The sequence below is a fragment of the Thalassotalea nanhaiensis genome (genome assembly GCF_031583575.1).
Taxonomy (GTDB): Bacteria; Pseudomonadota; Gammaproteobacteria; order Enterobacterales; family Alteromonadaceae; genus Thalassotalea_A; species Thalassotalea_A nanhaiensis.
In genome coordinates, this window is the sequence record NZ_CP134146.1 from 1,614,801 (window position 1) to 1,672,471 (window position 57,671).

45 protein-coding genes and 1 tRNA gene (2 of these 46 cut by a window edge) are annotated in these 57,671 nt (G+C 38.6%); 36 read left to right on the plus strand and 10 right to left on the minus strand.

Annotated elements, in window-relative coordinates:
• The 3 genes from smc to RI845_RS07150 all read left to right on the plus strand — a co-directional run.
• Positions 1-2,858, plus strand: partial view of a chromosome segregation protein SMC gene (smc, locus tag RI845_RS07140; RefSeq protein ID WP_348389045.1) — the 3' portion only. 631 nt of this gene lie to the left of the window's left edge; 2,858 of the gene's 3,489 nt are visible here — the last part of the coding sequence; the start codon falls outside the window, past its left edge; it ends in the stop codon at positions 2,856-2,858.
• A 12-nt stretch (positions 2,859-2,870) separates the two neighbouring features.
• Entirely contained in the window at positions 2,871-4,031 is a 1,161-nt protein-coding gene (gene zipA / locus RI845_RS07145) for a cell division protein ZipA (protein WP_348389046.1), read from the plus strand.
• Positions 4,032-4,122: 91 nt separating this feature from the next.
• Positions 4,123-6,072: a helix-hairpin-helix domain-containing protein gene (locus RI845_RS07150; protein ID WP_348389047.1), complete on the plus strand. Its 1,950-nt coding sequence runs from the start codon at positions 4,123-4,125 to the stop codon at positions 6,070-6,072.
• A gap of 16 nt (positions 6,073-6,088) precedes the next feature.
• On the opposite strand, the gene RI845_RS07155 is transcribed toward RI845_RS07150, so the two are convergent.
• From RI845_RS07155 to RI845_RS07165, 3 genes are all read right to left on the minus strand, one after another.
• Positions 6,089-6,745: an NAD(P)H-binding protein gene (locus RI845_RS07155; RefSeq protein WP_348389048.1), complete on the minus strand. Its 657-nt coding sequence runs from the start codon at positions 6,743-6,745 to the stop codon at positions 6,089-6,091.
• A gap of 780 nt (positions 6,746-7,525) precedes the next feature.
• Positions 7,526-7,957 (minus strand): YeeE/YedE family protein, encoded by a 432-nt coding sequence (locus RI845_RS07160; protein WP_348389049.1) that lies wholly within the window; start codon positions 7,955-7,957, stop codon positions 7,526-7,528.
• Between the two features lie 2 nt (positions 7,958-7,959).
• On the minus strand, positions 7,960-8,382 hold the full coding sequence (locus RI845_RS07165) for a YeeE/YedE family protein (RefSeq protein WP_348389050.1): 423 nt from the start codon (positions 8,380-8,382) through the stop codon (positions 7,960-7,962).
• A gap of 70 nt (positions 8,383-8,452) precedes the next feature.
• Between RI845_RS07165 and RI845_RS07170 the strand changes: the two genes are divergently transcribed.
• Together RI845_RS07170 and RI845_RS07175 are read left to right on the plus strand one after the other, a co-directional pair.
• The gene (locus RI845_RS07170; RefSeq protein ID WP_348389051.1) at positions 8,453-9,343 is read left to right on the plus strand and encodes a LysR substrate-binding domain-containing protein; all 891 of its coding nucleotides are present in this window, start codon (positions 8,453-8,455) and stop codon (positions 9,341-9,343) included.
• A 133-nt stretch (positions 9,344-9,476) separates the two neighbouring features.
• Entirely contained in the window at positions 9,477-9,746 is a 270-nt protein-coding gene (locus RI845_RS07175) for a hypothetical protein (RefSeq protein ID WP_348389052.1), read from the plus strand.
• 22 nt (positions 9,747-9,768) lie between these two features.
• On the opposite strand, the gene RI845_RS07180 is transcribed toward RI845_RS07175, so the two are convergent.
• Complete coding sequence (locus RI845_RS07180) at positions 9,769-11,007, minus strand: retropepsin-like aspartic protease (RefSeq protein WP_348389053.1); 1,239 nt, start codon at positions 11,005-11,007, stop codon at positions 9,769-9,771.
• A 152-nt stretch (positions 11,008-11,159) separates the two neighbouring features.
• Between RI845_RS07180 and RI845_RS07185 the strand changes: the two genes are divergently transcribed.
• Both RI845_RS07185 and RI845_RS07190 read left to right on the plus strand, forming a co-directional pair.
• Positions 11,160-12,065, plus strand: coding sequence for an FAD:protein FMN transferase (locus tag RI845_RS07185; protein ID WP_348389054.1), 906 nt, complete (start codon positions 11,160-11,162; stop codon positions 12,063-12,065).
• Between the two features lie 202 nt (positions 12,066-12,267).
• A complete protein-coding gene (locus RI845_RS07190; protein ID WP_348389055.1) occupies positions 12,268-12,474 on the plus strand; it encodes a cold-shock protein in 207 nt (68 codons plus the stop codon).
• Positions 12,475-12,749: 275 nt separating this feature from the next.
• On the opposite strand, the gene RI845_RS07195 is transcribed toward RI845_RS07190, so the two are convergent.
• The gene (locus RI845_RS07195) at positions 12,750-14,636 is read right to left on the minus strand and encodes a DUF885 domain-containing protein (RefSeq protein ID WP_348389056.1); all 1,887 of its coding nucleotides are present in this window, start codon (positions 14,634-14,636) and stop codon (positions 12,750-12,752) included.
• A gap of 137 nt (positions 14,637-14,773) precedes the next feature.
• Between RI845_RS07195 and RI845_RS07200 the strand changes: the two genes are divergently transcribed.
• From RI845_RS07200 to RI845_RS07290, 19 genes are all read left to right on the plus strand, one after another.
• A complete protein-coding gene (locus RI845_RS07200) occupies positions 14,774-15,631 on the plus strand; it encodes a M48 family metallopeptidase (protein ID WP_348389057.1) in 858 nt (285 codons plus the stop codon).
• 119 nt (positions 15,632-15,750) lie between these two features.
• Positions 15,751-16,365 carry an FKBP-type peptidyl-prolyl cis-trans isomerase gene (locus RI845_RS07205; protein ID WP_348389058.1) on the plus strand — a complete coding sequence of 205 codons (615 nt, stop codon included), beginning with the start codon at positions 15,751-15,753 and terminating at the stop codon, positions 16,363-16,365.
• Between the two features lie 131 nt (positions 16,366-16,496).
• Positions 16,497-17,297, plus strand: coding sequence for a 4-hydroxy-tetrahydrodipicolinate reductase (gene dapB, locus RI845_RS07210; RefSeq protein WP_348389059.1), 801 nt, complete (start codon positions 16,497-16,499; stop codon positions 17,295-17,297).
• A gap of 227 nt (positions 17,298-17,524) precedes the next feature.
• A complete protein-coding gene (gene carA / locus RI845_RS07215) occupies positions 17,525-18,658 on the plus strand; it encodes a glutamine-hydrolyzing carbamoyl-phosphate synthase small subunit (protein ID WP_348389060.1) in 1,134 nt (377 codons plus the stop codon).
• A gap of 23 nt (positions 18,659-18,681) precedes the next feature.
• Complete coding sequence (gene carB / locus RI845_RS07220) at positions 18,682-21,900, plus strand: carbamoyl-phosphate synthase large subunit (RefSeq protein WP_348389061.1); 3,219 nt, start codon at positions 18,682-18,684, stop codon at positions 21,898-21,900.
• Positions 21,900-22,376 (plus strand): transcription elongation factor GreA, encoded by a 477-nt coding sequence (gene greA / locus RI845_RS07225; RefSeq protein WP_348389062.1) that lies wholly within the window; start codon positions 21,900-21,902, stop codon positions 22,374-22,376. The genes carB and greA overlap by 1 nt, the downstream gene beginning before the upstream one ends.
• A 459-nt stretch (positions 22,377-22,835) precedes the next feature.
• Positions 22,836-26,588: a S8 family serine peptidase gene (locus RI845_RS07230; protein ID WP_348389063.1), complete on the plus strand. Its 3,753-nt coding sequence runs from the start codon at positions 22,836-22,838 to the stop codon at positions 26,586-26,588.
• A gap of 52 nt (positions 26,589-26,640) precedes the next feature.
• Positions 26,641-30,759, plus strand: coding sequence for a S8 family serine peptidase (locus RI845_RS07235; RefSeq protein ID WP_348389064.1), 4,119 nt, complete (start codon positions 26,641-26,643; stop codon positions 30,757-30,759).
• Positions 30,760-31,054: 295 nt separating this feature from the next.
• Positions 31,055-31,843 carry a tetratricopeptide repeat protein gene (locus tag RI845_RS07240; protein ID WP_348389065.1) on the plus strand — a complete coding sequence of 263 codons (789 nt, stop codon included), beginning with the start codon at positions 31,055-31,057 and terminating at the stop codon, positions 31,841-31,843.
• 218 nt (positions 31,844-32,061) lie between these two features.
• Positions 32,062-32,334: a hypothetical protein gene (locus RI845_RS07245; protein ID WP_348389066.1), complete on the plus strand. Its 273-nt coding sequence runs from the start codon at positions 32,062-32,064 to the stop codon at positions 32,332-32,334.
• A gap of 113 nt (positions 32,335-32,447) precedes the next feature.
• Positions 32,448-32,798 carry a DUF6559 family protein gene (locus RI845_RS07250; protein ID WP_348389067.1) on the plus strand — a complete coding sequence of 117 codons (351 nt, stop codon included), beginning with the start codon at positions 32,448-32,450 and terminating at the stop codon, positions 32,796-32,798.
• 143 nt (positions 32,799-32,941) lie between these two features.
• Positions 32,942-33,370: a hypothetical protein gene (locus RI845_RS07255; RefSeq protein ID WP_348389068.1), complete on the plus strand. Its 429-nt coding sequence runs from the start codon at positions 32,942-32,944 to the stop codon at positions 33,368-33,370.
• A gap of 87 nt (positions 33,371-33,457) precedes the next feature.
• Positions 33,458-33,922 (plus strand): hypothetical protein, encoded by a 465-nt coding sequence (locus RI845_RS07260; protein WP_348389069.1) that lies wholly within the window; start codon positions 33,458-33,460, stop codon positions 33,920-33,922.
• A 131-nt stretch (positions 33,923-34,053) separates the two neighbouring features.
• Positions 34,054-34,386, plus strand: coding sequence for a TM2 domain-containing protein (locus tag RI845_RS07265; RefSeq protein WP_348389070.1), 333 nt, complete (start codon positions 34,054-34,056; stop codon positions 34,384-34,386).
• Between the two features lie 190 nt (positions 34,387-34,576).
• Positions 34,577-35,104: a hypothetical protein gene (locus tag RI845_RS07270; protein ID WP_348389071.1), complete on the plus strand. Its 528-nt coding sequence runs from the start codon at positions 34,577-34,579 to the stop codon at positions 35,102-35,104.
• Between the two features lies 1 nt (position 35,105).
• Positions 35,106-37,064 carry an alpha/beta hydrolase family protein gene (locus tag RI845_RS07275; RefSeq protein ID WP_348389072.1) on the plus strand — a complete coding sequence of 653 codons (1,959 nt, stop codon included), beginning with the start codon at positions 35,106-35,108 and terminating at the stop codon, positions 37,062-37,064.
• 187 nt (positions 37,065-37,251) lie between these two features.
• The gene (locus RI845_RS07280) at positions 37,252-38,139 is read left to right on the plus strand and encodes a DUF2167 domain-containing protein (protein ID WP_348389073.1); all 888 of its coding nucleotides are present in this window, start codon (positions 37,252-37,254) and stop codon (positions 38,137-38,139) included.
• A 73-nt stretch (positions 38,140-38,212) separates the two neighbouring features.
• A complete protein-coding gene (locus tag RI845_RS07285) occupies positions 38,213-38,503 on the plus strand; it encodes a hypothetical protein (protein WP_348389074.1) in 291 nt (96 codons plus the stop codon).
• Positions 38,504-38,794: 291 nt separating this feature from the next.
• The gene (locus tag RI845_RS07290) at positions 38,795-39,178 is read left to right on the plus strand and encodes an energy transducer TonB (RefSeq protein WP_348389075.1); all 384 of its coding nucleotides are present in this window, start codon (positions 38,795-38,797) and stop codon (positions 39,176-39,178) included.
• 173 nt (positions 39,179-39,351) lie between these two features.
• Here RI845_RS07290 and RI845_RS07295 read toward each other — a convergent pair whose 3' ends face one another.
• The gene (locus tag RI845_RS07295) at positions 39,352-44,568 is read right to left on the minus strand and encodes a S8 family serine peptidase (RefSeq protein ID WP_348389076.1); all 5,217 of its coding nucleotides are present in this window, start codon (positions 44,566-44,568) and stop codon (positions 39,352-39,354) included.
• A gap of 466 nt (positions 44,569-45,034) precedes the next feature.
• On the opposite strand from RI845_RS07295, the gene RI845_RS07300 reads away from it, so the two are divergent.
• On the plus strand, positions 45,035-47,113 hold the full coding sequence (locus RI845_RS07300) for a winged helix-turn-helix domain-containing protein (protein WP_348389077.1): 2,079 nt from the start codon (positions 45,035-45,037) through the stop codon (positions 47,111-47,113).
• Between the two features lie 95 nt (positions 47,114-47,208).
• Here the strand turns inward: RI845_RS07300 and yhbY are convergent, their stop codons facing one another.
• Complete coding sequence (gene yhbY, locus RI845_RS07305) at positions 47,209-47,505, minus strand: ribosome assembly RNA-binding protein YhbY (RefSeq protein ID WP_348389078.1); 297 nt, start codon at positions 47,503-47,505, stop codon at positions 47,209-47,211.
• A gap of 83 nt (positions 47,506-47,588) precedes the next feature.
• On the opposite strand from yhbY, the gene rlmE reads away from it, so the two are divergent.
• The 7 genes from rlmE to RI845_RS07340 all read left to right on the plus strand — a co-directional run bounded on the left by rlmE (position 47,589) and on the right by RI845_RS07340 (position 54,002).
• Positions 47,589-48,224, plus strand: coding sequence for a 23S rRNA (uridine(2552)-2'-O)-methyltransferase RlmE (rlmE, locus tag RI845_RS07310; RefSeq protein ID WP_348389079.1), 636 nt, complete (start codon positions 47,589-47,591; stop codon positions 48,222-48,224).
• Between the two features lie 82 nt (positions 48,225-48,306).
• Positions 48,307-50,220 carry an ATP-dependent zinc metalloprotease FtsH gene (gene ftsH / locus RI845_RS07315; RefSeq protein WP_348389080.1) on the plus strand — a complete coding sequence of 638 codons (1,914 nt, stop codon included), beginning with the start codon at positions 48,307-48,309 and terminating at the stop codon, positions 50,218-50,220.
• A 226-nt stretch (positions 50,221-50,446) separates the two neighbouring features.
• Complete coding sequence (folP, locus tag RI845_RS07320) at positions 50,447-51,298, plus strand: dihydropteroate synthase (RefSeq protein WP_348389081.1); 852 nt, start codon at positions 50,447-50,449, stop codon at positions 51,296-51,298.
• 32 nt (positions 51,299-51,330) lie between these two features.
• A complete protein-coding gene (glmM, locus tag RI845_RS07325; protein WP_348389082.1) occupies positions 51,331-52,674 on the plus strand; it encodes a phosphoglucosamine mutase in 1,344 nt (447 codons plus the stop codon).
• A gap of 108 nt (positions 52,675-52,782) precedes the next feature.
• Positions 52,783-53,532 carry a triose-phosphate isomerase gene (gene tpiA / locus RI845_RS07330; RefSeq protein WP_348389083.1) on the plus strand — a complete coding sequence of 250 codons (750 nt, stop codon included), beginning with the start codon at positions 52,783-52,785 and terminating at the stop codon, positions 53,530-53,532.
• A 15-nt stretch (positions 53,533-53,547) separates the two neighbouring features.
• Positions 53,548-53,895, plus strand: coding sequence for a preprotein translocase subunit SecG (gene secG, locus RI845_RS07335; protein WP_348389516.1), 348 nt, complete (start codon positions 53,548-53,550; stop codon positions 53,893-53,895).
• A 22-nt stretch (positions 53,896-53,917) separates the two neighbouring features.
• Positions 53,918-54,002 (plus strand) — tRNA-Leu (locus RI845_RS07340).
• 100 nt (positions 54,003-54,102) lie between these two features.
• Here the strand turns inward: RI845_RS07340 and RI845_RS07345 are convergent.
• Genes RI845_RS07345 through RI845_RS07355 form a run of 3 tightly spaced genes read right to left on the minus strand, consistent with a single transcriptional unit; the run spans position 54,103 to position 55,675 of the window.
• Positions 54,103-55,269 (minus strand): integrase, encoded by a 1,167-nt coding sequence (locus tag RI845_RS07345; protein ID WP_348389084.1) that lies wholly within the window; start codon positions 55,267-55,269, stop codon positions 54,103-54,105.
• 1 nt (position 55,270) lies between these two features.
• A complete protein-coding gene (locus tag RI845_RS07350) occupies positions 55,271-55,471 on the minus strand; it encodes a hypothetical protein (RefSeq protein WP_348389085.1) in 201 nt (66 codons plus the stop codon).
• Positions 55,472-55,474: 3 nt separating this feature from the next.
• Positions 55,475-55,675: a hypothetical protein gene (locus RI845_RS07355; protein WP_348389086.1), complete on the minus strand. Its 201-nt coding sequence runs from the start codon at positions 55,673-55,675 to the stop codon at positions 55,475-55,477.
• A 728-nt stretch (positions 55,676-56,403) separates the two neighbouring features.
• On the opposite strand from RI845_RS07355, the gene RI845_RS07360 reads away from it, so the two are divergent.
• Together RI845_RS07360 and RI845_RS07365 are read left to right on the plus strand one after the other, a co-directional pair.
• The gene (locus RI845_RS07360; RefSeq protein WP_348389087.1) at positions 56,404-57,291 is read left to right on the plus strand and encodes a toprim domain-containing protein; all 888 of its coding nucleotides are present in this window, start codon (positions 56,404-56,406) and stop codon (positions 57,289-57,291) included.
• Positions 57,291-57,671, plus strand: partial view of a YfjI family protein gene (locus tag RI845_RS07365; RefSeq protein WP_348389088.1) — the start only. 1,119 nt of this gene lie beyond the right edge of the window; only the first 381 of its 1,500 coding nucleotides appear in the window; it begins with the start codon at positions 57,291-57,293; its stop codon lies off the right edge, out of view. Before RI845_RS07360 ends, RI845_RS07365 begins: the two co-directional genes overlap by 1 nt.

Sequence of the window (57,671 nt, forward strand, 5' to 3'; positions counted from 1 at the left end):
AATCACAAGCTGCCGTTAGATTTAAACAATTAAAAGTAAAAGAACGCACCTTAAAAGCTGAGCTCACTGCGATAAAGTGGCGCTACTGTAAGGATAAATTAGAGAAATTTAAACTGCAGGAGTTGAACCTTGAGCGTAAAATCGATGAACTCGTTGCTAAGCAAAGAGAATCTGAACTTGCTATTGTAAAAGCGAGAAGCACACAAGATACAGGCGCAGATAAAATAGCTGTGTTGCAACAACGAAAATTAACGTTAACCACTGAAATTACGCGCTTGGAACAAAACATTAAGCATGCCAAGCAACGTAAAGAAAGCCTTGGTGAAGATCTAAAAAGACTAGAAGATAGCTGTATTCTTAATAGAGAGTATTTAAATCAAGAGCAGAAAAAACAACAACGCTTGCAAGACATCATTGTTGAGTTAGCACCAAGCCTTGAAGAGAGTGGCTCTCAAATAAAACAATTAACGATACAATTACACGATATTCAACACCGCCAACAAGGCTGGCAGTCGCATTGGGATAACTTTGTACAATCACAGTCTACACATATCAATGCAGTAAATGTTATTGAAACCAAAGTGCAGTCAACAAGTGATTTGATGAATAAAACGGAACAACGTATTGAATCGTTAAAACAACAACTTGTCAGTTATCAATTAGAGCCCTTAAAAACTAAACTTATGCAAAATCAGCAACATGTTGATGAGCAAAAGATGATGTTAGAACAGTTATCTGCTGATGTTGAGGAGCACACCGAGCAATATCAATCGTCAGTTACCGCGCTGGATAATAGCAAAGCTCTACGTGATCAAATATCTGCTGAATTGCAAACGTTACTGTCTAGACAGCAAGCGCTGAGTGAGGTTGATAATCAACGCTCAGATTGGCAGAAAAAACAAAAAAGTTATTTGAACTCGATAGGAATAAACTCACAAAATAATTTAAGTAAACAATTATCTGTGACTCCTGGTTGGGAAAATGCGGTAGAAATGGTGCTGGGGCAGTGGTTAAATGCAACTTGTCTGGATGATTTTCCTGACAGCTTAGGTGTGGACGTTGCGCTGTTGATTCGTTTAAAAGATGAGCCGCAGACTAACTCTGCGAAAGACAGTACATTAGCTCAATTTGTTCAAGGGCAACATCCGTTTAATGAACTACTAAGCCATATCAAGGTTGCCAAAACAGAAATTCAAGCCAAGCAAATGGCAAAACAACTGACCGATGAATATAGCTCTGTAATATGTCCGCAAGGATCTTGGTTTGGACGTTCATGGCTTAAAAAAGGCAATGTTGAACAACAAGCCGGGCAGCTAAAACGACATAACCAACTTAAAGAGTTAGCGCTAAGCATTAACGAGAAGCAGTCAGTATTGAAATCTCATCAGCGTACGTTTGAACAACTACAGGAAACAAACCTTAAACAAAGTACAAGTCTTGAGCAGGTAAAACTGCAACAACAGCAAAACAAGCAAGCTCTTGCACAAATTGAACAAGAAAATCACTTACTTAATCAAGAGTTACAGTTCAAGACAAGTCAACAACAGGGCCTTAAAGACGAATTATTAAAACAAGAAGTTGCTCTCGTTGAAGAGTTAAAAGTGTACGAACGGGTTTTAGCTGAGCAAGCGAAATTAGCGCAATCTGATCAAAATGACAATCAAATTGGTGAAACATTACAACTTGAACGTACGACTTTGCTTCAACAATTGCAGGAAGTACAAGTAAACTTGCAGCAAGTTACCCGTGAAAATCATCAGCAAATTTTAGCTAACGAAAAAGCAAAAACAGAGTTATCCTCTGTTGACACTATCCTTGCACGAGTACAGCAGCAACTATTAACTTCAGAGCAGCAAAAGCAACAACTGATCACTGCGGTGCAAGACAACGAACAGCCAATTATTAATGATCAAAAAACATTACAGAATTTATTGCAACAAAGTGCTGAAAATGATCAACAGCAACAAACCATTAATAAACGACTCGCTGACTCTAACAATCAAATAGAGCAATTTAATAGCAGCCAACAACAGTTATTAGGGTCTATAAACGAACACAGAGAAAAACTGTCTAAGCTTCATGTTGACGCGCAAACTTATAATGTTCGTGCTAAAACAGCGGTAGAACAACTTGCTGAAATGCAGCAAACATTAACAGCTGTGTTAGAACACTTGCCAACTGATGCCAAAGAGTCACAATGGCAAATACAACTTGCTCGAGTAAGTAAAGAGATCTCTCAGCTTGGTGCAATCAATTTAGCGGCTATTGAAGAGTTTGAGGTTCAATCTGAAAGAAAAGAGTTTTTAGATAAACAAAATGAAGATCTGGAGTCAGCATTACGTACACTTGAGTCAGCAATCAATAAAATAGATAAAGAAACCAGACAGAAATTTAAAGAAACCTTTGAACAGGTTAATAATGATCTTAAAGTATTGTTTCCAAAAGTTTTCGGTGGCGGCAGTGCTTACCTTGATTTAACTGGCGAAGATTTACTCGATACCGGTGTAACTATCATGGCTAGACCTCCAGGCAAAAAAAATAGCACAATACACTTACTTTCTGGTGGAGAAAAAGCGCTAACCGCATTATCATTGGTGTTTGCAATATTTAGGTTGAATCCAGCACCTTTTTGTATGTTGGATGAAGTGGATGCACCACTTGATGACGCCAATGTTGGCCGATTCTGTAAATTGGTTGAAGAAATGTCACAAACTGTGCAGTTTATCTTTATAAGTCATAACAAAATAGCTATGGAAATGGCTTCACATTTAACCGGAGTAACTATGCATGAGCCTGGAGTGTCGCGTATGGTTGCAGTTGATATTGATGAAGCTGTCGCTATGGCAGAAGCAGTATAAGCAGGCTTGGTAATGGAATTAAATTTTAGAACAATATTAATAATAATTAGTGTTATCGTCATTGGTGGCATTTATTTTCATGGTCGTTTAAAGATCCGCAAGGGTGGTAAAAACCCTTATAAACTCAAAGCAAAAGTTGTAGAAGACGATTTTGCCGAAGATGTTGATCGTAACTACGATACCCAAGGTTTTGATCAAGACGGAGTAGGGCGACCTAAACCGGTAACTCTTGACGCTGCTGAAATGCCAGAGCTTACAGAGCAACAGTCTGCTGAGTTGCAAGCCAATACACCTCCTCCTATCGAAGAAGAACAACTAGCAGAGCAAGCGCCGAGCTTTGCAGATATCGAAGTGTTAGAGCAGTCAACACCAACACCAGAGGTTGAAGCAGAAGACGTAACTAAAACAGAAGCCGTGTTTGAAGACCCGGTTAGCGTTAAGAAAAGCTCTGTAGAGCAAGTTTCTGAGACTAACATCAAGCCAGAGCAGCTAGACGAGTCAAATGAGCCAGTATTTACGATGTCTGATGCAATCGTTGAAGATGAATTGCCTGCTATGAGTGCGATACAAGAAGCTGAGCAAGATGTAGCTGTTAAGGAGCCGGTAAAAGCCAAGCCTAAAGCTAAAGCGCCAGCAGAAAACGCACAACCAGCTGGCAAAGTGAAAACTCGAGCTGAATTAAAACGTGATCAACTTGAAATGGATTTTGATCGCGCCAATAGCAATCGAAAAGTTGAAATAGAGCAAGAAGTCTTAGCGTTATCGGTCGTTGTGAATGAAAATCAGTTAATTTCTGGTGCGGCTTTATTGCCTAATTTTTTAACGCTTGGGTTAAAGTTTGGTGAAATGAATATTTTTCATCGTCACCAAGATAATGCCGGCAACGGTAAGATCACCTTCTCTGTCGCCAATATGGTAAATCCTGGTACATTTGATTTGGACAACATGGAAAGTTTTGCCACCAAAGGCATTACTTTGTTTATGACACTACCCAATGCCGGCGACCCGGTAAAAGTATTTAAACAGATGCTTAGCGCAGCGAAGCAAGTTGCTAATGAATTTGGCGGACAAGTTTTAGATGGTCAGCGTAGTGTTATGACAAAACAAACCGAACAACATTATTTAAGCAAAATTAGAGAATTTGACCGAAAAGCCCGATTGGCCGGCTACTAACCTCTCTTATGGAGCCTCCTCAATAATGGAGGCTTTTTAATTCATCGACGTATAATTTTCTGTCTTCCGTTAATCAAAATAGTAAAACCTAATGTTAAATTTTAATACAAAGCAATTATCGATCATTGAGCAACTAAACCTGTCGCAAGACGTTTCTGTTGTAGTGTCATTGTTTAATGAGCAAGACGTAAGTCAATTATCACTGAACAATCTATTAACTGTGCTTGAAACTGCTAATGCTCTATATCGCTCGGGCCAACCGATTATTGATGATCAGGTTTATGATACTGTTTACTTGCAAGAATTAAAAAATAGAGAGCCAGAACACTCATTTTTGAACACGGTTGAACCCGAAGTTGTAATTGATAGTAAAACCGTTGCACTGCCCCAGAAGATGCTGTCTACAGACAAAGCCTATTCATTTGAAGAAATTAAAAAGTGGATAGAGCGCTTACTCAAAGCAGCGGGTGAACTTAGTATTGATGATTCAAAAATAGACATTAGAGTTACTCCAAAACTTGATGGCTATGCCGCTTTTGATGATGGCTCTAAACTATATACTCGTGGTGATGGTAGCCGCGGACAAGATATCACCAGAGCATTTAACCGCGGTCTCAAAGTTGCTGAACAAGGCGGCCGAGGGCAGGGACCTGGCGAAATTGTGATCAAAAAAAGTTATTTTGACAGTGTGTTAAGTGATAGCTTTGAAAACTCCAGGAATATTCAGGCCGCAATCATTGCTGAGAAGAAAGTTGATAAAGCCGTGCAAACAGCGATAGATGCCGGTGCTTGTGTCTTTTATCCGTTTTCATTAATTACCAATTGGACTGGACATTACAGCGAAGTATTGAGCGATTTTGAAGCCATTGTTGAGCGCATATGGAATGCGGTTGATTATGATATTGACGGTGTTATTTTTGAAGTAACTAATGATGAAATAAAGCAGCATATGGGGGCAACAAGACACCACCATCGCTGGCAGATCGCCTTTAAAGTGAATGATGAGTCAGCAGAGGTTAAAGTCCTTAGGGTGATCCCGCAAACATCAAGAACAGGGCGGGTTTCTCCGGTTGCTGAATTAGAGCCAACAAAATTGAGCGGGGCAACTATTAGCCGCGCAACTGTGCATCATTATAATATGGTTAAAACCAATGGCGTTGGTCCAGGAGCTGTTGTGCAACTGGTTAGGAGTGGCTTGGTTATTCCTAAAATTGAAAAAGTAATAACTTCGGTAACACCCGAACTACCGATAGATTGTCCTAGTTGTGGTACTCATATTTTATGGGAGTCTGATCATTTAGTTTGCCCGAATAAAACTGACTGCCCAGCACAAACAGAAAACACCTTAGTTCACTTTTTTAAAACGTTGGGTAATAACGATGGTTTTGGGCCAAAAGTTATTGAAAAACTGCATGAACATGGACTCAAACGAATCCATGAAATCTATGATGCTGCAAAAAATAATTTTGTCGGCTTTGGCTTTGGTGACAAAACCGCCCAAAACCTAGTTGACCAATTAACAGCAAGCAGAGAGATAGAAATAGAGGATTGGCGATTTCTTGCTGCATTTGGTGTAAGTAGGCTTGCTGGCGGAAATTGTGAGAAACTGTTACAGCATCATTCCCTAGATGAGCTTTTTGCTGCCAGTGTTGAAGATTTAGTCAAACTCGATGGTTTTGCCCAAGTTAGTGCTGAAGCTATTGTTGAAGGATTAGAAAACGTCAGAGAAGAATACTTTAAGGTTAAATCATTAAACTTTAACTTAGCCATAACAACTAAGGTTTCTGAACAAGCAGCGGTTGAAACTCCAGTTTTTGGTAAGGTTCTCGTATTCACCGGCACTATGCTACAGGGCTCTCGTGGCGATATGGAAAAACAAGCCAAAGCACTAGGTGCAAAAGTGGCTAAATCGGTCTCAAGTAAAACCTCTTACCTTGTTGCCGGCGAAAAAGTTGGTGCCAATAAAATCAACGCAGCTAAAGATAAAGGGGTAACTGTGTTGTCTGAGCAAGAGTACCTTGAATTATTGGCGAACAATTAGTGATGAATCAACTTGATTACACATCCTTAATGGCTTGATTTTCTATTACTTGAAATGATTTACTTGCGGTTTCTTTATTTGCAACTGTTATCATTGCCTTAGCCAACACAAACGCTTCAATAGGTTTTACCGATTTTAGTGGACCGATAAATACAAATGAGAACACCTTACAAGCAATGGCTGTAAAGTGTTCTAGCAGCCTAAACTCTTTTCGCTCGCCCAATAATAAACTTGGTCTAAACACGAAGGTCGTATTTAAATTTAATGTTTTTATTGCGGTCTCCATTTTACCCTTTGTCTGGTTGTAAAATGACTTGGACTTAGGGTTTGCTCCTAATGCACTAATCACTAAAAACTTATTCACGGCATGCTTTTTGGCTAATTTAGCAATATTAACAACTAAGTTATGATCTATATTAGTAAATGCCGTTCTACTGCCTGCTTCTTTGATTGTTGTGCCTAAACAGCAGAACACTTCATCTACGGCGAACAAATCTTCGTTACTATTTATGTCATCAAAATTGACAATTACTTGGCTAAGTTTTTCATGTTCAATGTCTAAATAACTCCTGACGGCAATAACAACACGATTATAGTGACTATTTTCTAACAATAGTTGTAAGCAATGTTGGCCTGTGAGACCTGAAGCACCAAATAGTAAAACTGATTTCATCGAGAATACTCTTTCATATTTTCTTTATATTATTTTGAAGTAAAGAATAGCATTTTTAGACTAATTTTTAATTAAAGAATGAATGAAAATTCATGTGAAATTTTTATAAATTTTTTATTAAAAAGTGCTTGCAAATTTTAAGGGCAATAAAAATAAGGGGTGCGAAAAGTTATCCACTGTTTCTGTGCAAAACTTTTTATTTAGCTAACTTAACTACTGTAATTATTATGTAACTGTTATGTAATCTTACAAAATTCTGTAATTGTAAATCATGGCTTACCTTATAGTCCCCATTTTATAAGGGGATATGAAATTGTGCACAAGGTTATCCACAGGTGTTGTGGGCAATTAATAGCGCTTCTAGATTTAACAAGATTGGGTGTTTTGCATAATATTCAACAAAAATGAATAATTGAAGTTGCTGATAAAATAAATAACTTGAACGAAAAGTTAAAAAATAATTGGCACAGTTTTTAATATTTGAACTTTAATTATACATAATACTGTATATTGCTACAGGCCATAAGTTAAAGGCGTTGTGGAGTGTTTGCCTTAAATGTTTACTACGAAATGCTTGTCAGTTAGAGCTGGTGTTTTAATTATCAAGAATAAGCCAATAAAAATAAGGACTTTAACGAATGTTGAAATTTAATTTGTACAATAAAGCAATTTGTTAAGCAGGGTAATAGTTTAATAAATGTAAATGTTGGCGCTGTATTTAACAATTAAACTTAGTTATCAACAGCGTCAAAAATCTATTATTTGAGCGAATAAATTAATCTAGTTTACTTTTTTAGCAACGAACATGCCGACAAACATAATGAGTATAAAGACTAATATTTTTTCGTTTCCAAGACTTAGGTTAGCTAAGGCTGGTCCTGGACAAATTCCTGCAACACCCCAGCCAATGCCAAAAATTGCTGCACCAATGGTTAGTTTATTATCTACTTTCTTATTAGAGGGCAAGTCAAATGTATTGCATGCAATAGGCTTTGTCATTCGTCGAACAAGTAAATGGTAGCCGAGAATATAAATAATTAATCCACCACCCATTACGAAGGCTAAACTAGCATCCCATTGGCCAAAAATATCAAGAAAATTGATTACCTTTTGTGGGTCAACCATTTGCGCAACTGTTAAACCTGCCCCAAAGATTAAGCCGCAAATTAAAGCAACCAGCTTATTTATTGATGTGTCATTTGGTAATGTCATCGTTAGGCTCCAAAGATGTGGCGAATCAGATAAACGGTAATGATTGCTGAACTCATAAAAATTATTGTTGCAACAATTGAACGTTTTGAGAATCGTCCTATGCCGCAAATTCCATGGCCGCTTGTACAACCCGAGCCATAGCGTGAGCCAAAGCCAACTAAAAAACCACCGGTGATAATCGCTGGCCAACTAAGATCAATTTGTTGAGGTAAAGAAAAGCCAAAGGGCATGACCAATAAAGGTCCAATAATTAATCCGAGTATGAAAAAGACCTGCCAGCTTAATGTGATAGGGTATTTACTGAATACTTGCGCAAATATACCTGAAATGCCGGCAATCTTACCATTTAGCAATATAAGCAGTAGCGCTGAAAAACCGATAGTTAGTCCGCCAATTAACGCGGTAAAAGGAGTAAATTCTGTCATGCTATACCTACTGAGTTTTAATTGTTATTGTATAGTTTAATTCATCTATACTTTATCATTTTAACTTATTATGTCTAGAAAACTACCTGCACTGCATTTATTTAACATTTTCGAATCCGCAGCAAGATTGGAAAGTTTTAAACTTGCCAGTGAGGAGCTGTTTATTACGCCATCAGCGGTAAGCCATCAAATTAAATCATTGGAGGAGTTTATTGGATTTGAGCTTTTTATTCGCAAGTCTCGCGGGGTTAAAGTTAATGCAGCAGGAAAAATATATCTAGACTATGTCCAACAATCATTAGCCCTACTCGAACAGGGGACGAAATCCGTTAAGAGTAAATACTTGTCACCCAGCCTTAAAATCTCAACGTTTCCAACCATGGCTGCCAATGTGATCATCCCACAACTGAACTCTTTTCAACAAGCTCATGATGATATTGATATTAGAATAGAAACAGGAATGAGCGTTGCTGATTTACGATATGAAGATTTTGATTTAGCGATCCGAATTGGGCATGGAGATTGGGAAGGTGTTGAAGCTAGAAAGTTAATGGATATTCAAATTGCTGCAGTGTGCACAGAAGGTTTTGCTAAAAAATATAACTTAACTGATTTGTCACAATTAGGTGATGTGCCGCTTATCGATTTGTCTAACATGGACAATGTTTGGCAAACCTGGGCTACTAGATTTGATATTAATGATTTAGCATTGAAGCATAAGTTAACCTTTAGTAACTATGATACAGCCTTACAAGCAGCAGAACAGGGGTTAGGTTTAGCTTTAGCCATGATCCCTATTGAAAACTTATTATTAGAACGAAAGTTACTTATTAATCCATTTGGTATTACTTCGCAGTATGCTTTATCACTTTACGCAGTTTATCGTAAAGAAGATAAGGACCGACATGAAATACACTGCTTTTTAGATTGGTTGGAAAAATTCCCTGCACTAGAAAATTAAAATAACAAAACAGGTTTGTTTTTAAAATCTTATGGGTGAATTTAATTCATCTATAGAGTGAATATTATCCTTTTGTCAAAATATCGTTCTATTCCTATTATTAGCCTTACCAACAAAGTGTAAGGACAGGAAAATGATCACTCGCAGCCAAATAACCTTTTATCGTGTAATCGCTTCAATCATAGTAGCAACACCATTAATTATCGAAGTAACTTTTCAATGGCAAATATTATATGCTTTATTGTACCTGCCATTAGCAAGTTTAACTTTGGCGATAATAGCCAAATATGTGGACTTTAAATTAGTGGGCGTATTGTTGTTACAAGAAAAACAACAATATTTAACCAACAAAGTATTACCGCTTACAAAACCTGTTGAGCAAATGGAACAACGTGCGGCCTAACTGCAGCACGTTGATTGAGTACTTAGTGTGGACTTAAAAATAGCAGTGCATTTTGTTGATCAATTTCAAATTTAAAATGCTGTAAAAAGTTCATCCCTAATAAACCATCAGCTTTGTTTAGACCATCTAAATCCATAACAACAACTTCAAAATCATATACCGCTCTGCCTGCAATCCAAAACTCATCGATGATTATTGAGAACGCGGCCTTATTACCTCCTGCGGTGTTGATGTTTAAATTTCGTTTTGTTTCAATCGAATCACTGCGAATGAGTTGCTGATAAAATGCTGTGGATATCACCGTTAAAGATGCGCCGGTATCAATCATCAGGTGCGAAGTATGTTGGTTGTTAAATGTTGCTTCAACAATAAAATGTTGGCCATGTTGATTTAATGCTACACCTTCTTCGGATAGAATAATTGAGTCGATTAATGTATTCAATGCGTTAATTTCGCTAACATACTTTTCTGGAAACTTAATGTTTTCTAAATAATTAATCGCTGTGTCTATTTCGTTAAGATGGATGTAGGCTTCAGCGAGTGCAATTTGATAGGGTGGGTAGTCAACTTCATTCGCGATAATTGCTTTAGAAAAGTTAATGATGCGTTGCCATGCTTTTTGAATTTTTAATTCATTTCTATATTGTTGAAAAACCTTATGGGCTTGATGACTCCATATTTCTTCTTTATCTTGATTAAATGCATTAGCAATTAACTGATAATATAAAGATATTGCTTCTTCTGGCTTATTCACTGCAATAAGCCATTCTATTTTAAGCTGTAGCCACTGCTCATCTACGGGAAAACGCGCTAAATATGCCTGCAAAAAACTGCTTAGCAAACTAAATTTTCGTTTGGATACCCATTGTTCGCCAACAGCTAACCATTGCTCATTTATTAAATCACTGCTTGTTTGGTTGATGACTGCAATTTGTTCTAGGTGGTCTATTGCGGCAATAAATTGATTGGCAAAAAATAATTGCTCAGCTTTAGCAATTAATAAATTAAGTTCCTGAGATTGCTGGTCAGTGAGTTGAGAGTTACTTTTAACCGATAACTGGGCGTTTTTATCGGTGTCAGAGGTGTTAATAGAACCACTAATAGCATCGGTGTTGTGTTGTCCGCTGGTATTATGCTCTGTATGCCTGAAAGAACTTTCTTGTGTCAGCGTTTGTACATCCATTTTTTTTAATAAATAGATGTTGGTACCAATAGATATAGTTAACAAAATACTTAGTAGAACAACGAGTTTAACGTTCAAAATTAATCCTTCGTAAATGAACAAAAGTTATTAACTGTTTATTGATGAAACGCAGTAAATTGACTAGTGTTATTTTCTAATAATCCCTATAGTAAAGTGTAATACTCATTAAAGTAAGCCTTTGATTTTAAATAACAGACTTTAAATACTCTATGCATCAAATTAAACATAAAAGAAGTCTTCACTATTATTCTACTGAATTTGGTTTTAAAGCTAAGTTTGATGCGATGGCCAGTCCTTGTGAAATACTCATTAATTCAGTCGATAAAGCTATAGCCGAACAAGTTGCACAAACGGTTGCAAATGAGGCATGGCGTATTGAAGATAAATTCTCCCGATACCTAGCGTCGAGTTCTTGTTCAAAAATAAATGCAAGTAATGGGCATGCTGTAGTAATAGATACTGAAACCTTTAAGTTACTCGAATTTTCCAAGCAATGTTTTATTATTAGTGATGCTGCATTTGATATTACCTCTGGGGTTTTACGCCAAGCTTGGAATTTTGATGGTAGTGCGAATATTCCTAAACAAAGCAAAATAAATGCGCTATTGCCTAATGTTGGCTTTGATAAAGTTGTATTAACAGAAGATTCGATCACCCTTAAACCAGGAATGGAAATTGATTTAGGCGGACTAGGTAAAGAGTATGCTGTCGATACCAGTTTACAACTTACTAAGAATATAACGAGTAGCCCTGTGCTCATTAACTTTGGTGGTGATATCGCGGTAACAGGAAGGCAAGTTTCAGGTCAACCTTGGAATGTTGGCATAGAGCATCCTGGCTTTGAAAATAAACAGCCGCTGCTTGTGTCAATTAGCTCTGGTGCAATTGCAACCAGTGGCGACGCCAGGCGCTACTTAATAAATAATGGGCAACGTTATTCACATGTTTTAGATCCAAAAACAGGTTGGTCAGTGTTAAATGGGCCAAAATCTATAACGGTTGCAGCGCCCAACTGCATACAGGCAGGGTTTATCGCAACACTTGCATTGTTGCAAGGTAAGAACGCTGAACAATATTTAAATGAACAAGAAATAGATCACTGGTGCGTTTGGTAGTAGAATGGCTGAGTTCATTGTTTTATTTGCAAATTAACCCATAATTGGTTACATTTTTAAGTAGATAAAACTTTGTTTTTTCAATAAAAAACTTTTTTATTTGATAAAAATCATGTATTTTCACACTAAGCCGTTTTTAACAGCTATAATGAAAGTTCTGAACAACGCGTAAATTAATACAATTTAAATTAAAGAGAAGAATATGAGTAAAGGTACAGTAAAATGGTTCAACGCCGATAAAGGCTTCGGATTTATCACTCCTGAAAATGGCGGCAAAGATTTATTTGTTCACCATTCAGAAATCCAAAGTGGCGGCGGTTACGCAACACTTAACGACGGTCAATCTGTTGAGTACACTGAAGGCGAAGGCCAGAAGGGACCATGTGCTACTAATGTGATTCCACTTTAATTTAAATTAAAGCTTACATTTAGTATTTATAAAAACGCCCATCACATTATGTGTTGGGCGTTTTTTACTTCAGGGATGAGGGAATGCAAATCGCCAGGGATGGCAACAGATTTGTAACTTCAGGGATGAAGGAATGCAAATCGCCAGGGATGGCAAAAGATTTGTAACTTCATGGAAGTGCTTATCCTCCCGTACCATGGATGGAAAAAGGGAGGGTTAACTAAGGGGGTTCTATGAACTTCGTTTCTCGTCTCTAGTGCCCCATTTTTTAGTCTTTACTGTTCAGCAATCCAGTCGTTTACCTTTTGTTCTAATATACTTAGAGGTAAAGCACCATTGAGTAATACAACATCATGAAATTCACTGATATCAAAACGCTCACCGAGTAGCTTTTCTGCTTGCGCTCTAAGTTCAAGTATTTTTAGCATACCTAATTTATAGCCCAGCGCTTGTCCTGGCCAAACCATATAACGTTCTATTTCAGCTTTTGCTTCTGAATGTGGCGCGCCGGTATGTTCAATCATATAAGCGATAGCTTGTTCACGGGTCCACTTTTTATGATGCAGACCGGTATCGACGACTAAGCGTACGGCTCTAAATATTTCAGCCTTTAGACGCCCTAGGTTGCTATACGGATCTTGCGCATACATCCCCATTTCATAAGCAACTTGCTCAGCATATAAAGCCCAGCCTTCTACATAGGCATTATAAGCGGCAAATTTTCTTAGTAATGGCAGTTTTGTTTGAGCCATATTCAGCGATACTTGCCAATGATGACCCGGATTTGTTTCATGAAATGTTAACGTTGGCAGGTCAAATTTAGCCAAGTTTTCAATATCTCTTAAGTTGATCCAAAAAATTCCCGGTTTTGAGCCATCTAAACTGGGGTTGGTATATTGACCGCCAGAATTACCTTCTTCAACCTCTCGAGGGAACGCTTTCACTTCGACGTTATAGCTGATTGGCGTTTTAAACTGTGTGGGCATAATTTTATTTATCGCGTCAATTTGAGCGGTTAAATCTATAATGACTTGTTCTCTATCTTGCTCTGTATCTGAATAGGAAAACCTTGGTTCTTTTGCCAGTGCTATTAATCGCTGAGCAACACTGCCTTGTGTATAGTTAAATTGTTGTAATATTGAATCCATATCGGCACTAATTCGGGAGACTTCCTTAAGGCCCAACTGATGAATTTCATCAGCCGTTAAATCTGAATTACCCTGAGTTTTAATTGTATATTGATAAAATTCTTCGCCACCTGGCTGAGCCCAAATACCATCAGAAGTAGGGGCTTTGCTTTGTACTCCTTTAACGGTATTTGTTACTTGGATAAATGCTGGGTATATTTTATTTGCAAGTATAGTTTGCGCTTTACTAATAAATTGCTTTTTATCTGCAGCGTTGATTTGCGGTGCTTTATCTAATGAATCACTAAAGTGAGTAAGTAAGGTATTATTTTTAACAGCAACGTCGGTATAACCGGTTAAATATTCGATGCTGGATTTAATGATGGCCGCTGGTGGGATCCAGCCTTGTTGACTGTCTTTAATAAATACTTGTTCAACTTCTTTAATTTGCTCTGCAAAACCTTCTAAACGGTTAATATAATCATTAGCACTTGCAATTGAGTTGATTGTTTCACCGTTGGTGAATGTAAAAAGGGTATCGATTAAAGGGCCATTTATTTGACTAATAATAAATGGCTGATGACCAAAGTATGAATCAATAAAGCCAATATCATGTTTAGGAGAGCCTGCAAAGTAGCCAAATAAGTTAGCCATTACCCGGCGATTATCTTCATCAACGTCTTCGTGATTACTTGCGAGATTCGTTAAAGCGTTAGCTGTTTTTGCTAAGTCTTGTTTAAATTGCTTTGTTGTTTCGATGTCATAACTATCGAGTTGGTTTTGATAATAAAAGCCGACATCAGCATTTGTAATGCCAACCATCGAGGCAAATTGCGGTTTATACTTAAAAAATACTTTTGTTGATATATCGATTGTTTCATAAAGTGAGATTTGTTCTGGCTCAGCAATGGAGGTGATCACTTCTATTTTTGGCTTTTGCTTAGTTTCAACTACGGTAATGATTTGCTCTTGATCAGAGCAACTCATGCAAAGCAGTGTTAATGGGATAAATATAACCGATACTAATTTCATCATTTCGCCTGTTAACTATTAATATAAATAGTTTAACTGAATAATTTTAATAAGTTATATAATTTTACTTTGTTTGTGTTGATGAAACTTTTACAATAAAAGTAGAGTCGATAAACAAATAAAAGACGAGACGCTCACATATGAAGTATGCACTTTTAATTACTATTACCATTTTCACTTTAGTTGCTTGTAGCACATCGCCAACGGGCAGGAGGCAGGTCCTTCTGCATTCATCCAGCGAACTAGATAAGATGGGAGCTCAATCATTTGAGCAAATGAAAGAACAAGAAGCCATCAGCAAGGACAAAAATGTTAATCAGTTTGTTCAATGTGTTGCTAATGCGATTACCCCCAATGTTAAATCGACGGTACATAAAGGTGAGTGGGAAGTTGTTGTATTTGATTCCGAGCAAATTAATGCTTTTGCATTACCTGGCGGAAAAATAGGAGTCTATACTGGCATATTGAATGTGACTGAGGATGCTGCCCAACTTGCCGCTATAATTGGCCATGAAGTTGGTCATGTAATTGCGCAACATTCGAATGAGCGATTATCGTCAGACCAATTATCAAAAGGTGCTTTAGTTGTTGCCGGCGCTGCAGCCGCATCGAGTGATGTCGATAACAAAGCACTAGTCGTAGCCGGAGCTGCTGTTGGTATGAAATACCTCCTTTTAATGCCATACGGTAGGGCGCATGAATCTGAAGCTGACATTATTGGTCAAGAGTTAATGGCAAAGTCAGGCTTTGATCCAAGAGCAAGTGTGAAATTATGGCAAAATATGGCAAAACTAAGTAAAGACGCGCCGCCAGAATTTTTCTCTACCCATCCCTCTAATCAAACTCGAATTTCTGGATTAACTAAGCATCTGCAATTTTCAGAGCCATTGTACGCTCAGAGAAACGCTAACCCTGATTGTATCAAACCAGTTATTCCAAAACCCAAAAGCAAAACAAAACCTGCAAGCAAAGACGAGGGTGATTCGAAAAAAGGCTAAACACTAATTAATTTTTAAAATCCCTAAAAAAATAGCTTGTTTTTTAGGGATAACCTCTACAGTAATGGCCTTTACTATGCTAAACTTGCCGCCGAATTTATTCCGAACAAGAAAGAAATATGTCTGATTTTACAAGTATTGAACAACGCGTAAGTTACGGCGTTGGCCGCCAGTTAGGTGAGCAGTTACGTAACAACCCTTTTAAAGACTTTGAAGTTGCCGCTGTACAGGCCGGTATTGCTGATGCTTTAGCTGATGCTGCTAGCCAAGTAAGTCAAGAAGACTTACAAGCTGCTTTCACTGTTGTGTCTGAAAAACTACAAGCACAAGAAGCTGAATTAGCCAAAGAAGCTGCTTCTGCAGGCGAAGCATACTTAGCAGAAAATGCTAAGCGTGAAGACGTTATCGTGACTGAGTCAGGTCTTCAGTATGAAGTACTTGTTGCTGGTGAAGGCGAAAAGCCTACTGCAGCTAGCACTGTTAGCTGTCATTACCACGGTACGTTTACTGACGGTAATGTGTTTGACTCTTCTGTTGAACGTGGTCAACCGGCTGAATTCCCAGTTGGTGGCGTTATCGCTGGTTGGACTGAAGCATTACAATTAATGTCTGTTGGTTCAAAATGGCGTTTACACGTACCATTCAACTTAGCATACGGTGAGCGTGGCTCACAGGGTGCAATCCCTCCTTATGCTACACTAGTATTTGACGTTGAGCTTTTAGCTATCGTTTAATTCTATTGAAAAAGCCGGGTATTCCCGGCTTTTTTGTAAAAGAAACTCACGTTTCTAACGTAAACACTTTTGCAATACCGGTTGGTAAGTTGGTATTGCAAAAATGTTTAATAACAAGAAGAGAATTAAAAATGACAAAAGTTGCCATTTTAGGTTGTGGCGGCCGTATGGGTCGAAATTTATTACAAGCTGCACTAGAGCATGAAAAAATTGAATTGGTAGGCGGTTATGTTCGTCAGTCATCAAGTTTAAACGGTGTAGATGCAGGTGAACTTTGTGGTTTAGGGCATAAAAATTGCCCCGTAACCTCAGATCTTAATGACTTAGTCGCTGCTGATGTGTTTATCGACTTTACATCAATCGAGTCTACAAAAATGCACGTAAAGTGGTGTAATGATAATAACAAGGCTATTGTCATTGGTACTACAGGTTTCAATGACGATGAGGTAAGTGAGTTACAACAACTTGGTAAAGATATACCGGTAGTGTTAGCACCTAACACCAGCGTTGGCGTTAACTTACTGTTTAAGTTATTAGAAATTACATCAAAAGCCATCGGCAATGACAGTGACATTGAAATTTTTGAAGCTCACCATCGTTTTAAAAAAGACGCACCATCAGGTACCGCAATGAAAATGGGGCAAGTAATTGCTGACACATTAAATCGTGATTTAAACAAAGTTGCAGTATACGGTCGTGAAGGCATAACTGAAGAACGAGCCAAAGATACTATTGGTTTTGCCACTGTACGTGCCGGCGATATTATCGGTGAGCACACTGCATTTTTTGCTGATCTTGGTGAACGCTTAGAAATTACTCATAAAGCTACATCAAGAATGACATTTGCGCTTGGTGCAATGCGTGCAGCTACATGGCTCAAAAATGCACCAAATGGATTTTTTGACATGCAAGATGTACTTGGATTGAAATAGATAACTATCCGTTTTAGCGGTTTGAGCATGTTTTTATAATTAGTTGCAATAAAACTGCAAAAATCTTTTAAATTGTTATAGACGAATTGAGCTGTAACACGTAGAATACGCCGATTTTGCCAAAAAATAATTTTTGGCATGAAATATACATAATAATTGCTGTTTGTTTGTTAGTTTCGGCAAACGTCTAGTGGTTATTGATACTTTGATTCATTATGGAGGTTAAATTGACTAAATCTGCCATCTTGGTACTGGAAGACGGTACTATTTTTAAAGGCACTGCTATTGGCGCAGAAGGCTCATCAGTTGGTGAAGTTGTATTCAATACAGCAATGACTGGCTACCAAGAGATCTTAACAGACCCATCTTACGCTGAACAAATCGTCACTTTGACTTATCCCCATATCGGTAATACCGGTACCAACGCTGAAGACGCAGAATCTGCGGATGTTTGGGCTAAAGGTTTAATCATTCGTGATTTACCACTTTTAGCAAGTAATTTCAGAAATGAACAAAGCTTGAGTGAATACCTCATCGCCAATAATATTTTGGGTATCGCTGATATTGATACACGCAAACTTACTCGCATATTACGTGAGAAGGGTGCTCAAAATGGTTGTATTCTTGCTGGTGACAACTTAAACGTTGATGAAGCATTAGCACAAGCAAAAGCATTCCCAGGCCTAAAAGGCATGGACCTAGCAAAGGTTGTTTCTGTTAAAGACGCTTACGAGTGGACAGAAGGCAGCTGGCAATTAGGTAAAGGTCACGTAACACCTGATGAATTTCCTCATCATGTTGTTGCCTATGATTTTGGCGCAAAACGCAACATATTACGTATGTTGGCAGATCGTGGTTGTAAACTTACTGTGGTACCAGCACAAACTTCTGCAGAAGAAGTATTGGCAATGAACCCAGATGGTATTTTCTTATCAAACGGACCTGGTGATCCAGAGCCATGTGATTACGCTATCACGGCAATTAAATCATTCCTTGAAACAGATATTCCAGTATTTGGTATTTGTTTAGGACACCAATTACTAGGTTTAGCAAGTGGCGCTCAAACTGTAAAAATGAAGTTTGGTCATCACGGAGCTAACCATCCGGTTAAAGATATTGAACGTGATGTTGTAATGATCACATCGCAAAACCACGGTTTTGCTGTTGATGAAAGCAACTTACCAGATAACTTAACGGCAACGCATAAATCATTATTTGATGGTTCTTTGCAAGGTATTCACCGTACTGATAAGCCTGCGTTTAGCTTCCAGGGTCACCCTGAAGCAAGCCCAGGACCACACGATGCAGCGCCTTTGTTTAATCACTTCATTGATTTGATTAACGCACGTAAAGCCCAATAGACTGATTAGATAGAGTAGATATAATGCCAAAACGTACTGACATAAAAAGTATTCTTATATTAGGTGCAGGTCCAATTGTAATTGGTCAAGCCTGTGAATTTGACTATTCAGGTGCACAAGCGTGTAAAGCTTTACGCGAAGAAGGTTACCGAGTAATTCTTGTTAACTCAAACCCTGCAACTATCATGACTGACCCTGAAATGGCCGATGCAACTTACATCGAACCAATTCACTGGGAAGTTGTGCGCAACATCATTGAAAAAGAACGCCCAGACGCAGTATTACCAACAATGGGTGGTCAAACGGCACTTAACTGTGCACTTGAGCTTGAAGCTAAAGGCGTACTTAAAGAATTTAACGTTGAAATGATTGGTGCTACTGCTGATGCAATTGATAAAGCAGAAGACCGAAGCCGTTTTGACGTAGCGATGAAAAAAATTGGCTTAGATACGCCGCGCGCTAAAATCGTTCATTCAATGGACGAAGCGATTGCTGCATCGGAATACCTTGGTTTCCCATGTATTATTCGCCCATCATTCACTATGGGTGGTACCGGTGGTGGTATCGCTTATAACCGTGAAGAATTTGAAACCATTTGTACTCGTGGTCTAGATTTATCGCCAACAAGCGAGTTATTGATTGATGAATCATTAATCGGTTGGAAAGAATACGAAATGGAAGTTGTTCGTGACAAAAATGATAACTGTATCATCATTTGTTCTATCGAAAACTTCGACCCTATGGGAATTCATACTGGTGACTCTATTACAGTTGCACCAGCACAAACACTAACGGATAAAGAATACCAAATCATGCGTAATGCATCGGTTGCGGTATTACGTGAAATTGGTGTTGAAACAGGTGGTTCAAACGTACAGTTTGGTATTTGTCCTGATACTGGCCGTATGGTTATTATCGAGATGAACCCTCGTGTTTCTCGTTCATCAGCATTAGCATCAAAAGCGACGGGTTTCCCAATTGCTAAAATCGCTGCCAAGTTAGCAGTAGGTTATACGCTGGATGAATTAAGTAATGATATTACTGGTGGTGCAACACCTGCATCATTTGAACCAACAATCGATTACGTAGTAACTAAAATTCCTCGTTTCAACTTCGAGAAATTTGCAGGCGCAGAAGACCGTCTTACTACCCAAATGAAATCAGTTGGTGAAGTTATGGCTATCGGCCGTAACCAACAAGAGTCAATGCAAAAAGCATTACGTGGCTTAGAAGTTGGCATGAATGGTTTCGACCCTGTGGTTGATGTTACTAAACCAGGTGCTAAAACTAAGATCATGCACGAATTGCAAGAAGCTGGCGCTGACCGTATTTGGTACGTAGCCGATGCATTTCGTTTAGGATTAACGTTAGAAGACGTGTTTAGAACCACAAAAATTGACCGTTGGTTCCTAGTACAAATTGAAGACATCGTTAAAGAAGAACAAAGCGTTTACGATGGTGGTATGTCAGGTTTAACTACCGATTACTTGCGTAAACTTAAGCGTAAAGGTTTCTCTGATAAGCGCTTAGCTGATGTTATCGGTGTTGCTGAAAGTGAAATTCGCAAGAAACGTCACAATGCAGAAATCTTCCCTGTATACAAACGTGTTGATACTTGTGCGGCAGAATTCAGTTCAGATACAGCGTATATGTACTCTACCTACGATGAAGAGTGTGAAGCCAACCCAACAGATAATGATAAAATTATGATCATTGGTGGCGGTCCAAACCGTATCGGCCAAGGTATTGAATTTGATTACTGTTGTGTACACGCCGCATTAGCTCTACGCGAAGACGGTTATGAAACTATCATGGTTAACTGTAACCCTGAAACGGTTTCAACTGATTACGACACATCAGATAGATTATACTTTGAGTCTGTAACGTTTGAAGACGTATTAGAAATCGTACGTGTTGAAAAGCCAAAAGGCGTTATTGTGCAATACGGTGGTCAAACACCACTTAAATTAGCACGCGCTTTAGAAGCGGCAGGTGTACCAATTATCGGTACTTCTCCTGATGCAATTGATAGAGCAGAAGATCGTGAGCGCTTCCAACAAGCCGTTGACCGTTTAAGCCTATTACAACCTGAAAACGCAACAGTTACTTCACTTGATGAAGCAATGGCAAAAGCGGAAACAATTGGCTTCCCATTAGTTGTACGCCCTTCATACGTACTTGGCGGTCGAGCGATGGAAATTGTTTACGACTTAGCTGATTTACGTCGTTACATGACCGAAGCGGTAAGCGTATCTAATGACTCACCAGTATTACTTGATCACTTCCTAGATGACGCGATTGAAGTAGATATCGACGTTATTTGTGACGGCACTGATGTTGTTATTGGCGGTATCATGCAGCACATCGAACAAGCAGGTGTTCACTCTGGTGACTCAGCATGTTCATTGCCTCCATACAGCCTTTCACCTGAAATTCAAGATGTTATGCGTAAGCAAGTTACTGCATTAGCGTTTGAACTTGGCGTAATTGGTTTAATGAATACGCAAATGGCCGTTAAAAATAACGAAGTTTACTTAATTGAAGTTAACCCTCGTGCAGCTCGTACAGTTCCGTTTGTTTCAAAAGCAACAAGCATTCCTTTAGCTAAAGTGGCAGCTCGTGTTATGGCTGGAACTTCACTGAAAGAGCAGGGCATTACAACGGAAGTTATTCCAGAGTATTTCTCAGTTAAAGAAGTTGTTATTCCATTTAACAAGTTCCACGGTAGTGATCCTTTAGTTGGCCCAGAAATGCGCTCAACTGGTGAAGTGATGGGGACCGGTGATACGTTTGAAGAAGCTTATGCAAAAGCCAACTTAGGTGCAGGTGTTACTTTACCTAAAACAGGTCGAGCGTTAATTTCTGTTCGTAACAGTGATAAAGAGCGTGTTGTTGATTTAGCGAAACAACTAGTTGCTTTAGGATTTAAACTTGATGCAACCCACGGTACAGCAGTTATTTTGGGTGAAGCAGACATTCCAGTACGATTAGTAAATAAAGTACACGAAGGTCGTCCACATATTGTTGATAGAATTAAAAACAGTGAGTACAGTTATATTATTAACACCACTGAAGGTCGTAAAGCGATTGAAGATTCTAAGCAAATTCGTGGTTCAGCTTTACGTTATAAAGCAACCTATACAACAACACTAAACGCTGGTTTTGCTGTTTGTATGGCGCATTCTGCAGATGACAGAAACAAAGTTAACTCAATTCAAGAATTACATGAAAGGTGTCAATAATGTCAACGTATCCAATGACAGTTCAAGGGGCTGATGCTCTTAGAGAAGAACTGGTTTACTTAAAGCAAACTAAGCGACCTGAAATTGTTGCTTCTATTGCTGAAGCTCGTGAACACGGCGATTTAAAAGAAAACGCTGAGTATCATGCTGCTCGTGAAGAGCAAGGCTTTTGTGAAGGTCGTATTCAAGATATTGAAGGCAAGCTGGGTAATGCACAAGTTATCGACATAACTAAAATACCAAACACACATAAAGTGATTTTTGGTGTGACAGTAACTTTACTAAACATTGATACCGATGCTGAAGTAACTTACCAAATTGTTGGTGATGATGAAGCCGATATTAAGAACAATCGCATTAGTGTTAACTCACCAATTGCGCGTGCACTTATCGGTAAAACGGTTGACTCAGAAGTTGAAGTGAAAACACCTGGTGGTGTAGTAGAGTACGAGATCATCTCGGTTGAGCATAAATAAACCACATTGATTTATACACTAAAAAAACCTGCATTTTGCAGGTTTTTTTATGTCTATAGTTACCAGCAACGAGCAAGCTTTTTAACATTCCAACTTTCTGCCTTTTAACTATCTCCCCTTATTAACAGCATCAATATATGAACTGTTATACCCGTAAAACTTCAACCTCTTAATAACCTTATAGCAAGCCAATATCACTTTTAAATACAATTTTAGCAACATTTACCTACTGTTTGATTACATTCTGGTTTCAATTTAATTGACTGATTAATAAGGGAATTGTTTAAAAATGAAAAGAAAATGAAAGATAAATGAGCCCGAAATGAAAAGCGATTTGTTGTTTAGGATTATGTTTGCCTTTACTAATGGGCGCAAGGCCAAGGTCATGTACTAATTATTAAAACTTTAAACGGGCATGACTTTGGATTTGTTGAACATAAATGAAAACAGAGGTTATACATGATTTTTAAATCATCGACCGTCGCTCTAATGGTTTCGTCAGCATTAGCTTTGTCTGCTAATGCCAGCGACGCCGAATTAGCAAACCAACAATTAAGTGTTGGTAATGCTGCTCAGGGTGAAGTCAATACAACATCAGATGTAAGAAAGGCGATAGTTACTGCAAATGAAGCTATGGGGGTTTATCTTATTCAACTTTCACAAAAGAGTGCTATGGATGCAAGTTATGCCACAATGGGTAATGACCGCAGTTCGATAGTTGCGAAAGTAGAACTGCAACAAGACGCAGTTATGAAAGTGATCCGAAGTTTGGATAATACGGCAGTATTAACTCGCAAATCTCGTTTAACCGAAAATGCGCTTTATGTGCAGATGAATCACGGTATTGTTGAATCTTTATCTGCTGATGTAAATGTGGTTAATGTTGAACTGCTCAGTGAATCAGCAACTTATACCGCGCAAGATGAGTTTAAAAAGTTCCCATTTTTAAATATTAAAGATGCAGGGGACGCGATCACTGTTGCTATTGTTGGTAACGGCATTGATTACACCCATAAAGCATTAGGTGGCAATGGCGATTATGACATGGCTTGGGCTAACAGAAGTAATGCCTGGGATGGTTTTCCAACAAACACTGTTATTGGTGGTTTAGATTTTTCAGCTGGTGGTGAAGGGTACCATTCAATTGATTACAACCCAATTGAAGATGCTAACGATATTAACGTAGAAAATGGCTATATATCTTCAGGCACAGCAGTTGCAGCACAAGTTTTAGCGCAAGCCCCAGATGCTAAAATTTTATCGTATAAAACGTGGGACTGGGCCAGCTCGTACTTCTTTCCTGTTTTAGATGTGATCATCGATCCAAACCAAGATGGCGACATTAGTGACCGTCCAGATGTTATTGTCTTAAATGCTTACGGTAATGGCGCTTTTTATGTAGAAGATGATACCAATGGTTCATCACCAACTCGTGAAATAAATTTAGTCCGCCGTTTAAGTGCATCGGGCTCGTTAGTTGTTGTTGGCGCTGGTGATACCTATTTTAATTCATATTTTAATATCGCTTGGCGTGGCGCAGTACCTGAAGCGTTAACAGTTGGCTCTGTTGGCATCAATGGTGAAGATATTGTTTTATCAGAATTTACTCCTGCAGGTCCTGTACGTGGCACCCACCAATTAAAACCAGAAGTTGTTGCTCCAGCTGAAAATATTGTTGGACCAATAGCCGGTAGTGGTGATGCAGAAGGAGAACTTGATGCTAACTCTACTTATGCTGCCGCTTATGCTGCTGGTATTGTGGCGAAGATTTTAGCCGAATACCCACAGTTAAGTCCGCTTGAAGCAAAAGCGTTAGTGGCCAATACTGCTATTGCAGATGGTATTCAAGGTTCATCAACTTATAATGAAGAGTTTGACCGAAATATCAGCAACGTTGCTGAAGTGCCATTTATGGGTACTGGTTTAGTTGATGGTGTTAAAGCCGTTACAGCCAATGCCGTTGTTTGGGAAACTAACAGCTATCAGCCAGGTCTTGCGTTTGGCTTTGTTGAAGCCTCAAGCTCAGCAACGCTAAGTCGTGATATCACCATAAGAAACTTAACGGATGAAGTGCAAACTTACAGACTCAACAGTGTAGTCAGTGGTGATAAAGCCAACAATGCGGCTATCAGCTTTATATATCCAGAAACCATCAATGTGCCTGCTAACCATTCTGTAGTATTCAATATCACTATGAAGGTAGATGCAGATAAGTTATCTGAACAATCAATCAGCTCGACTGAAGATTATACTATTGCTAATTTTACTAATGAAAATGTAAACGGCTACTTAGTATTTGAAAATACAGATGAAGATTCGGCTCAATTAAAAATGCCATGGCAAGTGTTCCCTAAAAATGCCAAGCCGTTAGCAAAAAGTAATCTAGAAAATAGCTGGCAAATGCCGTATGAAGCATATGATTGGCAAGACATGATGTGGGCAGCCAATGCTAATTCTTATACGGATACACTCGATCTTACCAATACAGGTAATGCTAACAAAACCATTTACACCATGCCGCGCATGCGCTCTGTAGAGGCCATCAGTGAAAGTAAAGCTGGCGGCCAAGGTCATATGATCAAAAACCTTGGTGCTAGTATCAATGCCGATCTAACTTGTGAATCAGGTAGTAAACTATCGGTTGCCGTACAAATGTTCGATAAGTTCGACATACCAATGGCAGAGCACTTCGATAAAGCTGGGCATATGTTGACGTACTTTAGTATTTATAGCCAAGACTATGTTGATAGCATGAATGGCAATGCACAGCTAATCGATCAGGACGAAAACAAAAGTGATAATGATGTACTCGCTTATATTGAAATACTTATAGACAATGATGGCAAACCACAAGTCGAATACATTGATTTTGACGAAGAGTATGAATGGTGGAACCCTCGTAAGCGGTTTAAGCAATCCCGCTTAGGTGCAGATGTCAGCATTGGCGACGATACCGTTGTCGCTAATATTTGTATCGAAGAATTATACCATGCTGATATTCAATCTGTTGATAATTGGAATGAAGATCTAGGCTGGCAGTTTGCTACAGATCGTGATGCAAGAGCAGACATTCATGAACCTGTTATTCGTTATAATCCGGTGATTATGGGACGATCTTTCACTGAAATTATTGACCATACTGGCGAATTTAACTACCCACCTTGGACTTACACAAACTGTGATCCTAATGGTGTTGATTGGATGGGTAACCCATTCCCTGAAGATTACTGTATTGAAGAAGCAAAAACGTTTGTCGCATTCCATACAGGTATTGCTAAATTATCTGATGACGAAAATTCTGAATTAACCTGGTCAAACAAAGTTGAGTTAGCTGCTGGTGAAACAGCACGCGTTGCTGTGACTACGGTTGACGATTGTAATCCAAACCTTGTTTGGTTCGGCTCTCAGCCTCCACTTCACGATGCTTGTCCACCAAGTGTGATGATTTTTGAATTAGGTAGTGATAATACCGGTTTCTCAGGCACGACCTACGGCTCTGATATAGGAATAAAACCTGGTCAAGGCTTCAGTATTTATGAAAATGCTGAAAATGGTGAAGTAATCGGTAAATTAGAGAGCTATGCCGTTAATTTTTTCACTGAAGACAAACATAAAGGCCCTGTACACCTAGTAAATTCCTTACCGGGTACGCCATTTTATGTAGCAACAGACGGCACTATAACGGTTGCTAACAGTGCGGCTTTAGATTATGAACAAACCAAATCTTACACCTTAAAAGTGCAAGCAGATTACGTAAACCGTGATACCCAAATTGTTGATGTGATTATCAAGGTTAATAACCTAAACGATACAGCGCCAGTAATGACGCAATCGTTAGCGGCAATTGCAAGCAAGGTTGGCGACACTGTTACAGCTAGCGTTGCAGGATCATTTAATGATGTTGAAGGGGATGGTATCACTTTTGAAGCAATGAATTTACCTGAAGGCTTATCGATAGACTATATGGGTAATATTTCAGGCATAGCTACTCAAGCAGGTGAATACCACGCCAGCGTTCTTGCGAGTGATGGTTTGAATGTCACATCTGCAGACTTAATCATTTCAATTACCAATAACCCGAATTCAGCGACTCCAGTTGAATCAGCTCCTAATGATGATGCAGAAGAGTCATCAACAAGTGGTGGTAGTACTAGCGCGTTCTTTATGTTGCTAGCGGGTGTAGCAATGATCAGTCGTCGAGTGCGTAAGTAAACGTAAATAATTAAAATTGAGAGGCTTAAAGCCTCTCAAAGAGGAATTTAATATGAATTTTAAATTAAACAAACTGGCTTTGGCTTTACCAATGAGCATAATGACTCTTGGTGCCGTTGCGGCAATATCACCAGATGATATTCCAAGAATTGAGCTAAATGCAGCGCAACAAAATGCAAAGCTGAAAGCAACAAAGAAAACGTTTGAAAATCGTTACTTTGTCTTATTAGAAGATGAGCCTGTTGCTCTATACCAAGGTAAAATAAAAGGGTTCAAGGCTACAAACATTTCCGCATCTAACGGCGCAAATGCTAATGAATTTGGCAAACTAAACTTAAAAAGTTCGGCCTCTGTTGTTTATGGTGATTACCTTGCCAATAAACAAAATGAAACATTTAGCAAAATTAAGTCGGTGTTAAAACGTGATGTTGTAATGCGAGACCGTTTTAAAATAGCCATCAATGGTTTGCTACTTAATCTTGAACCTCATGAAGTAATGGCATTACGTAAAATGCCAGGCGTTTTAGCGGTAGAAAAAGAAGAAGCGCATCAGTTATTAACTGATGTTGGGCCGCAACACGTTGGAGCACCGGTAATTTGGGATAATAGCGACATTAGCGGTTCTAAAGGTGAAGGCTTAGTTGTAGGTGTGATGGATACAGGGATCAGCTCTTACACTTCACAAGTATGGAGTTATCAAGGGGCCGCTGGCTTTGAAGGTAAAGAGTTTCATCCGTCATTTGCCGATGTAGGTGTAGATGGATATGATCATATCAATCCAAATGGTGAAGGTGTTTATTTTGGTGATTGTATAGATTCACCTTTCTGGTGTAACGATAAAGTTATTGGGGTTGTATCTTATGAAGGCTTAAAAACTTCTGGTCTTTGGGATATGCGCGCCGAAACAGGTCAAGATGATCATGGCCATGGTACTCATGTTGCGTCGACCATCGCTGGTAACCGAGTTGATAATGTGAACTATCCAACGGTATATCCAAATATGGAACAATATTGGAATCATAAGTACTACGATTCTGAAACTTCGGTATCTATCAGTGGTGTAGCACCACATGCCAATATAGTGATGTATAAAACCTGTGCTGTTAATGGTTGTGCACCAAGTGCTGCTGTAGCGTCAATTGAACACGCCATTGCCAATAATGTTGATGTTTTAAACTATTCAGTTGGTGGGAGTGCTGGCTCTCCATGGTTTGATGCCGATGCTTTGGCCTTTTTAGCGGCTCGTGAAGCAGGTATTCATACAGCAGTTGCTGCGGGTAACTCTGGACAGGCTGGTGAGAAAACTGTCGGCTCTCCTGGTAACTCACCATGGGTAACAACCGTTGCTGCATTAAGTCACTCGCGTGATTTTACCGAAGAAAAAACAGCTACCTTTACTGGTGGTAACACAATGCTAGAAGACTTAGTTGGTAAAGGTGCTACTTCAGGTATCAGCACTCCTACTGATGTGATTTATGCCGGCGATGTTGAACTTGCTGAACAAGCCGAGTTAGCCGGTGGTGTTGGTTATTGTGGTCAATACTCATTGCCTAGTGCTTGGGATATGAACTCTATTGAAGGCAAAGTAGTTATTTGTCGTCGTGGCGGTACAGATGATAGCGGCGTGCCATTATCTCGTTTATCAAAAGGTGCCTCAGCATTATATGCCAAAGCTGCCGGTATGATTTTTATCAACTCTGATGAAGAGGTTGATAACGTAGAAAATGATTTACACGTTTTACCAACCGTACATTTAAATAAAGTTGATGGCGAAAAACTATTAGCATGGTTAGCTGAAGGAGAAGGTCATCAAGTAACCTTTACCGAATCAACGCTTGAACTGAATGCTGACAAAGGTGACATCACTGCTAACTTTACCTCTCGTGGCCCAGACTATTTCACTGGTGACTACCTGATCCCTGATATTGGTGCGCCTGGTGTTGATATTCTTGCCGGTGGTCTTGGTGACAATATGCAAAGTTCACTGTCTCAGCCTTACGAGCGAATTAATGGTGATTTCCGTTTCATGAGCGGTACGTCAATGGCATCACCACATATTGCTGGTATGTACTTGTTAATGAAAGCTGCACGACCAACATGGACGCCGGCAGAAGCACAGTCAGCATTAATGATGACAGCTTATACCAGTGTTAAAGAAGACGATAACTTTGATGGTGAAATGGCGCGAGCTGATATGCACCGTACTGGCGCCGGTAGTGCTCGTGTAAACTTAGCGGTAGAAGCTGGCTTAGTGATGAATGAGACTCGCTCAGGCTATGAAGCTGCGAACCCTTACGCTGAAGAGTTTGGTATGAGTGATGGCATTGAAGGTTGGCATGGACAACCACATCAAATGAATATGCCAAGCCTATCAAAAGGCGAATGTCTTCTAGATTGTGATTGGACGCGTACTTTTAAAGCGACCAAAGCTGCTTCTTGGACAGTAAGCTTTGAGTATTATAACGAAGGCTTTACTTTAACTGCTGATAACACGCAATTTACGGTAACTGAAGGCGAAGAAGTTATTGTTAATTTCACCGCCGAAGCATTGCAAGGTCTTGATGTTGAATGGGTAAATGCGAGGGTAGTGTTAACGCCTGATGATGCGTCTATTCCAACTCAAACTATGCCTGTAACGGTTAACTTTATTGCTGGCATCGCACCTGATGCTGTTGATATTGTTCCACAGCGAACTAATGACTCAGCACCAGTTGAAGGAATTGTTACTATTGGTACTGATGATTTGCAAGTAAGCAAGTCAGGTATTGCCAAAGCTGAAATTCATCAATTTGAATTAATGCGAGATGCAACCAACGGTACAATTTATCATTGGGATGATGCAGACAGTAAAACGATTTATGCAGTGCCGTTAAATATTCAGGCTGATAGCAAGCGTTTAGTGGTTGAGGTACTGGAAACATCATCACCAGATATTGATATTTACGTTGGTATTGATTCTGACCTTGATGGTTTGCCTTCAGTTCACGAAATGGACTTAATGCCGTACATGAGTGCAACAGAAACCTCTGAAGAGTTAATTGATGAAATTAACCCTAGACCAGACACTTACTGGGTACTTGTTCATAACTGGGCTGAAGGTCCTGCGCCATTAGCTGAAAACGAAATGGTATGCGCCGAAGATCAGCAAGCTGATGAAGGTATGTTCTGTGCTGAAGCTCCAATAATGGATAACGTAAAACTTTCAATTACCAACGTTAAATATGACGAAGATAGTATGACGGTTGAAGCGCCTACGTCTGTAGAGCCTCGTGCACAAGTGCCAACTCGTGTAGGTTGGGAACAAATGATGACCGAAGGTGATATTTATCATGGTGTGTTCTGGTTAGGTACATCCGCTGAACTGAATCAAAATATTGGTGCGGTTAAAGTCAATATGACTCGTGGCCAAGATGATGTGACAGTTTCAGAGCCAACTATATATGGTGATAAAGTTGCCTTTACCATCAAAGTGTCAGCCAATGCTAGCAGCGAAGACCGTCATTACGATTTCAATATGCTATTAGCAGAAGATGTTGGTATTGATTTGTTAATTTCAGAGCAAGTGGTAGACGGTGTTCAGATGGCTGTAGGCTCTACAGAAGTAGAATATGCAGTAAGCGATAACCAAGTTGCTTGGGAACATACACAAGTAAGTGGCGCTAATGCTACCGAATTCAGCCTTGTTTTAAATACCATTTCAGTTGTTGGTATGGTTGATATTACTCCGGTGATTGAATCTGAAGTAAATAACTCAGAGCAATCAAAAGCTGTATCAAAAGAAACAGTTACAACGTCACCAGTGTTTATTGAAGGTAGACCTAGCTTTAAAGCCAATGCATCGGTTAGCACGGTTAAAGAAGGCGAGTCTATTACTTTATCTGCTGAAGTTATAGATGCTGTGCTTGAAACTCCTGAGCTTAGCTATAATTGGACTCAAGTTTCTGGCACAACAGTAAGTTTCAATAGTACCGGCCAAAACGTTACGTTTGATGCGCCTAAAGTATCTTCTGATGAAGTCATTAGTTTTGAGTTAATCGGTTCAAACGGTAGCAAATTAAGCTTACCATCACCGGTTTCAATAAACGTTGAAAACAAAAGCTCTGGTGGTTCAACTGGCCTAGGGTTCCTAGTTCTAACAGCGTTTGGCTTATTGCTAGGACGTCGTAAATAATTAATTAAGTTATTCATTTAATGTAACTAGGCTCCTTAACAGGGGCCTTTTTTTTACGCATAAAATGATGAGATATAGTTAATTTCAGCTACGGTTTTCTTCTATTGATTATGGTGCCGTGCAAAAATGCTAGATTTGCGAACTTAAAGATATTAGCGTAAGTTACTGAAAAGTGAACGGCTCTTGTGCAGTGAGAGACTAATAATATGAATATAACACTGTCGTCATTCATGACCAATCAGCAGTTCATTTAAGCCGTTTAATAATAACAAAAAGATAATTTACCAAGGTAAAAATGATTGAATTCACTAAACGTTTTTTTAAATTAAAAAAAACAACCGCCTTAACTGTATTCTCAATACCTTTGGTATTGTTTATGTTGTTTGCTGGAATAACACATTACCAAGAACTACAAGAGTTAGAGCACCAGCAAGTAAAAAATCCTTTGCCCAATGATGTCTATATTATTGATAATGAAGTGCTAAATAAGCAGAGTAGACTTCGTGAAAAATATATGATCACTCAAGTCACTTCTGTGGACGACAATAATGTTTATTTAAAAGTAAGTAATTTTATTTACCTAAAAGTAAGTGATGCTATTAGGGGGATTCGAACGGATAAATTGCTTACTCGCCAATTTTTTTCTAATGAAATACTCAAACTCCCTAGATCTCAGCTTGAACAGCTTTGGGTAAATGGTGGTGTCAGTGAAGTAGGGCGTTCAAATGATGGTATGCATTTATACGGCGGTGTAATTATTGCCAGGCCAAAACAAAACCTTTTAAAGAAGAGAAAGTATCGAATAGGTACTCAAGAAAACCAATTAGCAATTTCTTATTATCAAGGGGATATGGGATATGAACAAGATTGGAAGGAAGCTTTTCGGTTATTTAAACAAGGCGCTGAAAAAGGAAACCCTTATTCACAAATAAATTTAGCCCAAATGTATCGCGATGGTGAGACAGTAGAAGTCAACTTAAAACAGGCTCTATACTGGTTCAATATGGCAAGGAAACAAGGTGTTTACTCAGCTAAAGAAGAGTATTCAAAATTATGCCGACAAGTTGCTGAGTGCATCGAATAAAGTAGTTGATGCACGTTACCAAACTAGCGAAATAGTGTGTTTCACTTTTGGTATTACTATGAACACTCATGAATAACGTTGATACATTTGAGAGTATAAAGAATGTTATTTTAATTCTTTGATATTTATGGGAATTAAGATAGATTGGTATTTATCAAAGTAGACTGTTATTACTGATAGTTCTACATAATAAGCTGTTATGTGTTTAGGAGAGTGCGTTGATTAACGATGGGTATACTGATTTAGAATATTCCTTATCAAATGATCACGAATTAAATGTTCGACTATCTAGCTTACTTAATGAGTTGTGCCATGTATTTAGAATGCATCCTGATGGTCATTGGAAGTCTCTTTATAAGCCGAAATATACCAAGTTAATGGCTCTTGAAATTAAAAGTAAACCATTTTTAATTAAACAATTATTAGCATTAAAGGATCCTGTAGTTAGCAATATTACTCATGCAGCTATTGAGTTTAATAAAAACACATAACAAGTCGTTCAAGCAGGACAAATAACAGTTGGCTTTTGCTCCTGCGTCGCTTATTTTAGCCAACATATTATTTGCCTCTTAACGAGGCGTTATGCGTAAAAGGAGTTTCATCAATGTTTGGTAAAAAGTCGACGATTCGAAAGTATAAATACAAACTTCGCCCTGCATTAGCTAAAAGGTATGGCGGCTCAGCAACATATACAAAAGCTCAAGTTGATAAAACCATAGATGAAATGGGGTTTAATAAAAGGCACATACATTACGCTTATTTAATGTATTGCGATATAGCAACTTACAATGCTAATACACCTGAAAATGAATCTACCGAGTTAATGAATAATGCAATTGCTTCTGTATCAGGAGTTGGTTTTTTTGGCGCGATTTTTGGCTCTTCATTTGCTAGTGGTGGAGACGGAGGCGCAGGTGGAGATTTTGGTGGTGATGGCGGCGGTGGCGGAGAGTAGTTTACGCATAATAAGTCGTTCAAAGGACAAAATACAGTTGACTGTGTTTCGCTCCACAATTTTAGCAAACCAATAAAAAGCCCCTTAACATGGGCGTTAATATCGTTAATAGAAGTACAACTTTATATCAACAGGAATAGATGATGAAAAAGATACTATGCGCAACGGTTTTGAGCATCCTAAGCATAAACTCTTATGCAGGTGGAGTTTGCGACAATGCGTCAAAAGAGTTTTCCGCAGCAGTTGAGGTATATAAAAAGGAAGGCGGTACCGCTTTCATGAAACGTATACTAAAAAACGGGCCGCTCGAAAATGATACAAGGTCACTAAGTCAGGCGCAGTCTCTTGCGCAAATAGAACAATTTTTTGGCCCTATAGAAACTGCTTCCATACTAAGCACCAAAGAACTAGGCTCAAAATCCTGCTATATAATAGGAATCTTAGAGTATGAAAATGGCCCAGCATTTGCTGTTGCTAATTACTACAGTGGTTCAAAGGGCGTAGGTGCTACATCAATGTTTTTCCAAACTGAACCAGAGCAAATATTGCCAAAGGAATTCCTTGTTCAGTAAACATTTAATAAGGCGCTGCAGCGGACTTCGTCCGCTTCGCTTATGCTCCGCTACTGAGAGCCCCGTTAGACATACAAGGAGTTAAATTTGCGCTTAGCAATATTTTTCATTTTATTATCAGTTTCACATTCAGCTTTAGCTTGTGAAGATCAAGAACCTTGTAAATTGAATGCAATGGAAATGTTTTTACCCGAAGTTCAAAGGTATCCTGCATCTAATATTCGTATAGAAAAATTCATTTATCAGACCAAGTTAGGTGACGTTAGTAATAAAGTTTCTACTGATAAACTTATTAAATTAAAAGAAGAGTTAAACAATATTACTATTAAATCATTCAAAGAAAGTAAAACTTCTTTTGAAGTATTGGCTCAATTTAAATTAACTCCGTCTTCAGATTCTGAATTTAAATTGCAGACGACGGGCGGAGAACAAGAAGATGAAATGTTAACTTATTTTTATGATGCAGCGTCGAAGTTAACTGAGTACAAATCAATAAAAGACGATGTTTTTGTATTTTTACATTATAAAATTTCGTCATCGGTAACAAAGTAAGGCTAATAAGCTGTTAATGCAGGACAAATAAGGCTTGCCTTTTATCACTGCATAACAGATTTTAGCCAACGATTATAAGCCCTTTAGTGGGCATTAGTCATAGCAACCCAATATAGGGTTAAGGATGATAAATGAGTTTAAATGTTTTTTGTCGTTATTGTGGACAACAGATTTCTGATACGGATTTAGTCTGCGGTCATTGTGATTCTAGACAGAATTTCACTGAACCTTCTCGCGATGCCTCTCGTAAAAATTATGAAGGTGTTATCGCATTTGTTGTATGCTTCTTTTTCGGCGTTTTTGGTATACATAGATTTATCTATGGCAAAATAGGTACAGGTATTTTAATGCTTGTTACAGTAGGCGGCTTTGGTATTTGGTGGTTAATCGATTTAATTCGAATTGCCATTGGTCACTTTACCGACTCCAGAGGCAATCGATTAAGTCTTATTCATGATCATTAAAAGATCTGTATGAAGAAACCTATACCTAACAAGTGGATTAAGTGTATAGGACCAAAATCAGTTGGCTTTTTTGTTCCTCAATATTTTAGCCTGTTTAGCTCAGTATTTGCCGAGCTTCTATTAATATCAGGCATTGTACGTCTGGTTTGAAAAAATAATAAGAATTTGAAAAAAAAACATAAGGATTTGTATGAGATTTATTATCTATTGTATTTTATTTTTAAGCTTTAATTGTTTAGCTGAAAATAATGTAGAGCATTTAGGTGAAGACGAAGGCTATGTTATCTTGCCTCTAGTTATTTCAGGGATGGTACCAGAATCAATAATATTAGAAGATTCTGATATCTTTGGTGCTAGTTATAAAGTTAAAAAACTTAAAGCAGGAGAAAATTTTGAATTAATAATATTACCTGCAGGGGAGTACAAATGGTCAAAGATAAAAGTAAATAAAAGTTATTACTTTAACCTTGAAGAGAGTGAATTTAACCTGACGGTTAAGAAAGATAAAATCAATTATGGTGGTCATTTGATCATTGATATTAATTCACAATTTGGAACAGCTAATTATAATTATGTTAACCGTAGCAGCCAGGTTATCAAAGAACTAGAAGATTGCTGCAAAACTCTAACCACCCAATACTCTCTGACTTTTACTGGTAAATCTGAAGATCCTTATATTGAATTTTATAGAAGTGCTACCACCGAGAGGGTAAATTAAAGTGAAAAAATTCATAATATTTCTCTTAGTAAACTTAACTAGCTTTTATGCATATTCTGATGAATTAACTAATGTTTCAGAAGATTCTCCCCCTCAACGAGTTAAAGAGATTGCAAACTCATTTTTTAAAGCTTATCAAGTTGATGATGTGAAAATATCCCCAAATGGGGAGTATATTGCATTAATGCAAAATACTGGAAACCTATCTCAACTTGTTCTCGTAAACACCCGGAGTTTCAAAAAAAGCTTGATAATTGAGGACAAGTTTAATGATCCAATTGATATTACTGATTTTTATTGGATTGATAATAGTTCTATCATATTGGAAGCCTATATTAGAGGTAAAGGAAGTGCGTTATTATTGAGCAAGTTAACAATTGAGCAATCTGAGTTAATAAAACTAGAAAATAAGTACTTACTGGAAGGTGTCTTTTTAGCAAACTCAATGCCTAGTGTTAAAAACAAGTTTATAGTTGGAAAGTGGAAAGAAGGTAAAACATCATTATATGTATTAGATCTCTCCCAAAAATATTTTCAAGGACAGCTTCGTAGTAAATTCAAGTTAAATAGAAGAGCACCTGACGCCACACATTGGATAACCAATACTAGAGGGAGTATTACTGCAGGTTATGGTTTTGATGAAAATGAATCTAAAAATAAGGTATGGATAAAAAACCTGAAAACAGGAAAGTGGAATGTAATTTGGGAAGGCGAAGAAAACACCACTTTTAAACCCGTGCTTGTAACTAAGGATAGTAAAACACTCTATGTACTTTCAAATGAACAAGATGATTTGATTAGTCTCTACACATATGACTTAGTTGAGAAGAAATACATAGAGAAAATATTCGAAAATACTAGTGTTGATGTCAACTCTGCACTTGTGAGTACTGAAAAAGATGAAGTGCTAGGTATTTCTTTTGTTGAAGATGGCTTTTTAAAGCGTACTTATTTCTCTGAAATAGATAAAATACTTGATGTAGAGTTGAAAGAGGCAGTAGATGAATCTAAGCCATATATAGTCGACTTTAATCTAGATAAAACTATAGCGATAGTCGAAACTTCAAGTACAACTGACCCTGGAACTTATCATCTATTTAACATTGATACGATGGAGTTAATTAAATTTTCATCTAAAGCTCCGTGGCTTAAAGAATTTGATGTAGGAACCAGTCAGGTAATAAAATCAAAATCAATTGATGGTCAAAATATAGAATCTTATTTAACATTACCGGTATCAAAAGCTACGGTGCCACCGTTGATTGTATTACCGCATGGCGGGCCTATTTCAGTACAAGATACAAGGCACTTTAATACACATGTCCAGTTTCTTGTTTCGTTAGGGTACGCAGTTCTTCAACCAAATTATCGGGGATCTTTTGGCTATGGTAAAAAATTCCAAAGTGAAGGTATGCAACAATGGGGACGTTTAATTGAAGATGATATTCAATCAGGTATTAACGAAGTAGTTAAAAATGGTCTTATTGATCCAAATAAGATTTGTATTTACGGCATTAGCTACGGTGGTTATTCAGCCTTAATTTCAGCAGTTAATCGACCTGAGGTATTTAAGTGTGCAGCTTCATACGCTGGGGTGACAGATCTTCCCTTACTTTTTAACGATATGAAATTAGCAAAATCTGATAGATTGAATAATTTATTGAAAAAAATTGTCGGAGACCCAGAAACAGAACTGAATACCTTGATGGAATACTCACCTGTATATCAGGCTAAAGATATAACAATCCCAATATTTTTAGCCCAAGGAGATAAGGATATTATTGTTGATATTGAGCATTTTTATAGGATGAAAAAAATAATGGATATTTATGGAGTTGAATATGACAGTATGGTGCTAAAAGACGAAGGGCACGGTTTTAAATATCTAAATAGTATTGTTTTATTTTACGTTAAATTAGACGCATTTTTTAGGCGCTCTTTAGGTCTAGAATCAATCTAAATCATAATATTTGGTCTTGAGTTCGATTATTATACTAATCGAACTTTTGAAATTTAAACAACTAACAGAAATTTAAATTGGGGTTATCAAAGTTTGGTTCTGTCCTGTTTCGCTATACATTTTAGCCAATATGTTTTTGCCTCTTAATGAGGCGTTATGCATCAAATATCATCAAAAAGGAATACCGATGAATCTAATTAAAGTTTTTATCTCAATATTTTTACTATTACCGTTATTTGCGAATTCGAGTACTGATATTGAAGTCTCTGAAGAGGAAAAGTACGCAAAGTGGGCTGAAGCTGTATGGAAGTCTCTCGACCGAATGACTGGAGAGATTAAATTACCTAATGCTGTTGCAACATTAAATGTACCAGAGAATTTTTATTATCTAGCTCCAAAAGATGCTGAGAAAGTTTTAGTCGACGTTTGGGGAAACCCTCCTGGGCAGAATACCCTAGGTATGTTATTTCCTGCTGAAATAACACCATTTGATCACGATTCATGGGCCGTAACAATTGAATATGAAGAAGATGGCTATGTTTCAGATGCAGACGCAGATGATATTGATTATTCTGAATTGCTGGTGCAAATGAAATCGGATACAGAGTTAGCAAGCCAAGAAAGAGTTAAGCAGGGTTATGAGGCTATAGAACTAGTCGGGTGGGCGTCCCAGCCTTATTATGATGCGGCAACTCATAAACTTCATTGGGCTAAAGAAATTAAGTTCGCTAATCGCCCAATAAATACTCTGAATTACAACATTCGAGTTTTAGGCCGTAAAGGCGTTTTAGTTCTTAATTTTATCGCTCAGATTGACCAAAAACAGCTGATAGATTCTAATTTAAATTCTGTATTGGCAATTGCTGATTTTGATCAAGGATCAAGGTACAGTGATTTCGATCCCGATATTGATGATGTTGCCGCATATGGATTAGGTGCGTTGGTTGCAGGTAAAGTTATTGCAAAAACAGGCTTTCTGGCTGCAGCAGTGATATTTTTAAAGAAATTTGGAGTACTGTTTATTGTTGCCATTGGTGCATTTTTAAAACGTTTTTTTAAACGGAAAGAGGCATAGCACAACTGTTTCAGTGAAATGCTAGATTGGCGTCAAGATTTATCAACCTAGGTGTTTAATACAAGGATAGAGTATGAAAAAAATAATTCTCTTGATGAGTTTAATTCTCAATGTTAGTGGATGTATTACCGTTCCAGTAGATGATGAAGAACATGTTCATTTATGCAAGATTTCCTCTGATCGTAAAACATTAAAGATAGTGGATGTTGCGAAGGAAACAGACTCATATTACGACATTAGTGGCACATTACTTTCACCTATTTTAGTACCAACAACAGCTTTAATCTCAGGTACCTATGTACTTGTGAATAACATTTATCATTACGGCGAGGAAAAAGTTGTCTGTGATAGTAAAAAAGCTTAACTAGGACTGTGTCGTTGATAATCATTTTACTGGTGCTTATTTTTACGGTCTTTTTAGCCCATAAAGCGATAAAGAAAAAGTCGGTGTTATGGGGACTTTACTTATTGTTAGAATTATATTTTGCCGGTCTTGTGTTGGCTGCTGAATTAAATTAAATATGATGTCTCTAACCAGCCAGTTAAACAGGATAAATTATACTTTCATCACTTTTATAAAAAATGAAAAATTAATAAAATATCAGTTAGTTTCAATAGAGATGTTGTACTTTTAGTTAAACAAAGAGAATTAAAAATGAAATTTAAAATAATAATAAAAGTTATGGTTTTGCTAGGCTTGTTTTCGTGTCAATCGACTGAACCAGTCTATACATCAAAAATAAAAGAAATAGAATCAATTAAATTATTTGATTATTGGATACCTAAACCACCTCGAGGGATTCAAAAAGCACCGAATAACGTACCTGCTACTGGAGTTGAGTGGACTTATTTTGTAACAATAGATTCAAATGGTAAAGCACAAAACCTAGAGTTGATAAGTTCAATACCTGAAGGGTTTATGACCCAAGAACGGCTGAAAAAGTGGAATAAAATGGATTATAAACCTTCTCCACAAAACTCTAATAGAACGCCAGTAAGGCTTAAAATGTCAGTAAGAATAGAAGGTAAAAAAGCATAGTAAGTTACTCAGATGGGGGCATAATCGTTAGGTGTGCTTCGTGGCTTATCTATGTTTAGCAGAAGGGGTTAGCCTGTATATGTGAGCTTTATGTGTCTACTAATAACAGAGTTTAAAATATATTAAAAAGCCGACATTAAGTCGGCTTTTGTTTTTATATATTAGCGTAACGCTTATTGTTTACGAGCTCTTGCTAAAAGTGGTAAAGCAAATAACAACATCCAACCAAACGAACCACTACTACTGCCTTTATCATCGGCAGCTGGGGCAGGGGTCGGCTTAGTATTAACTGTAACCAGAACAGCCATACTAACCGTTTCAATACTGTCAGTAACTGTTAAAGTAAATTCATGGAACCCTGCAGCTAAACCAGATACTTCAGTGATTGCAGCATTGGCATTACTTATTGTACCAGGGCCTTCCCAGGTAAATGATAAAGAATCACCGTCAATATCATTTGATGGTGTGGCATCAAGGGTAACTACGTCACCTTCAGTGATAGTGATTTCAGTCGCCAAAGCCGCCGCTATCGGCATATCATTTAACGGCGTTACCGTTAACATAAAGCTGGTCGTTGTTGCATCTGTGTTGTGTTCAATATCACGAACAGTCACGAATACTTCAGTATTACCAGTAAAGTCAGCATTAGGTATTAGGTCAAATGTCATGCCATCAACTTCGGCCGTAATATTTTCACCGCTAATTTCCAATACGTTTGCAACTTTGTTGGCATCAACGTGCATTACTTCAATGTCATCAATTCGACTATCTTCTGCAACAGTCATGTCTGCTAACTCTGCAACTTTAATGTTACCGTTTACAGTAATAACGTGCTCAATAGTTTTACTTGCTTCACCAGCAAGTTCATAGTTTAAGCTAATGGTGTGATCATTACCGGCTGCTTCAGGGTTAACTACCGCAATAAAGTTAAGCTCAACAGCACTACGCTCAGGGCCATCGTAATCTAAACAAATTACTAAATCGTCAGATAACACCTCATCCATATTGTCAAAACCAAGCATGGTATATAGCTCACCATCTTTAGCGCCGGCGTTGGTAGAGAATGCACCTGCCCAGCCCTCAACAAATGCAGTACCTTTTTTCAGGTTTGCACCTAGGTTATCGTAAGCAAATACAATTTCAGGCATGTTTTCATGGTAGTCGACACCACTTCTTAATATTACTTCAAAGTCATACTCATCACCGTTTACGGTGTCAGTAACATTGTCATACTCTAAGAAAACTAGCGTACCTAAATCAGGACGCTCAGAAGCATATTGATTAGCGATAGTTAAACCACGAGGATCTTCCCAATGGCGCATATAGTCCATTTCAAAGTCACCATTCCAAAATGGTGCTATTGCTTCATACAAGAAACCAGGGCCACGGTGTATGTTCATCATCCACCAAACATCGTTAAACTGCAGAGCACCTGTAGTGTGCATTCTCATATAACCGGCATTTGCCTGGTTGTATAACTCAAATGTTGCACCGTTTTGCCAGAATAACCAATCAATTGGTACGTCCATTGGCTCAGACCAGGCATCACCTACCATCCAGTCCGCTTCAGGTTGTATGCCAAACTCACCATGTAAGTCAATATACCCACCCGTTGAGTACTCATCAATTAATGGTGTATGACACATTTCAGAAGTCAGGTTGGTACTCATTTTGTATTCACGAGTTACATTACGCGTCGCTTCTTGATTACCAACAAGAGTCAGGTTATTACCATCAACAACTATTGAGTTGGCAATCGTTTCATTGTTCGACGTTAACGTACCTTCAACTAAAGTTAACCCTTCTGGAACGGTCAAGTTTAACGAATAATCGCGATCGTAGGTTTCCATATTGGCATTAACTTTTACGTTAACTTCAATTTGATCCATCGAACGAGCTTTATCTTGGCTTACACTCCAATTTACAGCGTCGCTGCCACGTTTTAGTTTTAATGCAGTAAAACCTAACGTACCTTCTGCGCCAGTAGTATTACCTAGATCGAAACCGCCATAGTAAACATCACCTTCTTTAGCATCTTGTAAGTCCCAATTAAGAGTTAGGTTGTAATCACCATTACCATTATGAGATTCAGGACCGTCAACGGTAATGTTGCCAGCATCGCTGTCTTCCATGATGATGGCGTAACCACCATTCATGGTCACTTCTTCATCAATATTGTAGCCCGATGCCACGACTGCAAACCAGTATTTACCTGGGGTAGGGTTTGGCATAGAACAGAAGTTTTCTTCAGAGTTGCTAAATGATTGACAAATTATTTCACCATAGTAAGAATCAAATAGTGCGTTGTAGTCGTTATCCATTTCTTCTTGAGTTGGAATGAATGTACCGCTACCGTCAATGTCTTTACCTACGTGAATATGCGGAAAAAGCTGTCTAAAGCGTTTATTCATATCACCGTTAGCGGGGTCTTTGAACGTGCCTTTATTTGCATAAAATACAACGCTTTTGGTGCCTTCAGGTATTTCAACACTGTGAATATCCCAGCCTTTATCAAACAGGTAAGGATTTAACGAGTTCCATACTACGGTCGCATCTTTTATCGGTGTTTCTGTCGGCTTTGTTAAACCGTAGTAACGCGGCGTAAATTCGCTGTAATCGTCCGTATTGACGCGGAACGTTTCCGAAGCTTGGTTGCGAGAAAACTCAACTTCCATGCGCGTTGGTAATTGGTCTACAACATTGGCAGCAACAATTGGCATATGTGCATCAGGTGCATTGCCATTTGCTTCTGTAAGTACTACCGTACCATTGAATAACCAATAATTATTCGCTACCCATTCCCAAGGAGAGCCAGGCTCTTGTGGTTCTACCTTAAACTCAACAATTTCAGGTAACTTCGCACTTATCATAATGCTTTGCGTTTGGCCTGCGCGTAAGGTGAAGCTTGCTGGTGAAACCGTGATTTCAACGCCATCTTCTTTGCCTATACCAGCAACGTTCCAACTACCATCTTGTGTGGCTTTTACCGTACGCATCCAACTACAGGTTTGTTCACAATCCATTTCTACCATAGAAGGTGTGTTTAACCAGTTTGCTAATCCACCATTATTTGGGTTTGCATCAACATAGTTTTCATAGCTTTCATCCATGACTAACCCTGCTTTTGCGGCTAAGGCTACATCAATGGCACCAGAGCCTGACATAAAGTTGTATGGTAACTCTTGTGGACCTTCCCAAGGGTGCAAGAACTGAACCTTTTTAGCGGTCATTGCCAAAGCCGATTGAATTTCTGCTGGGCTCCATTCTGGGTGGATTTGAGTTAGTAAGGTCATTGCACCAGTAACATGAGGGGCAGCCATTGACGTACCACTCATCATCGTCCAATCGCTTGCTGACGGGTAGTTGGTAAATGGTTGTTCATCGGCGTTGGCCGCGTAAATATTCACACCCGGTGCCGTTAAGTCTGGCACTAAAGTGTTATTGGTATTACTTGGCCCCATAGAACTAAATTCAGCAAGCATATTGCCTGTAGATTCGTCCAACTCATAAGTGTTTGTTGCTTCGGTAATTGTTGCTCTTGCCATTCCTGGGCTAGCGTTATTTACCCAGTTTTTTAATTGCCAGTCAACGCCGGCATCTACCTGGATACCTGGAATAACAAAGTTATCTGCTACCATGTTGTTGGCATCCCAGGTGTTTTGTAATATCAAACCACCCGCACCACCGGCTTGTACGTTTATTGCTTTATCGACACGAGCAATATCTCCGCGAGTACAAATAACAATTTGATCTGCGGTGAAAGTGCCTGCAGGGAATGGCACATTACACATTTGAGAGCCAAAGCCATCAGATGGTTCTGGATCTGGATAATTTGCCGCTAAAACAACCTCACCGGTAATGCCACCACTAAAACTAACCCCGGCAATATCTGCGTATGGTTTTGTCCAAGAGTCGCCATCGGTTTCAAAACCTGTGATTGATTTTATTCCAGTTTCCAATACGCGATCATGAGTCGAGGCACCAACAGTCGTTACCCAAGGAGACGCATGGTCAGCAGACCAAAAGTTGGGGCCAGAATTACCAGCCGCTGCAGCTACAGATATACCAGCTTCACGGGCGGCTAGGAAAGAAAGCTCCATAGGATCTTCCCAAGGGAAAGCTTCGGCGCCACCAATGGAGAAGTTAATGGTATCAACACCATCGGAAATAGCATCTTCAAATGCAGATAAAATGGCGGACTCTGGACAGCCTGCATAGGTGTCAGCACCACCAAGTCCTGGCCAACATACTTGATAAGAAATGATGTGTGCGTTTGGCGCAACACCACTGGTACTTGGGAAGTTAAATGGTAAATCTACTCCGTCACTTACCGCTGTTCCATCTGATGTTTGTAGTGGTGTATTTTCAATGTAATTACCCGCGGCAGTACTGGCGGTGTGTGAACCATGGCCATTGTAATCTTCACCGTTTTGCTCGCGTTGATCTCGCCAATAGTTAGAGGACGGATGTTGGTTTGCGACGGTAACCTCATCATACGAGCGAACACCAATGAGCTTGTCATTACATAGTGATTGCCACTCTTCTTGCTCACAATCACCTACAAAATTGCCTGCACCAAATGGGTTTGTTGCGGCAAAGTCATGCTTGTCAGTAACCTGAAAAGCTACGTGATCGGTATTGATACCTGTATCAATAATACCAACAACCATACCTTCACCTTTGGCAGCTAGGTTGTTAGGTGAAACGCTACCGTCCCATATTTGGTCGGCCCCAATAAACTGTGCCCCACGGTCGCTTTGCAATTTAAAAATTCGGTTTTCGGTAATGCGTTTAACACCCGACTGCTTTGACATCAATATTGCATCTTGTTGTGTCATTTCAACAACCATGGCGTTATTTACCACGGTAAACTGTTTATTGACTGTTAAGGCGACACCAGCTTTTTTTACATTAGAAATAAAGCTGTGCTGACGACTTTTCAAAAAACTGGTGTAATCAGCAACCGCTTGTGATTGCATATTCACTCGGCCTTTTGCCATAAATGCATTATTTCTAGGGGCAGCTGTACCTGCTAGCCCATGAATATCACCGTGATACGTAGCAACTGGTTTATGTTCAAGTTGTACTATGTAGGTCTGAACACCGCTTACTCCGTCTTTAGGTTGAAAGATTTGCTCTGCAGTTAACTGTTTAATGTGGCGGTTTGTTCTGCCGTTTTGACCTTTAAACAAGTCTCCTTGTAAATAGTCTTTCCGTGCGTCAGAGTCTTTTTTCAGATCTTCGGCGGTAAATGTTGGTACGTAAAATGTGGTACCTTCGACCTTTTTCATTCCCACTTCGGCGACAACTTGTCCGGTTGCACCAAAGTACAACGCAGTAAGTGCGGCTAAAGTAGTTTTTTTAAAAGCTACATTTTTTTGGTTTAACATTTCTGTTTTCCTAATTGTTATTATTTTTTAGATCACGGTTAACGCGATCGAAATTAACGTTTATTTATCAATACATATCTGGTTTATCCATGGCTCTGGATAATGCATGCTTGTATTCCTTACAAGCTCAATTTATGTACATAAATGGTTATATAATGGCTGCTGGTTTGACGGAATGAGGTAGGGTTCAAGTTTGTTGCATTTTTGTTTCATTTTTGTTTCATTTGTTTGGCCTCGATGTTTCAATTTTGTTTTTGTTGCTCTGTAAGTCTTGCTATTACTGAGGAGTAAGTTTTGGGACGGATTTAGGTTGGTTTGCTTTTAACAATAAAATGCAAATCTGCTGTGTACTAAATTGTTTCCAATCTAAAGAGCGACTGGTGTTGCAAATTAAAATTTTAAAGATATTATACCTGCCCAATATGATAAGTTTTCTACCTCAAATGATTAATTTAAGCGCTAACAAATGATTTCCGTTGAATTTCAAAAATACTATATCGGACAATGTTTGATTAACTGTGATGATATGTCGCTAAGTTATGCAGACAAAACGATCAACCTGCCTGTTAAAGTGTTCGAATTTCTCAAGTTGCTCATTGTTCATTCAGAGCAAACGGTCACAAAAGAAATGGCAATTGAAAAAGTGTGGCTGGGTAATGTTGAGGTTGGTAAACGTGGTGCCGGAAATGCTATTTGGGCATTAAGAAAAGCGTTTGCTGAGCTTGGTCTTAATCATGAGGAAACATTTAAAACCATCACCAAAGTGGGATATCAATTATTAGTTAAACCACAAGGTATTGGTGCAGAATTATCTAGCCCTTTAACGGCAGAGGTAGCGCAAGACTCGGGTTATCATCGTAAGAAAGTGGTAATCATGATTGTTATCATTACGGCTATCGCTGTATTTTTCTCATTCTTTAAAGCAGATAAACAATCAAAAATTAATGCAGTTAAGCAAGTTCAAAGAATAACGAACCTAGAAGGCATTGAAGAACATCCCAGTGTTTCACCTGATGGTCATTACATGGCATTTTTGTGGAGAGCACATCTGAAGAAAAACCAAATATATATTAAAGACCTAACTAACGAAGCAGCGCCACTTCGTTTAATCAGCAAGGTTGTAAATGACCAGTCTTCGCCCAGTTGGTCACCCGATGGGCAAAATATTGCTTATTTGAATGTGGATGAACAAGGTAAATGTAGCGTTCATATACTAGAGCTGATCACCTTTATTGATAAAGAAATTACCAAGGACTGTGTTAAAGCCGGGTATTTGAATAATCTGGATTGGTCAAAGGATGGTAAAAATATTGCGTTTTCTCGCTCCCTTGGCGATCGAATTGCCGTGTTTAGTTACAACGTGCAAAGTAAACAGGAAGTACAAATTACACAACCGAGTGCCAGTGAAGAAGATATGTTAATGCGTTGGCATGCTGATAACGAAACATTAGCGTTTGTACGCTCTACTGAACTACAAGCCGAAGTTCGTTCAATTAACAACGGTAGTGAGCACGTTTTAGTCAAAGATAAAGAAGTTATCCTTGCGCTGGCGTGGGATAAAAGAGGGGACAACTTGTATTTCAATTCGATGGAAGAAGGCTCTTTTGTCATTCAACAGTACAATTTACAACGCAATACGGCTGAATTATTTCATCAAGATAATGAAATTTATAGTCTCTCTGTAAATAACGCTGCCGACGAATTATTTTATACACGTCATGTTGCGCAAGAATCTATTGCGGTGCATTCATTAGATGATGGTAGATTGCTTGAAAATATACAGTCGTCTTCGCGAGATTTGTTTGGACAAGTAGCGCCAACAACGTCTGATATTATCTTTCTCTCTAACCGCAGTGGTAGTTGGGAAGTTTGGTTAAAGCAGGCTGATAAAAACCTTCAGCTAACCCAGTCTAAAATACACGGTATGGTGTCTGTTCCTGCTGTATCACCAATATCTGAGCAGTTTGTTATCGCTATGCGTCGGCCTAACGCGCCGTATCACAGTTTATATATTGCAGAGTTACCGTCAGGAAAACAGCAAAAACTGTTAGACTTTGAAGGTGACGTTCGTAATCCATACTACTCTGCTGACGGTAAACGGTTATACTTTTCAGCAAACATTGCCGGTAAATGGTCAATATACCGTTATACCTTTAATTCTAAAAACTTAGAGCAGCTAACCCAAGGTTACGAAAGGTTTGCGGTTGAAGATGATGAGGGCGGGATCTTTTTTACTAAAGACAATACCAGAGGAATTTTTCACCTTTCTGCAGATAGACAAGAAACGTTAATTACCACAGAGCTTTCAGATTTAGACTGGGGAAATCTTTTTTATAAGGATAAAACGCTGTATTTTGTTAAGCGCACTGAAAAAGCAGATTTTATTATTGCCCGTGACAAATCTGGAGCAGAAGTTGAGTTATTGAAGTTTCCACCAATTACCATACGCAACGGAAAGTCAATTTCACCTGGCTTGAATAACTCTATAATCTTTACTTTGCAGGGGATAAATGACTCTGACATTTATAAGATTTCAACAAAATAAAACGTAGATACACAATGGTGAAGCTAAAAAACCTGCTTATGCAGGTTCTTTTATATTTTACGTAGTGCCCAAATAAAGTAGGGCCTAGTTAGACGTTAGATTTTTGGAATGATAATTTTTCTATCATCAGATTGGCGGTAAATAGCCAACGTTTTACCAATCGCCTGAACTTTAATTGAGTTGGTTTCTCTAACAATCGCGTCGATAATTAATTGTTTTACTTCACGATCATCAGTATTTATTTTAACCTTGATAAGTTCGTGATGGCCTAAGGCGTAGTCGATTTCAGCAACTACAGCTTCTGTAAGACCATTATTTCCTAATAACACCACTGGTTTTAAAGAGTGGGCAACGCCTTTAAGGTGTTGAATTTGCTTTTTTGATAGATTCATTTAAAAAATTTCTGTTAAGTTACTTGAATTCTATATATTTTAACGCCATCTTGTCATTAATACTAATTTATATCTGAACTTTTATGAGTAAAGCAAATAAATCAAGAACCGTAAGCTCTCAGCGCTGGATGAAAGAGCATTTTGATGACGAATATGTGAAGAAAGCGCAAAAGCTTGGTTTACGTTCGCGTGCGGTTTTTAAGATTGAAGAAATTAATAACAAAGACAAATTAATTAAAAAAGGCATGAACGTTGTCGATTTAGGCGCGGCTCCTGGTGGCTGGTCTGAGTATGCTGTTAAAGTTGTAGGGGATGCGGGGCAAGTGATTGCTTGTGATATTTTACCTATGGAATCTTTACCAGGCGTTTCTTTTTTACAAGGTGACTTTCGTGAAAATGCCGTGTTAGACACGTTGCTTGATAAAATTGATGGCCGTAACGTTGATGTTGTTATGTCTGACATGGCTCAAAATTTTAGTGGTAACGAGTCTACCGACCAGCCTAAAAATATGTATTTAGTTGAGTTGGCGCTAGACATGTGTCATCAAGTTTTAAAGAAAAATGGCAGCTTTGTTGTTAAAGTTTTTCAAGGGGCAGGGTTCGAACAGTACATGAAAGATGTTCGAGCTTGCTTCAATGTTGTTAGAACCCGTAAACCAGAATCTTCTCGAGCACGTTCAAGAGAAGTGTATATTGTAGCTACCGGTTACAAACTGTAGTAGAGTTACGTAAGAAAAGGCCTATAATAGAGGTCTAATACTTATATAAGTAAGCGCATTTTTTTAACAAGAGGTCCTCAAGTTGAGCGATATGGTAAAGAATCTTATTTTATGGTTAGTAATAGCCATTGTTTTAATGTCAGTATTTCAAAGTTTTACTCCGGGCACAGCCCCTGGTAGCAAACTCGATTACACTAAATTTATTAACGAAATCCACAATGGACAAGTTGCTGAAGTTCGAATCGAAACTGACGGCGTTATTAATGGTACCAAACGTAATGGTCAAACATTTACAACATTAATACCTACGCAATACGATAAAGATCTATTAAGTGATTTAATTGCTAACAACGTTAAAGTTGAAGGTGTACCACAAGAAGAGCCTAGCTTATTAGCAAGCATCTTCGTTAACTGGTTCCCTATGCTACTGCTTATTGGTATATGGATTTTCTTCATGCGCCAAATGCAAGGCGGTGGTGGTAAAGGCGCAATGAGTTTTGGTAAATCTAAAGCACGCCTGTTATCAGACGATCAAATAAAAACTACGTTTGCCGATGTTGCAGGTTGTGACGAAGCAAAAGAAGAAGTTGCTGAATTAGTTGACTACTTACGTGACCCATCAAAATTCCAAAAGCTTGGTGGTCGCATTCCATCAGGTGTATTAATGGTTGGCCAACCAGGTACAGGTAAAACCTTACTGGCTAAAGCCATTGCCGGTGAAGCAAAAGTACCATTTTTTGCAATTTCAGGCTCTGACTTTGTTGAAATGTTTGTTGGTGTTGGTGCATCTCGTGTACGTGACATGTTTGAACAAGCGAAAAAATCGTCACCGTGTATTATCTTTATCGATGAAATCGATGCTGTAGGTCGTCAACGTGGCGCTGGTTTAGGTGGTGGTCATGATGAACGTGAACAAACACTTAACCAAATGTTGGTTGAAATGGATGGCTTTGAAGGTAATGAAGGCGTAATTGTTATCGCTGCGACTAACCGTCCAGACGTATTAGATCCTGCGTTACTTCGTCCTGGTCGTTTTGACCGTCAAGTAACCGTTGGCTTACCTGATATTCGTGGTCGTGAACAAATTCTTAAAGTTCATATGCGTAAAGTGCCTTTAGGTGATGACGTTGATGCAGCAGTAATTGCTCGTGGTACGCCAGGCTTTTCAGGTGCTGATTTAGCAAACCTTGTAAATGAAGCTGCATTATTTGCTGCTCGTACAAGTCGTCGTTTAGTGTCTATGGTTGAATTTGATAAAGCCAAAGACAAAATCATGATGGGTGCAGAACGTCGCTCTATGGTGATGAGCGAAGAAGAAAAAGAAATGACCGCTTACCATGAAGCAGGGCACGCCATTGTTGGTCGTTTAGTTCCTGAACATGATCCAGTTTACAAAGTAAGTATCATTCCTCGTGGTCGTGCGTTAGGTGTAACTATGTACTTACCTGAAAAAGATAGAGTAAGCCATTCTAAAATGCATTTAGAAAGCATGATCTCATCTTTGTATGGTGGTCGTATTGCTGAAGAAGTTATCTACGGTAGTGACAGAGTTTCAACGGGTGCGTCAAACGATATTGAACGTGCTACCGAAATCGCTCGCAAAATGGTAACTCAGTGGGGCTTGTCTGAAAAAATGGGTCCTATGCTTTATGCTGATGAAGAAGGCGAAGTGTTCTTAGGCCGAAGTGCTGCAAAAACTAAGCATATGTCTGACGACACTGCGAAAGAAATTGATGAAGAAGTTCGTACATTCATTGAACGTAACTATAAACGTGCTGAAGATATCTTGAAGAACAACATGGATATTTTACATGCAATGAAAGATGCATTAATGACTTATGAAACGATTGATGCATGGCAAATCGATGACTTAATGGCTCGTACAGATGTTCGTGCGCCAAAAGGTTACGGTGATGAAAAGCCAACAGGCACACCTCCAGGCTCAACTCCATCTACGCCAGATGTAAACAAGCCTGCAGATGAACCTGCAAACTAAACAGTACTGATTAAATCATTAGTTAATATAAGAAACCCGCTACTTAGCGGGTTTCTTGTTTTTAGGATATAGAAACTAGAAACAAAGCCAAGTATCAACTTCCTGAATCCATGCACCATTTTCCTGAATTTATTTCAGGATCTAACTATTTAACTGTATTAAACTTTTTTCCTCTTTTATAATACGGGCAAATTAAACAGCAGCTTTTATTTAACCTCTTATTTATATGAATAAAACGGCAAATATTATTAAATTCGGCAACAAAAAATTAGACCTTTGCGAAGTTCAGGTGATGGGGATCTTAAACGTAACCCCTGACTCATTTTCAGACGGCGGTAATTTTAATAATATTGAGCACGCTATTACACAAGCGCAGACAATGATAAATGATGGTGCAACCATTATTGATGTTGGCGGCGAATCAACTCGCCCCGGTGCTGCCGACGTTGAACTGCAAGAAGAGTTAGACCGTGTCATTCCGGTTATTGAGGCGATAACTCAGCGCTTTGAAACAGTTGTATCTATAGATACCTCTAAAGCGCAAGTGATGCAGGCTGCTATAGACAGTGGCGCTGGTTTAATAAACGATGTACGTGCGTTGCAAAATGAAGGTTGTATTGATGTTGTTGCTAGCTGTGATTTACCTGTTTGTTTAATGCACATGCAGGGCATGCCTAGAACGATGCAAACGGCACCCAAGTACGAAAATGTAACGTTAGATGTTATTAAATTCTTTAAACAGCGCATTCAAGCATGTGAGCATGCAGGTATTGATAAGAGTCGTATCATACTTGATCCTGGTTATGGCTTTGGTAAAACGTTAGAGCAAAATTATCAGTTATTAGCACATCAGCCTAAGCTGTTGCAGCTGGGTTTACCAATACTTGCAGGTTTATCAAGAAAATCCATGATTGGTAATTTACTGAATAACTCAGTAGATGAACGCTTGGCAGGCAGTTTATCTGCTGCAGTGCTTGCCGCACAAAATGGTGCTAAAATATTACGAGTTCATGATGTAAAAGAAACCGTTGATGCTATTAAGGTTTTTAATGCAATGCTTGCTCAAATAAATAATTAATTTACGATAAATACTTAAGGGAGTTTATTTACGTGTCTAGAAAATACTTTGGAACAGATGGTGTTCGTGGTTTAGTTGGTAAAGATCCAATTTCGCCTAAATTTGTAATGAAACTAGGGTGGGCTGCCGGTAAGGTATTAGCCACTCGCGGCACTAAAAAAGTATTAATTGGTAAAGATACTCGTATATCTGGTTACATGCTTGAATCAGCGTTAGAAGCTGGATTTTCTGCTGCCGGTATTGATATTGGCCTAATGGGTCCTATGCCGACACCTGCGGTTGCCTATTTAACAAAAACGTTCCGCGCAGAAGCTGGTATTGTGATCAGTGCATCACACAATCCATTTTATGATAACGGTATTAAGTTCTTTTCTACAACGGGTGAAAAATTGCCAGATGACGTTGAGCTTGCTATCGAAGCGATGATCGATGAAGAAATGGATTGTGTTCACTCCGCAAAATTAGGCAAGGCAGTACGCATCGATGATGCTGCTGGTCGTTATATAGAATTTTGTAAAAGTAACTTCCCATCGGAATACTCACTAAACGGTATGAAAATTGTAGTTGATTGTGCCAATGGCGCTACCTACCACATTGCACCTAGTGTGTTTCGTGAATTAGGCGCTGAAGTGATTGAATTTGCATGTGAGCCAAACGGCATTAACATTAATGACGATTGTGGCGCGACATCAATGGCTAATATTTCTAAACTTGTGCTCAGCGAACAAGCCGACTTAGGTATTGCTTTAGATGGTGATGGTGACCGCTTAATGATGGTTGATCAAAACGGCGATGTAATTGATGGCGATGAAATTATCTACATCATCGCTAAAAATGCACAGCAGCAGGGCAAACTTAAAGGCGGTGTTATTGGTACATTAATGAGCAACATGGGCTTGGAACTTGCCTTAAAAGATTTAGGTATCGATTTTGCCAGAGCTAAAGTTGGCGATCGTTACGTAATGGAGCAGTTAAAAGCGAAAGGCTGGCAATTAGGCGCTGAAAACTCAGGCCACATCATTAATTTAAATTGTACCTCTACCGGCGACGGTATCATTGCTGCCCTAAATGTACTTGAAGCACTTTGCCAATCAGGAAAGTCGTTAACCCAACTTAGAAGTGGCATGACCATGTTGCCGCAAATTCTAGTTAATGTTCGCTTTAGTGGCAAAACCGACCCACTTAATGATGACGCTGTTAAACAAAGTGTTGTTGATGTTGAAAAAGAGTTAGCAGGCACAGGACGAGTGTTATTGCGTAAATCAGGCACAGAGCCGCTTATTCGAGTAATGGTTGAAGGTCCAAATTTAGCAGAAGTAACTCACTTAGCCAATAAAATTTCCGTTCAAGTTAAAGCCGTAGATGCAGAACATTAATTCAACTTTTTGTTGTAAAAATAAGCAAAAAAACGGCTAGGCTATTTAAACTCTTGTAAGTTAGCTTTGAGTTCGATAATATCTCGCCGTTTTATTAAGGGAAAAACTATGAGTAGACAAACAATAGTTGCCGCTAATTGGAAAATGAACGGTAACGCTGAGCTTGCAGCACAAATGTGTAGAGGCTTAAATGATGAAAAGTTTAATGCGGATCAGCAAGTAATTATTTGCCCTCCAGCCCCTTATTTAGCTTTATTACAAGCTAATATTAGCAATAGCCAAATTGCCTGTGGTGCCCAAAATATTAATGAAAATGAAAAAGGTGCCTTTACTGGTGAGATTTCAGCTTTAATGCTGAATGATTTACAGGTACAATACGTGATTCTTGGCCATTCTGAACGTCGTGCAATGTTTCATGACAGTACAGAATTAGTTGCTGAAAAAGTTGCTTATGCTTTAGATAGCGGCTTAACGCCAATTTTATGTATTGGTGAAACGCTTGAAGAGCGAGAAGATGGTGAAACTGAGTCTAGACTTAGCTATCAACTTGCTCCGGTAATTGCTAAAGTTGGCATTGAAAGTTTTAAAAATGTAGTTGTTGCCTACGAGCCTGTATGGGCTATCGGCACAGGTAAAACTGCATCAGCTGAGATCGCTCAGCAAACCCATGAGTTTATTCGTAGTTACTTAGCAAGTTTTGACGCTGATGTAGCACAACAAGTACCATTATTATATGGTGGTAGTGTTAACGCGAAAAACTGTGAAGAATTATTTGCTCAAGCTGATATCGACGGTGGTCTGATAGGCGGAGCGAGTTTAAACGTTGAAGAATTTAAAAAAATCTGCCAAGCAGTATAGGATTTAGAAATAATGTTGTATCAAATATTAATCGTTGCTTATTTAATTATCGCACTTATCTTAGTTGGTTTTATCTTAATCCAGCAGGGTAAAGGTGCAGACATGGGCGCTTCATTTGGCGCGGGTTCATCAGCAACTATCTTTGGTTCAAGTGGTTCTGGTAACTTCATGACTAAAACTACTGGTATCCTTGCGACACTATTTTTCGTATTAAGCTTATTTTTAGGTAATCTTACTGCACAGCGCACTAAAGCGACTGATGAGTGGAGTAACTTAGGTGGCGCTGAGCAAACAGAAAGTATTGCACCAGCTACTGACGTACCTGCAAGCGAAGATCAAAAAGAAAGCGACGTACCAAACTAAACATCGCTTTTCTAAAAAATTAGCGTATGTGGTGGAATTGGTAGACACGCAGCCTTGAGGGGGCTGTGCTTCACGGCGTGAGAGTTCGAGTCTCTCCATACGCACCAAACATAAATAAAGGCCTGTAGCGCTATTTGCATTACAGGCCTTTTTCATTTGCTAAAATCGTACCCTTTCTGTACCCTTTTCGTACCCTAATACAGTAGTCTAAATTACTAGTTCTGCAGGTTGGATTTTCACCCATTTAACGTGATCTTTCATGTACACTTTGGTCGATTCTGCGTCAGTATGCGCTGCACGTTCTTGTGGATCAATGCCCATCTTATCGTAAAGAAAAATCGACAAGGCTCGTATTTCATGAAAAGTGGGCCGCTGGGGTTTGTCAAAGTTACCATAAAGGTTTAGTTCATCACGCAAATCAGACATAGCTCGAGAAATGTATACCGGGGTTAATTGGGTAGGGTGGGTTAACCCATTTGCTAATCCTTTTTTACGACCTAATAATGCATGCACTATGTATGGTGATGCGATGTTATCTCTTTTCGAATCGTCAATAATTTTTTTAAGTTGCTTGGTGATTGGAATTTCAACACGCGATGCTTCTTTATTTTGAACTTTTTGACGATGAATTCTTAAAACTCCGTAAACGGTTAAACCATTTTCAACTATTGGGGCATTAAACCATTCACAATCCTTGTATTTGGCTAAACTTATTTCATTTACTGCGTGGGTAGTTTGTAAGGATAATCGCATGGCGATGTTCAGCCACGAATTACTAGCGTTTAAGATTAAATTAAAATATTCAATGTTTAAACGTTTACGTTGCTTAGCTTGTTTGGGTTTACGTTTTTTTCTATCTGCTGGGTTAAGGACCATGCCCGACATGTCACAAATGTATGAAAATATTTTCTTTAAAAAAGTAATTTTTCGGTTATAAACTTCGTTTGACTTGCCACTTGCGTATTTATCTAAAAACTCATTAACATGCTGCAAGGAAATAGATTTAGACAGTATGTCACCTAGCAGTTCATCTAAACGCATTGTGTCGTTAACAAATGCCCTGTATCGTCCTTTAGATAGTAATCTGGTATTCAGCTCTTCATTTCGTACACGTTCAATAACAACCTTAATCCAATGTGACATTGGTTTATTAAATTCGTCGTGGTCTAAAATCATTTTTAATGCTGGATTTCTGTGTTTAGCATTAAATATAGTTGCCGCTTCTATGGCTTCATACTTTTGAGTTTTTAAAGGAAAGAAAATATCTTTGCCGCTTGGGTATCGATAACGAAATCGCTGTTGGCCACGTACCATTTTACAGCATAACCCAACAGGGAGATCACGATTCTCAAACTTACGTTTTCTTGGAGCCATGCTACACCGACGCTTCTAAAAGTTTAACAAGTTCAGTAATTTTAGTAGACTTTGAATCTTCTACCACTACGAGCCAACGATCAGTTGGGGTTTGTTCTCCTTTTATTTTTCCTCGCTTGATCCAGTTGATCACAGTTTTAGTACAATAACCCGCGCCTGGGTAATATTCCGCGAGATATTGTGATGGTTTTAGTTTTCGCATTCTTTAAACCTCGCCACGTAAATAGTTTATGAACAAGTTGTTACCTCTGGTAGTTAAACTTGTGGTACGTGACATGCTAAGCGTTAAACCGTGGATGAAAATTTCTAGTGATGTGAAGGTGTCGTAGTTAGACCAAGTACTGCATGAGTGTGCAAATCCGTTGACCAGACCTGTACGATCAAGTACATTTGTGTTGGGTGTCATCGTAAGTGACTCCTGTTTTGTTAGTACTATTTAGTTAGTACACTCGCGCTCACTAGATTGCCGTCTGGTGGGCGCACCTTTCTTTTCTATTCGATGTCCGTTTTTTGTTAGTTAAACGACTACTCATCCAACTCTTTTTTACATTACTCGGTTTTATTTCAAAATCAATGCAAAAAAGATAACAATTAATTCTTTGTGATTATTTAAAATTTATTTTGTACCTTAAAACGGTATTTTTAGATTTTTTTCAATGTACCTTACTTTTAACATTTTCAATTTTTTATAAGAGTGATCTTTCTTCTTAAATCAAAGGATTAGATGAAAGGCAAAAAATAAATTGTACCTTACCTTTATCGGTTTTGATTTTTAGAACGTACCGTAAGGTGTTGTTTTTACAGAGTTATATTCTTTTTTTTATTTTTTATTATTGATTTTTGAATTTTTTAACGTAACGTAAAAAAGGCTGGCAACGGAAAGTTTATTCTGTTGTTAGTTTAACAAGGAAGCTTAATGAAAATTAAATTCACGGATGAAATCATAATTACCCCTCTCATAAGAACGGCAATTCGAGCGGGGTATTTTAGTTAACAACTCAGGAATTACAATTTTGAATTTAAATACAGTTTTATCTGATACTCGTTATCAAACTGATGGGGTAATACTCATCAAAAGAAGAGCCTCTGACTTTCTATTGAACCTACTTTTTCAATCAAGTACGGAGGTATTGCATGAAAAATTATAATGAAATGCTAGCAGCTACCCGTTGTTTAGGTTTAAAAGTAAATTATCTCAACCTTGATGGAAATCTGCATCGTGTACCAACAGATGCCAAACCCAAAAGTTTCAATGGGTTTTATAGATACTTTCCAGACAACCAAACACTTTACTATGGGGATTGGCAATTAGATATTACACGCACCTGGCGATCTGAACATTCCGAACAAACGCAATCAGATCGGTTCGCAATTAAGCAGCTCATGGATCGTCAAAAGAAACAACAAGAACAAGACCTTGTTCTTGCTATACAAAATGCCAGAGATTTTTATAACTCCAGTCAATCAGCAACGACCCAACAGTACCTTACAGACAAACACATTATTGCGCCGGAAGGTGTCAGGGTTCATTCAGGTAATTTGATTATTCCTTTGGTAGATCTTTTAACCGCAGGCATTCCTATTATGAATGTTCAAACCATATGGCCTAATGGCAAAAAGCTCTTTATGAAAAATGCCCGTATCAGCGGGTTTTGCTTCCCTATTGGGTTGATTGAGGATGAACTGGAAAGCCTGTATATCGCAGAAGGATTTTCTACTGCGATGACCGTGCATATGATAACCGATGAGTTGGTACTTGCAGCGATGAATGCGGGAAATTTAGAGTCTGTCGCACTAGCTGCAAGGAAAAGGTGGCCTAAGGCAAAAATTATAATCACAGGCGATGATGATTGGTTAACTGAACAAAAAACTGGCATTAATCCTGGTATTAAAAAAGCGACTGAAGCGGCTAATGCGATTGGTGGGTTCACTTGTTTTCCACCTTTCACTGCGGAGCAACGTAAAAATAATCTGACCGACTGGAATGATTACTTGTTTTCAGCATCAGGGAGGAAAGCGTAATGGAAAATGTAATATCTGAAAATACATCACCTTCAATCGAACCGAGGGAATTGCCTAGTAGTCGTCCTGATGTGCAGCCATTCGATTATGACTTGTTGCCGAAGACTATTGCTGATTTTGTGCGGGATACCGCTGCGCGGCAGCAATGCCCTCCAGACTTCATCGCCGTCACTGCTTTATGTGGACTATCTGGTGTGCTGGGTAACAAGGCTTATATTTATCCTAAGCAAAACGACAATTGGAAGATAATCCCTAATTTATGGGGGACAATTGTTGGCCGTCCAAGCGCCATGAAAAGCCCTGCAATGAAAGCGGCGTTAGAACCCTTGAAGGCCATTGAAAAAGGGTATCAAGAATTACACGAAGAAAATTTAAAACTG

What these genes read in the sequence shown, in the direction of transcription:
- RI845_RS07360 (WP_348389087.1), top strand. Translation starts at nt 56,404, where the DNA reads ATGAAAAATTATAATGAAATGCTAGCAGCTACCCGTTGTTTAGGTTTA.
- RI845_RS07300 (WP_348389077.1), top strand. Translation starts at nt 45,035, where the DNA reads ATGATTTCCGTTGAATTTCAAAAATACTATATCGGACAATGTTTGATT.
- dapB (WP_348389059.1), top strand. Translation starts at nt 16,497, where the DNA reads ATGACAAAAGTTGCCATTTTAGGTTGTGGCGGCCGTATGGGTCGAAAT.
- RI845_RS07265 (WP_348389070.1), top strand. Translation starts at nt 34,054, where the DNA reads ATGAGTTTAAATGTTTTTTGTCGTTATTGTGGACAACAGATTTCTGAT.
- RI845_RS07250 (WP_348389067.1), top strand. Translation starts at nt 32,448, where the DNA reads ATGTTTGGTAAAAAGTCGACGATTCGAAAGTATAAATACAAACTTCGC.
- RI845_RS07345 (WP_348389084.1), bottom strand. Translation starts at nt 55,269, where the DNA reads ATGGCTCCAAGAAAACGTAAGTTTGAGAATCGTGATCTCCCTGTTGGG.
- RI845_RS07230 (WP_348389063.1), top strand. Translation starts at nt 22,836, where the DNA reads ATGATTTTTAAATCATCGACCGTCGCTCTAATGGTTTCGTCAGCATTA.
- folP (WP_348389081.1), top strand. Translation starts at nt 50,447, where the DNA reads ATGAATAAAACGGCAAATATTATTAAATTCGGCAACAAAAAATTAGAC.
- greA (WP_348389062.1), top strand. Translation starts at nt 21,900, where the DNA reads ATGTCAACGTATCCAATGACAGTTCAAGGGGCTGATGCTCTTAGAGAA.
- RI845_RS07155 (WP_348389048.1), bottom strand. Translation starts at nt 6,745, where the DNA reads ATGAAATCAGTTTTACTATTTGGTGCTTCAGGTCTCACAGGCCAACAT.
- RI845_RS07355 (WP_348389086.1), bottom strand. Translation starts at nt 55,675, where the DNA reads ATGACACCCAACACAAATGTACTTGATCGTACAGGTCTGGTCAACGGA.
- rlmE (WP_348389079.1), top strand. Translation starts at nt 47,589, where the DNA reads ATGAGTAAAGCAAATAAATCAAGAACCGTAAGCTCTCAGCGCTGGATG.
- RI845_RS07190 (WP_348389055.1), top strand. Translation starts at nt 12,268, where the DNA reads ATGAGTAAAGGTACAGTAAAATGGTTCAACGCCGATAAAGGCTTCGGA.
- RI845_RS07270 (WP_348389071.1), top strand. Translation starts at nt 34,577, where the DNA reads ATGAGATTTATTATCTATTGTATTTTATTTTTAAGCTTTAATTGTTTA.
- tpiA (WP_348389083.1), top strand. Translation starts at nt 52,783, where the DNA reads ATGAGTAGACAAACAATAGTTGCCGCTAATTGGAAAATGAACGGTAAC.
- RI845_RS07235 (WP_348389064.1), top strand. Translation starts at nt 26,641, where the DNA reads ATGAATTTTAAATTAAACAAACTGGCTTTGGCTTTACCAATGAGCATA.
- RI845_RS07195 (WP_348389056.1), bottom strand. Translation starts at nt 14,636, where the DNA reads ATGATGAAATTAGTATCGGTTATATTTATCCCATTAACACTGCTTTGC.
- RI845_RS07205 (WP_348389058.1), top strand. Translation starts at nt 15,751, where the DNA reads ATGTCTGATTTTACAAGTATTGAACAACGCGTAAGTTACGGCGTTGGC.
- RI845_RS07350 (WP_348389085.1), bottom strand. Translation starts at nt 55,471, where the DNA reads ATGCGAAAACTAAAACCATCACAATATCTCGCGGAATATTACCCAGGC.
- RI845_RS07185 (WP_348389054.1), top strand. Translation starts at nt 11,160, where the DNA reads ATGCATCAAATTAAACATAAAAGAAGTCTTCACTATTATTCTACTGAA.
- RI845_RS07160 (WP_348389049.1), bottom strand. Translation starts at nt 7,957, where the DNA reads ATGACATTACCAAATGACACATCAATAAATAAGCTGGTTGCTTTAATT.
- RI845_RS07290 (WP_348389075.1), top strand. Translation starts at nt 38,795, where the DNA reads ATGAAATTTAAAATAATAATAAAAGTTATGGTTTTGCTAGGCTTGTTT.
- RI845_RS07285 (WP_348389074.1), top strand. Translation starts at nt 38,213, where the DNA reads ATGAAAAAAATAATTCTCTTGATGAGTTTAATTCTCAATGTTAGTGGA.
- RI845_RS07170 (WP_348389051.1), top strand. Translation starts at nt 8,453, where the DNA reads ATGTCTAGAAAACTACCTGCACTGCATTTATTTAACATTTTCGAATCC.
- RI845_RS07295 (WP_348389076.1), bottom strand. Translation starts at nt 44,568, where the DNA reads ATGTTAAACCAAAAAAATGTAGCTTTTAAAAAAACTACTTTAGCCGCA.
- RI845_RS07150 (WP_348389047.1), top strand. Translation starts at nt 4,123, where the DNA reads ATGTTAAATTTTAATACAAAGCAATTATCGATCATTGAGCAACTAAAC.
- zipA (WP_348389046.1), top strand. Translation starts at nt 2,871, where the DNA reads ATGGAATTAAATTTTAGAACAATATTAATAATAATTAGTGTTATCGTC.
- RI845_RS07280 (WP_348389073.1), top strand. Translation starts at nt 37,252, where the DNA reads ATGAATCTAATTAAAGTTTTTATCTCAATATTTTTACTATTACCGTTA.
- carB (WP_348389061.1), top strand. Translation starts at nt 18,682, where the DNA reads ATGCCAAAACGTACTGACATAAAAAGTATTCTTATATTAGGTGCAGGT.
- RI845_RS07165 (WP_348389050.1), bottom strand. Translation starts at nt 8,382, where the DNA reads ATGACAGAATTTACTCCTTTTACCGCGTTAATTGGCGGACTAACTATC.
- yhbY (WP_348389078.1), bottom strand. Translation starts at nt 47,505, where the DNA reads ATGAATCTATCAAAAAAGCAAATTCAACACCTTAAAGGCGTTGCCCAC.
- RI845_RS07240 (WP_348389065.1), top strand. Translation starts at nt 31,055, where the DNA reads ATGATTGAATTCACTAAACGTTTTTTTAAATTAAAAAAAACAACCGCC.
- RI845_RS07200 (WP_348389057.1), top strand. Translation starts at nt 14,774, where the DNA reads ATGAAGTATGCACTTTTAATTACTATTACCATTTTCACTTTAGTTGCT.
- RI845_RS07175 (WP_348389052.1), top strand. Translation starts at nt 9,477, where the DNA reads ATGATCACTCGCAGCCAAATAACCTTTTATCGTGTAATCGCTTCAATC.
- RI845_RS07255 (WP_348389068.1), top strand. Translation starts at nt 32,942, where the DNA reads ATGAAAAAGATACTATGCGCAACGGTTTTGAGCATCCTAAGCATAAAC.